The 57,671-nt window shown below is 65.3% G+C and carries 42 protein-coding genes, 2 pseudogenes and 3 riboswitches (2 of these 47 only partly in view); of the genes and pseudogenes, 32 read left to right on the top strand and 12 right to left on the bottom strand.

The window, feature by feature from the left end; translation table 11 throughout:
* From HAP41_RS19260 to HAP41_RS19280, 5 genes are all read left to right on the top strand, one after another.
* Positions 1–497, top strand: the 3' portion of a protein-coding gene (locus HAP41_RS19260) for an ABC transporter permease (protein WP_166098018.1). The gene continues 397 nt to the left of window position 1, outside the view; only the last 497 of its 894 coding nucleotides appear in the window; its start codon lies off the left edge, out of view; it ends in the stop codon at positions 495–497.
* 2 nt (positions 498–499) lie between these two features.
* On the top strand, positions 500–1,513 hold the full coding sequence (locus tag HAP41_RS19265) for an ABC transporter ATP-binding protein (RefSeq protein ID WP_166098014.1): 1,014 nt from the start codon (positions 500–502) through the stop codon (positions 1,511–1,513).
* Positions 1,510–2,520, top strand: a complete 1,011-nt coding sequence (locus HAP41_RS19270) for an ABC transporter ATP-binding protein (RefSeq protein WP_166098004.1) — start codon at positions 1,510–1,512, stop codon at positions 2,518–2,520. The genes HAP41_RS19265 and HAP41_RS19270 overlap by 4 nt, the downstream gene beginning before the upstream one ends.
* 54 nt (positions 2,521–2,574) lie before the next feature.
* Positions 2,575–4,071, top strand: a complete 1,497-nt coding sequence (locus HAP41_RS19275) for an ABC transporter substrate-binding protein (RefSeq protein WP_166097999.1) — start codon at positions 2,575–2,577, stop codon at positions 4,069–4,071.
* Positions 4,072–4,333: 262 nt separating this feature from the next.
* Positions 4,334–5,974, top strand: a complete 1,641-nt coding sequence (locus HAP41_RS19280) for an amidase family protein (RefSeq protein WP_166097995.1) — start codon at positions 4,334–4,336, stop codon at positions 5,972–5,974.
* Positions 5,975–6,047: 73 nt separating this feature from the next.
* Here the strand turns inward: HAP41_RS19280 and HAP41_RS19285 are convergent, their stop codons facing one another.
* Positions 6,048–6,950: a LysR family transcriptional regulator gene (locus tag HAP41_RS19285; RefSeq protein WP_166097988.1), complete on the bottom strand. Its 903-nt coding sequence runs from the start codon at positions 6,948–6,950 to the stop codon at positions 6,048–6,050.
* A 153-nt stretch (positions 6,951–7,103) separates the two neighbouring features.
* On the opposite strand from HAP41_RS19285, the gene HAP41_RS19290 reads away from it, so the two are divergent.
* Complete coding sequence (locus tag HAP41_RS19290) at positions 7,104–7,805, top strand: alpha/beta fold hydrolase (protein ID WP_166097983.1); 702 nt, start codon at positions 7,104–7,106, stop codon at positions 7,803–7,805.
* A 215-nt stretch (positions 7,806–8,020) separates the two neighbouring features.
* Here HAP41_RS19290 and HAP41_RS19295 read toward each other — a convergent pair whose 3' ends face one another.
* Positions 8,021–9,043, bottom strand: coding sequence for a methyltransferase (locus tag HAP41_RS19295; RefSeq protein WP_166097976.1), 1,023 nt, complete (start codon positions 9,041–9,043; stop codon positions 8,021–8,023).
* A 246-nt stretch (positions 9,044–9,289) separates the two neighbouring features.
* Entirely contained in the window at positions 9,290–9,532 is a 243-nt protein-coding gene (locus HAP41_RS50555) for a DUF1127 domain-containing protein (protein ID WP_063986536.1), read from the bottom strand.
* Between the two features lie 159 nt (positions 9,533–9,691).
* On the opposite strand from HAP41_RS50555, the gene HAP41_RS19300 reads away from it, so the two are divergent.
* Positions 9,692–11,266, top strand: a complete 1,575-nt coding sequence (locus HAP41_RS19300) for a winged helix-turn-helix domain-containing protein (RefSeq protein ID WP_166097973.1) — start codon at positions 9,692–9,694, stop codon at positions 11,264–11,266.
* Positions 11,267–11,399: 133 nt separating this feature from the next.
* Here HAP41_RS19300 and HAP41_RS19305 read toward each other — a convergent pair whose 3' ends face one another.
* Complete coding sequence (locus HAP41_RS19305; RefSeq protein WP_166105912.1) at positions 11,400–13,184, bottom strand: adenylate/guanylate cyclase domain-containing protein; 1,785 nt, start codon at positions 13,182–13,184, stop codon at positions 11,400–11,402.
* 581 nt (positions 13,185–13,765) lie between these two features.
* Here HAP41_RS19305 and HAP41_RS19310 point away from each other — a divergent pair.
* The gene (locus HAP41_RS19310; RefSeq protein ID WP_166097971.1) at positions 13,766–14,293 is read left to right on the top strand and encodes a cupin domain-containing protein; all 528 of its coding nucleotides are present in this window, start codon (positions 13,766–13,768) and stop codon (positions 14,291–14,293) included.
* A 140-nt stretch (positions 14,294–14,433) separates the two neighbouring features.
* On the opposite strand, the pseudogene HAP41_RS19315 reads toward HAP41_RS19310, so the two are convergent.
* Positions 14,434–15,269 (bottom strand): annotated as a pseudogene (locus tag HAP41_RS19315) (IS5 family transposase).
* Between the two features lie 82 nt (positions 15,270–15,351).
* Here HAP41_RS19315 and HAP41_RS19320 point away from each other — a divergent pair.
* Together HAP41_RS19320 and HAP41_RS19325 are read left to right on the top strand one after the other, a co-directional pair.
* A pseudogene (locus HAP41_RS19320) lies at positions 15,352–25,149 on the top strand (beta strand repeat-containing protein); the annotation flags it as partial.
* Between the two features lie 11 nt (positions 25,150–25,160).
* Positions 25,161–26,855 (top strand): ShlB/FhaC/HecB family hemolysin secretion/activation protein, encoded by a 1,695-nt coding sequence (locus HAP41_RS19325; RefSeq protein ID WP_166097967.1) that lies wholly within the window; start codon positions 25,161–25,163, stop codon positions 26,853–26,855.
* Positions 26,856–26,970: 115 nt separating this feature from the next.
* Here the strand turns inward: HAP41_RS19325 and bluB are convergent, their stop codons facing one another.
* The 3 genes from bluB to cobU are packed head-to-tail and all read right to left on the bottom strand — an operon-like array spanning position 26,971 to position 28,893.
* Complete coding sequence (bluB, locus tag HAP41_RS19330; protein WP_071915467.1) at positions 26,971–27,603, bottom strand: 5,6-dimethylbenzimidazole synthase; 633 nt, start codon at positions 27,601–27,603, stop codon at positions 26,971–26,973.
* A gap of 4 nt (positions 27,604–27,607) precedes the next feature.
* Positions 27,608–28,390 carry an adenosylcobinamide-GDP ribazoletransferase gene (gene cobS, locus HAP41_RS19335; RefSeq protein WP_166097959.1) on the bottom strand — a complete coding sequence of 261 codons (783 nt, stop codon included), beginning with the start codon at positions 28,388–28,390 and terminating at the stop codon, positions 27,608–27,610.
* Complete coding sequence (cobU, locus tag HAP41_RS19340) at positions 28,387–28,893, bottom strand: bifunctional adenosylcobinamide kinase/adenosylcobinamide-phosphate guanylyltransferase (RefSeq protein ID WP_166097946.1); 507 nt, start codon at positions 28,891–28,893, stop codon at positions 28,387–28,389. Before cobU ends, cobS begins: the two co-directional genes overlap by 4 nt.
* Positions 28,894–29,074: 181 nt before the next feature.
* Here cobU and cbiB point away from each other — a divergent pair, with 181 nt between their 5' ends.
* Both cbiB and cobD read left to right on the top strand, forming a co-directional pair.
* Positions 29,075–29,998, top strand: coding sequence for an adenosylcobinamide-phosphate synthase CbiB (gene cbiB, locus HAP41_RS19345; RefSeq protein ID WP_175618456.1), 924 nt, complete (start codon positions 29,075–29,077; stop codon positions 29,996–29,998).
* A gap of 11 nt (positions 29,999–30,009) precedes the next feature.
* Positions 30,010–30,975, top strand: coding sequence for a threonine-phosphate decarboxylase CobD (cobD, locus tag HAP41_RS19350; RefSeq protein ID WP_166097941.1), 966 nt, complete (start codon positions 30,010–30,012; stop codon positions 30,973–30,975).
* Here the strand turns inward: cobD and HAP41_RS19355 are convergent.
* Together HAP41_RS19355 and cobO are read right to left on the bottom strand one after the other, a co-directional pair.
* Complete coding sequence (locus HAP41_RS19355) at positions 30,964–32,412, bottom strand: cobyric acid synthase (RefSeq protein ID WP_166097936.1); 1,449 nt, start codon at positions 32,410–32,412, stop codon at positions 30,964–30,966. The two genes, cobD and HAP41_RS19355, sit on opposite strands and share 12 nt — an antisense overlap.
* 26 nt (positions 32,413–32,438) lie before the next feature.
* Positions 32,439–33,074: a cob(I)yrinic acid a,c-diamide adenosyltransferase gene (gene cobO / locus HAP41_RS19360; RefSeq protein ID WP_166097924.1), complete on the bottom strand. Its 636-nt coding sequence runs from the start codon at positions 33,072–33,074 to the stop codon at positions 32,439–32,441.
* 40 nt (positions 33,075–33,114) lie between these two features.
* Positions 33,115–33,336, top strand: a riboswitch (cobalamin riboswitch).
* A 96-nt stretch (positions 33,337–33,432) separates the two neighbouring features.
* Here cobO and HAP41_RS19365 point away from each other — a divergent pair.
* The 7 genes from HAP41_RS19365 to cobJ are packed head-to-tail and all read left to right on the top strand — an operon-like array spanning position 33,433 to position 41,355.
* Positions 33,433–33,807 (top strand): DUF1636 family protein, encoded by a 375-nt coding sequence (locus HAP41_RS19365; protein WP_028148471.1) that lies wholly within the window; start codon positions 33,433–33,435, stop codon positions 33,805–33,807.
* Positions 33,804–34,853 (top strand): cobalamin biosynthesis protein CobW, encoded by a 1,050-nt coding sequence (gene cobW / locus HAP41_RS19370; protein WP_166097921.1) that lies wholly within the window; start codon positions 33,804–33,806, stop codon positions 34,851–34,853. Before HAP41_RS19365 ends, cobW begins: the two co-directional genes overlap by 4 nt.
* Positions 34,853–38,101, top strand: coding sequence for a cobaltochelatase subunit CobN (gene cobN / locus HAP41_RS19375; RefSeq protein ID WP_166097917.1), 3,249 nt, complete (start codon positions 34,853–34,855; stop codon positions 38,099–38,101). Before cobW ends, cobN begins: the two co-directional genes overlap by 1 nt.
* On the top strand, positions 38,098–39,261 hold the full coding sequence (gene cobG, locus HAP41_RS19380; protein ID WP_166097912.1) for a precorrin-3B synthase: 1,164 nt from the start codon (positions 38,098–38,100) through the stop codon (positions 39,259–39,261). Before cobN ends, cobG begins: the two co-directional genes overlap by 4 nt.
* Complete coding sequence (locus tag HAP41_RS19385) at positions 39,261–39,890, top strand: precorrin-8X methylmutase (protein ID WP_028148467.1); 630 nt, start codon at positions 39,261–39,263, stop codon at positions 39,888–39,890. Before cobG ends, HAP41_RS19385 begins: the two co-directional genes overlap by 1 nt.
* Before the next feature lie 2 nt (positions 39,891–39,892).
* A complete protein-coding gene (locus HAP41_RS19390; RefSeq protein ID WP_166097903.1) occupies positions 39,893–40,624 on the top strand; it encodes a precorrin-2 C(20)-methyltransferase in 732 nt (243 codons plus the stop codon).
* A complete protein-coding gene (gene cobJ, locus HAP41_RS19395; protein WP_166097899.1) occupies positions 40,621–41,355 on the top strand; it encodes a precorrin-3B C(17)-methyltransferase in 735 nt (244 codons plus the stop codon). Before HAP41_RS19390 ends, cobJ begins: the two co-directional genes overlap by 4 nt.
* Here the strand turns inward: cobJ and HAP41_RS19400 are convergent.
* Entirely contained in the window at positions 41,331–42,077 is a 747-nt protein-coding gene (locus HAP41_RS19400; RefSeq protein ID WP_166097895.1) for a cobalt-precorrin-6A reductase, read from the bottom strand. The two genes, cobJ and HAP41_RS19400, sit on opposite strands and share 25 nt — an antisense overlap.
* Here HAP41_RS19400 and cbiT point away from each other — a divergent pair.
* The 8 genes from cbiT (at position 42,076) to cobT (ending at position 49,272) form a co-directional block, all read left to right on the top strand.
* Complete coding sequence (gene cbiT / locus HAP41_RS19405) at positions 42,076–43,257, top strand: precorrin-6Y C5,15-methyltransferase (decarboxylating) subunit CbiT (RefSeq protein WP_166097888.1); 1,182 nt, start codon at positions 42,076–42,078, stop codon at positions 43,255–43,257. The genes HAP41_RS19400 and cbiT overlap by 2 nt on opposite strands.
* On the top strand, positions 43,254–43,622 hold the full coding sequence (locus HAP41_RS19410) for a cobalamin biosynthesis protein (protein WP_166097885.1): 369 nt from the start codon (positions 43,254–43,256) through the stop codon (positions 43,620–43,622). The genes cbiT and HAP41_RS19410 overlap by 4 nt, the downstream gene beginning before the upstream one ends.
* Positions 43,619–44,401 (top strand): precorrin-4 C(11)-methyltransferase, encoded by a 783-nt coding sequence (cobM, locus tag HAP41_RS19415; protein ID WP_166097878.1) that lies wholly within the window; start codon positions 43,619–43,621, stop codon positions 44,399–44,401. The genes HAP41_RS19410 and cobM overlap by 4 nt, the downstream gene beginning before the upstream one ends.
* Positions 44,401–45,711, top strand: a complete 1,311-nt coding sequence (locus tag HAP41_RS19420; protein WP_166097874.1) for a cobyrinic acid a,c-diamide synthase CobB — start codon at positions 44,401–44,403, stop codon at positions 45,709–45,711. Before cobM ends, HAP41_RS19420 begins: the two co-directional genes overlap by 1 nt.
* Positions 45,708–46,439, top strand: a complete 732-nt coding sequence (cobA, locus tag HAP41_RS19425; protein ID WP_028148459.1) for a uroporphyrinogen-III C-methyltransferase — start codon at positions 45,708–45,710, stop codon at positions 46,437–46,439. Before HAP41_RS19420 ends, cobA begins: the two co-directional genes overlap by 4 nt.
* 45 nt (positions 46,440–46,484) lie before the next feature.
* A riboswitch (cobalamin riboswitch) is annotated at positions 46,485–46,702 on the top strand.
* A 37-nt stretch (positions 46,703–46,739) separates the two neighbouring features.
* On the top strand, positions 46,740–47,417 hold the full coding sequence (locus HAP41_RS19430) for an energy-coupling factor ABC transporter permease (protein ID WP_063984424.1): 678 nt from the start codon (positions 46,740–46,742) through the stop codon (positions 47,415–47,417).
* Positions 47,418–47,459: 42 nt separating this feature from the next.
* The gene (gene cobF, locus HAP41_RS19435; protein WP_166105907.1) at positions 47,460–48,209 is read left to right on the top strand and encodes a precorrin-6A synthase (deacetylating); all 750 of its coding nucleotides are present in this window, start codon (positions 47,460–47,462) and stop codon (positions 48,207–48,209) included.
* 10 nt (positions 48,210–48,219) lie between these two features.
* Positions 48,220–49,272 carry a nicotinate-nucleotide--dimethylbenzimidazole phosphoribosyltransferase gene (cobT, locus tag HAP41_RS19440; protein ID WP_166097867.1) on the top strand — a complete coding sequence of 351 codons (1,053 nt, stop codon included), beginning with the start codon at positions 48,220–48,222 and terminating at the stop codon, positions 49,270–49,272.
* A 6-nt stretch (positions 49,273–49,278) separates the two neighbouring features.
* Here the strand turns inward: cobT and HAP41_RS19445 are convergent, their stop codons facing one another.
* A complete protein-coding gene (locus HAP41_RS19445) occupies positions 49,279–49,851 on the bottom strand; it encodes a histidine phosphatase family protein (RefSeq protein ID WP_166097864.1) in 573 nt (190 codons plus the stop codon).
* Between the two features lie 71 nt (positions 49,852–49,922).
* A riboswitch (cobalamin riboswitch) is annotated at positions 49,923–50,124 on the top strand.
* 115 nt (positions 50,125–50,239) lie between these two features.
* Between HAP41_RS19445 and HAP41_RS19450 the strand changes: the two genes are divergently transcribed.
* The 5 genes from HAP41_RS19450 to HAP41_RS19470 all read left to right on the top strand — a co-directional run.
* Positions 50,240–52,612, top strand: a complete 2,373-nt coding sequence (locus HAP41_RS19450) for a TonB-dependent receptor (protein WP_166097856.1) — start codon at positions 50,240–50,242, stop codon at positions 52,610–52,612.
* A 12-nt stretch (positions 52,613–52,624) separates the two neighbouring features.
* On the top strand, positions 52,625–54,046 hold the full coding sequence (locus tag HAP41_RS19455; protein WP_166097849.1) for a PepSY-associated TM helix domain-containing protein: 1,422 nt from the start codon (positions 52,625–52,627) through the stop codon (positions 54,044–54,046).
* Positions 54,047–54,167: 121 nt separating this feature from the next.
* On the top strand, positions 54,168–54,908 hold the full coding sequence (locus tag HAP41_RS19460; RefSeq protein WP_166097846.1) for a maleate cis-trans isomerase family protein: 741 nt from the start codon (positions 54,168–54,170) through the stop codon (positions 54,906–54,908).
* An 11-nt stretch (positions 54,909–54,919) separates the two neighbouring features.
* Entirely contained in the window at positions 54,920–56,329 is a 1,410-nt protein-coding gene (hydA, locus tag HAP41_RS19465) for a dihydropyrimidinase (RefSeq protein WP_166105905.1), read from the top strand.
* A 178-nt stretch (positions 56,330–56,507) separates the two neighbouring features.
* A protein-coding gene (locus HAP41_RS19470; protein WP_038934240.1) for an NAD-dependent succinate-semialdehyde dehydrogenase crosses the window boundary here: on the top strand, positions 56,508–57,671 show its 5' portion. Its footprint extends 270 nt past the window's final position; only the first 1,164 of its 1,434 coding nucleotides appear in the window; it begins with the start codon at positions 56,508–56,510; the stop codon falls past the right edge of the window.

Below are 57,671 nucleotides of genomic sequence, written 5' to 3' on the forward strand. Positions count from 1 at the left end.
CCGATTTCACCTTCGCCTTTCCGGCGGTGCTCTCCGCGATCATGCTCGCCGCCGTCGTCGGGCCGGGCATGGTGACCTCGATCATCGCGATCGGAATCTTCCAGATCCCGACGCTGACCCGGCTGACGCGCGGCTCGGCCAACGCGATCTGGGCGCGCGAATTCGTGTTGGCCGCGCGCGCCTCGGGGAAGGGCAAATTCCGCATCACCATCGAGCATGTGCTGCCCAACATCCTGTCGATCTTGATCGTGCAGGTCACCATCCAGTTCGCGCTTGCGATCCTTGCCGAAGCCGCGCTGTCCTATCTCGGTCTCGGCACGCAGCCGCCGCAGCCGTCCTGGGGACGGATGCTGAACGACGCACAGACGCTGCTGTTCCAGTCGCCGATGCTCGCGGTCTATCCGGGTGCGGCGATCGCCATCGCGGTGCTCGGGCTCAATCTGCTCGGCGACGGATTGCGCGATCTGCTCGATCCGCGACTGGCGCGGGAGCGATGACGATGGGGGAGCGCTCAACCCTGCCGCTGATCGAGGTCGCCAATCTCGGCGTTCGCCTCAACACCAGCCGCGGACCGGCACAGGCCGTGCGCGGTGTCAGCTTCACCCTCAAGCGCGGCGAGACGCTGGGTCTCGTCGGCGAATCCGGCTGCGGAAAGTCGGTGACGGCGCTGTCGCTGATGGGCCTCTTGCCGGACAGTGCTCTCGTGACCGGCAGTATCAAGCTCGATGGCAGCGAGCTCGCCGGGCTGTCGGATGCGGATTATTGCAAGCTGCGCGGCAACCGCATCAGCATGATCTTCCAGGAGCCGATGACGGCGCTCAACCCGATGCACACGATCGGCCATCAGGTTGCCGAGCCGCTGCGGCGTCACAAGAAATACTCGGCGGCGCAGGCGCGCAAAGAAGCGGTCGCCTTGCTCGACCGCGTCGGACTGCCCGATCCCGCAAGGCGGATCGACGCCTATCCGCATCAGTTCTCCGGCGGTCAGCGCCAGCGCGTCACCATCGCCATGGCGCTGGCCTGCGAGCCCGACCTCCTGATCGCGGACGAGCCGACCACGGCGCTCGACGTCACCATCCAGGGCCAGATCCTCGACCTCATCGCCGATCTCGTCGAGGAGCGCGGCATGTCGATGATTCTGATCTCGCACGATCTCGGCGTCATCGCCGAGAACGTGCAGCGCATGATGGTGATGTATGGCGGCACGGTCGTCGAGAGCGGGCCGACCGACGAGGTATTCCGCCGGATGGGCCATCCCTATACGCAAGGCCTGTTCCGTGCCCGGCCGAAACTCGGCGCGCGCAAGGGGACGCGGCTGACGACGATTTCGGGGACGGTGCCCGAACTTGCGGATTTGCCGGCCGGCTGCACGTTCGGCGACCGCTGTCCGCTGGTCGAGGACAAGTGCCGCTTGGCGCTGCCGCCGATGGTCGAAGTCGGTCCCGGTCACGGCGTGCGCTGTGTGCGCACCGATGTCTCCATGGCCGCGAATGTCGGAGCGCTGCCCGCATGACCGCAGCGCCGCTTCTCGACGTCAAAAATCTCGAGCAGCGCTACACGCTGCCGCGCGAAAGCCTGTTCCGTCCGCCGGGCCAGGTGCGCGCGCTCAACGGCGTCAGCGTGCGGGTCGATGCCGGCATGAGTCTCGGCGTCGTCGGCGAGTCCGGTTCGGGGAAGTCGACCTTCGCGCGGGTGGTGATGGCGCTGGAGCGGCCGACGTCGGGGCAGGTCGCGCTGCTCGGGCGCGATCTTAACCGCATCTCGCCCGATGAGCTGCGCCGCGCGCGCCGCGATTTCCAGATGGTGTTCCAGGATCCTTACGGGTCGCTCGATCCGCGCCAGACCATCGCGCGCATCGTCGCCGAGCCGCTCACCGTGCTGGAAGATGCCGACCGCAGCACGTTCCGTGCCTGTGTCTCAGCCGTACTCCGGCAGGTCGGCCTGCGCGATGCCGACATGGACAAATATCCGCACGAATTTTCCGGCGGCCAGCGCCAGCGCCAGCGCATCGCGATCGCGCGCGCGCTGATCACCCAGCCCAAGCTCATCGTCGCCGACGAGCCGGTTTCCGGGCTCGACGTCTCCGTGCAGGCGCAGGTGCTCAATTTGATGCAGGACCTCCAGGAGCAGTTCGGCCTGAGCTACATCCTGATCAGCCACGACCTCGCCGTGGTCGACTATCTCTGCGACGAGGTCGCGGTGATGTATCTCGGCCGGATCGTCGAGCAGGGCAGGCCGGAGGACCTGTTCGAGCGCTGTGCCCATCCCTATACGCGGGCGCTATTGGATGCCGTGCCGCGGGCGCGCGCCGGCGGCAGCCGGCGGCGGCGCGGGGCCCAGGCGATCGCCTCGCAATCGGCGACTGCTGCCGGATGCCCCTATGTCGCGCGCTGTTCGCTCGCCGACCAGCATTGCCGCGAGGCCCTGCCTGAGCTACGCAAGGTGGGCGAAGGGCACCTCGCCGCCTGCCACAAGGCGGAGGCCGTGATGGCATTGCCGCACGCGGTCATGGAAGGTTAGTGTCCCCCATGGAATTGGCGTAGGCTGAGACAAGAGAAGGCCGGGGAGTTACGCATGCTCAAGAAATTATCGATCGTCGCATTTGCCGCCGCGCTTGTCGCAGCACCGCTGCCGGTGCTGGCGCAGAGCAAGAAGGATAGCGTCGTCATGGCGATGGCGCTGGAGCCGCCGGGGCTCGATCCCACCATCGCCGCCGCGGCCGCGATCGCCGAAGTCACGCTCTACAACATCTATGAGACGCTGACCAAGATCAACGAGGACGGCTCGGTCTCGCCCCTGCTGGCCGAGAGCTGGACCGCCTCGCCCGACCTGAAGACCTACACGTTCAAGCTGCGCAAGGGCGTCAAATTCCAGAACGGCGAGGCCTTCGATTCCGCGGCGGTGAAGTTCTCGTTCGAGCGCAACGCGATCGCGACCAGCACCAACAAGGACAAGAGCCTGTTCCAGGCCTTCGAGAAGGTCGACGCGCCCGACGCCGACACGGTCGTGATCACGGTGAAATATTCCGAGCCGAACCTGCCGTTCCTGCTCGGGCAGGCGAGCGGCTCGATCGTCGAGCCGAAGAGCGCGCCGACCAACGGCACGCAGCCGGTCGGGACCGGGCCTTATCAGCTCGGGGCCTGGGCCAAGGGCTCCTCGATCATCCTGACCAAATGGGCCGACTATCGCAACGCCGCCGCGATCAAGCTGTCGAAGGTGACGATCCGCTTCATCTCCGATCCGGCGGCACAGACCGCGGCGCTGCTCTCGGGCGACGTCGATGCGTTCCCGCGCGTTGCGGCAGCGCGCGCCATCGGACAGTTCAAGGCCGATCCGCGCTTCAACGTCATGGTCGGCGGCTCCCGTGCCAAGACCATCGTCGGCATCAACGAGCGCAAGAAGCCGCTCGACGACGTCCGCGTGCGCCGTGCCATCCTCGCCGCGATCGACCGCAAGGCGATGGTCGACGGCGCGGCTGATGGTTTCGGCACGCCGATCGGTAGCTTCTACGTGCCCGGCGCGCTCGGCTTCGTCGACACCACCGGCATCAACCCCTACGATCCCGAGAAGGCCAAGAAGCTGCTGGCGGAAGCCGGCGTCACCACGCCGCTCGAACTGTCGCTGAAGCTGCCGCCGCCGTCCTATGCGCGGCAGGGCGGCGAGATCCTGGCGGCGCAGCTCGCCAAGGTCGGCATCATCGCCAAGATCGAGAATGTCGAATGGGCGCAGTGGCTGTCGCAGGTGTTCGCCGGCAATGGTCCGCACAATTTCGACCTCACCATCGTCAGCCATGTCGAGCCGTTCGACCTCGTCAAGATCACCGAGCCGGACTACTACCTCGGCTACAACAACGAGGCCTTCAACGCGCTCTACAAGCAGATCGTGTCGACGCCTGACGAGGCCGGCCGCGCAAAGCTGCTCGGCGATGCCCAGCGCATGCTGGCCACCGACGCGGTCGCAGGCTTCCTGTACCAGCCGCAGCTCATCACCATCACCAACAAGAAGCTGAAGGGCGTCTGGAAGGACGTCCCGCAATACGAGAACGATTTCTCGACCTGGTCCTGGGAGTAGGGGCCGTTCGATCAAGTCGAACCTGCTGCAACGTTGGCCTCTCCCCATCGGGGGAGAGGTCAATCTTTTTGGGCACCCCAAAACAAAAACCTGAAAAACAACCCCATGCACAGTAGCCGGGGTTAGATATTTCAATGGCTTGCGCGGTCCGCTCGATGGCTTGCTGAGCCACGCGATGCGGTTGACCCGTCGGGCAAAACACCGGCAATATACGACCATCGCGGCGTCATGGTTCGGGACGCGCCGTCAGGCGAGGCACGCCATGAAGAAGCCATCCCGCCGCGATGCCGGCATCGCCGCGGCTGCCGTCAGCGCTGAAGCGCCGATCACCCTGAAGCTCGACAATGCGCCGATGAGCGATATCGCTCATGCGCTGGCCAGCGGGCAGGTCACTGCCACGGCGCTGACCAAAGCTTACCTCGCGCGCATCGAAGCCTATGACTGCAACGGGCCCGCGCTCAACTCCGTGCGCGCGCTCAATCCCGACGCGCTTGGGATCGCGGGCAAGCTCGACGACACAAAACCGTCGGCCAAGCGGCCGTTGGCGGGCATCCCGATCCTGGTGAAGGACAACATCGCGACCGGCGACAAGCAGCCGACGACGGCGGGCTCGCTGGCGCTGGAGGGCGCGCGCGCCAGGAGAGACGCGACAATCGTCAAGCTGCTGCGAAAGGCCGGTGCGGTGATCCTGGGCAAGGCGAACCTGACGGAGTTCGCCAACATTCTCGCGACCGACATGCCCTCGGGCTATTCGTCGCTCGGCGGCCAGGTGAAGAACCCTTACGCGCCGACGCTGATGGGCGATCACGGCATCCCGGTCGTGCAGCCAGGCGGATCGAGCGCGGGTTCGGCGGTCGCGGTGGCGGCCGGTCTGTGCGCGGCCTCGATCGGTACCGAGACCTCCGGCTCGCTGCTGTATCCCGCGAGCCAAAACGGCCTCGTCACCGTGAAGCCGACCGTTGGGCTGGTCAGCTGCGCCGGCATCCTGCCGATCTCGCACAGCCAGGACACTGCAGGGCCGATGACGCGCACGGTGCGCGACGCGGCGATGCTGTTGAACGTGCTCGCGGCCGAAGACCCACTCGACCCCGCGACCGAGCGGCAGCGGCGGCCGGTCGACTACACCGCCGACCTCGCGACCGACGCGATGAAGGGCGCGCGCATCGGTGTGCCGAGCGACCCGGCCGACCCGCTGAACGATCGCTACTACGGCAAGTTGCCGCCCAGATCGGCCAAGGTGATGGTCGACGCGATCAAGGTGCTCGAGGATCTGGGCGCCGTCATCGTGCGTGCCAACATGCCAACATCTGGCTGGATCGGCGGGCCGGGTACGAGCATGAACGTGCTCAACCGTAATCCCCTGAGTCGCAATAGGGGTAATCTGGCGACGCCGCCGATCGTCTTCCTCTACGAGCTGAAGCGCGATCTCAACCTTTACCTCAGGGATTGGGCGACGAACACAGAGATGAAGGCCATGGCCGACATCGTGGCCTTCAACGAGGCGAACGCGGAGACGGCGCTGCGGTTCGGCCAGGACCTGTTCCTCGCCGCCAACCTGACCAGAGGCGATCTCAGCGAGCGCGAGTACAAGTCGGCGCGGGCCATGGACCTGCTCTCCGCCAAGACGCGCGGCATGGACGCCTACATGAACCAGCACAAGCTCGACGCGGTGCTGTTTCCCGGCGCCGCCGGCTGCGTGATATCAGCGAAGGCGGGCTATCCCAGCGTCATGGTGCCGGGCGGTTTCATTTCGGGAGCAGACGACAAGGACACGCCTGACTATCCGCTCGGCGTAACCTTCGCAGGCCGTGCCTGGAGCGAGCACAAGCTGCTGCGTCTGGCCTACGCCTATGAGCAGGCGACCAACATGCGCAAGCCGCCGCCGGGCTTGCCCGCGCTTTAGATTTCACTGGCCGAGAGGATCAGGCGGAGAGCCCTGCTCGCGTCGGACCGCGTCTCCGGCTAGTTCCGAAAGTTCAGAGTGACAAATTGCGCGACACTCCCAAGGCGTCGACAAGAAAATCGATGAACAGGCGGGCTCGCAGGGGGAGTTGTCGTCCGAATGCGTGCAGGACGTAGACCGGTGTGGTGAACATCGGTATGCCCGGCAGCACGACATTCAATCGCCCAGCGGCGAGCTCGTCCTCGATTGCGATGCGCATGAACTGCGTGATGCCAACGCCTTTTATGACCGCCTCAATCAACGACTGCGCATCGTCGCTGTCGAAGGGGCCATTGGGGATGACCCGCGTGCCGTCCGCAAAAGTAAATGCTTGCGGCCGGCCGCCAAGCAGATGGCGAAGACAGGCATGCTGCGTGAGATCGTCGATCGACTGCGGGATTCCTCGCCGCTGAAGGTATTCCGGCGATGCGCCCAGAACATATTGCAGGACACCTAACGAGCGGCCGATCAGGTTTGTGTCTTCCAGTTCGCCAATTCTGACAGCGAGGTCGAAACCCTCGCGGATGAGATCGACACGGCGGTCCGTAACGCTGAGATCCAGCTTGATGTCCGGATAGCCCTCCAGGAACGAGCCCGCCCATGCGGAAATCAACGGGCGCCCAAATGTACTCGGCACAGTGACCCGAAGCAGGCCACGGACGTTTCCTGGAACCTGCACGATGTCGTCGGCCTCCTCTATCGCGCGCAGATGGGGAGCGACGTGCTCGTAGTAGGCGGCGCCTTCGGACGTTGGGCTGAGTGTGCGCGTTGAGCGCTGCAGCAAGCGCACACCGAGACGTTGTTCGAGGCGCGAAACGCTTTTCGATACCGCTGAGGGGCTGGCGCCGATCGATCTCGCGGCGCCGGCGAAAGAACCCGCGTCAACCGTCCGCACGAAGGCCAGCAGACCGGCCGTTCTTTCTAGAATCGTTGTCATTCAGGACTTTTGATCGTGAAAGAACCGAACGAAGGACGGCTAATCGGCCATTTATGAACGAATAGTCTGACTTTCGCAATGGGGGCCCCGGCAACCGAGTTGGTCTTCCAATGCCCTCCATCGCTGAAGTTCGTGCAAAAAAGGAAAAGCAGTATGTCTGCGCAAATCAAGCCAACGATCGTTTTCTGTCACGGCATTTGGGCCGATGGCTCCTGTTTCAGCAAAGTCATTCCAGCATTGCAGGCCGACGGGTACGAAGTGATCGCCGTTCAATATGGCCTGGACTCCTACGAGGAGGACCTGGCGACGGTGAAGCGCACACTCAATCGTGTTGGCAGCCCGGTCCTTCTCGTCGGCCATTCGTATGGCGGCGCCACCATCACAGGCGCGGGCACCGATGAACGCGTGGTTGGTCTCGTCTACATTGCAGCGGTCGCTCTGGATGCCGGCGAGACCGTGCAGGACCAGCTCGACAAGTATCCGTCGGATATTTTCTCTCGCGTCGAGGTCGCCGATGGGCGTGCCTGGATGCTTCCGAGCGGCACCGAGTTCTTCGCAGGAGACCTCTCCGCGGAAGACCAGAAGCTGGTTTGGGCCACCCATTATGCGCCCGTCTACAATCTGTTCCAGCAACAGAAGCTCAGCGCCGACAAGATCGCGTGGAGGTCGAAGCCGAGCTGGTACATTCTGGCCACGCAAGACCATACTGTGCATCCGGATCTGCAACGCTGGGTGTCGAAGCGCATGGGAGCGACCGTCACCGAGGTGGTGAGCAGCCACGTGCCGATGCTTTCCCAGCCAAATGTGGTGATCGACGTGATACGCAAAGCCGCGGCCGCCGTTCAAAAAAGCTGATCGCAACAAGCATGCATTGCCGGACACGAAGGAGAGGTCGTTCGCGAGGCGACCTCTCTTGTTCATGGGCTGGCGTGCGACGGCCGCTCTTGGCCCTTCGCAGACGTGGCGTTGCTCGATGCTGATTTCGGCTTGTGACCCCAAGCTGGCGTGTTGGGGCATTGGCGCGGTGTCGGCTTTTGACCCACAGCGGACGTCGGTCAAGCTTCTCTCGCTCAAGCCACCACCGCTTCGAGGATGCTTGCAGCTGAATTGGTGGGCACGACCCGCGCAAGGCGAAAACGGGCTTTGCCAAGAAGTGACGCATACTCGGACTCCGTTCTTTCCTGCCCGCCCAATAGCACTAGCATCGCCATATCGAGCATCTTTCCCTGATGCGCTGCATCGCCGGACGGAAGAACCATTTCGACGACAAGCAGCCGTCCGGCGGGGTTCATTGCCTTGCGGACGTGGCCAAGGATCGTGAGACACTGGTCCTCGTCCCAGTCATGAATGATGTGCGAAAGAATGTAAGCGTCCGCCCCAGCAGGGACGCTCTGGAAGAAATCACCAGGCACTATTGTCACCCGGTCGCTTACACCCCCGGCAGTTAGCAATGCCGGCGCGTCAGTCACGACATGCGGACGATCGAACAGGATGCCGCGCGGTCCCTCATGACGGGAAAGCACAGTGGCCAACATGTTGCCGGTCGCACCGCCAACGTCAACGATGGTCTTGAAATCCGCAAATCCATATGCAGCTGCGACGGCAGGAGGTTCCTGATTGTGGAGGCCGATCATTGTCTCGCTGAACAGCGATGCTTGTTCTGGATGATGTGCGAGATATTCGAAGAATGGCACACCATGCGCTTTGTCAAAGCCTGGCTTGCCCGTTTGAACAGAGTATTCCATATAATCCCAAGCACCGCGCTGCCAGGCACTCCCGAAAACAAGCAGGGACGATCTTGCCGAGCCCGGCGCACCGGTCTTCAGAGCCTCGCCTAGGCTAGTCAACGCAAATCGCTGCGCCGATTGCTCTGTCAAGATGCCCAGGCTCGCCAGAGTGCGCATCAATCGATGCAGTGATGGTGCATGCACCTGCATCGGACCAGCTAGTTCCAAAGCGCTCTTCGGCCCAGATGCGAGCTGATCGGCTAGTCCCAACTTTGCAGCGACGCAAACGGTTCTTGAGGTAATTGCCGCTCCCATTTGGATCAATTGGATGTGCGGCGGCAGCTGTTCAGGAGTATTGGCGGTCATGGCAATTCTCCAAGGCGAAAAGCAGCCAGCGTACACGGCTGTTGGGTAGCTGACTACTTCCGCTTGTGGCCCTTCGCAGACGTGGCGTTGCTCGATGCTGATTTCGGCTTGTGACCCCAAGCTGGCGTGTTGGGGCGTTGGCGCGGTGTCGGCCTTTGACCCTAAGCGCAAGCCGGTATCCCTGCCGCTAAGCGGCTCGCGTCGACCAATTTCCGATGGTCCGTCCACCGCTGCCGGAGGCCGTCATCATCCGACCGATCGGATGCCTCGCGGGTCAGTATGTCGGTTCGAGGCCACGTAGTCGATCTCGCCATACGTAATCCCGATATCCTTCAGCTCCTGATCACTCAGGTTGCAAAGATCGCGCCTCAGCCGCTCCCATTTCCGCCACTCTTGAAAAGCGTTCCAGCAATTCCTGAAAACGCTGACATTGCGTCGCTGGGAGTCCGTCGTCTGGACCAAGCCCGTTGTCTGATAAATCATGCTCATCGCAGCATCCTCGGGCACCTTGTTTCCACCCTGGCATGCCGCCAAAATCCGACCCAGCGCGCTTGATCTGCTGCTTACATTTTCCTTACGGACAGCTTATTCTTTATTTTCCAAGTGGTTGCCGGGCCTGACCGGAGACCGTCCAAGGGATTTCGCGTCTTGCGCTATCTCTTCGAAGACTACGAACTGGATTCCGGCCGCCGCGAGCTGTACCGCGACACAAACGTCGTCGCCCTGGCGCCACAGACCTTTGACTTTCTGGACTACCTCATCCGCAACCGCGAGCGCGTGGTTTGCAAGGACGAGCTCATCACAGCCATTTGGCAGGGGCGGTGCGTGTCGGATGCCGCGCTGACGACCCGCCTGAATGCCGCTCGGTCCGCAATTGGCGATTCCGGGGAGAAACAGCGGCTGATCAAGACGCTGCCAAGGAAGGGCTATCGCTTTATCGGTATGGTGCAGGAGGCTGACGGCGCCCCCACTGTGGCGGTAACAGAAATCCAGAGGGAGACGGCTAAACCCGCCCTCACACTTCCCGACAAACCGTCGCTGGCCGTTCTGCCATTCACCAACCTGAGCTCCGATCCAGAGCAGGAGTATTTTGCCGACGGCATGGTCGAGGACATCATCACCGGCCTTTCACGGTCCAAATCGCTGTTCGTCATCGCGCGACAGTCCACTTTTACCTACAAAGGCAAGGCTATCGACATCAGGCAGGTCGGGCGCGAGCTGGGCGTTCGGTATGTGCTCGAAGGCAGTGTGCGCAAATCCGGCGATCGAGTTCGCATTGCCGGGCAGTTGATCGAGGCGACGACGGGTGCTCATCTTTGGGCGGACCGGTTCGACAGCCAGCTCAAAGATATCTTCGATCTGCAGGACCAAGTGACGAGTAGCGTGATTAGCGCGCTCTTTCCTCAATTGGAGCGCGCGGAGATCGAGCGCGCAAAACGCAAGCCTACCGAAAATCTTCAGGCCTACGACTACTATCTGCGTGCACTCTCGAGCTTCTATGAATTCACCCGCGAACAAAACATTGAAGCCCTCAGACTGATCCGTCTTGCTGTCGAGATCGATCCCGGATTGGCCTCAGCATACGCGCTTGGTGCTTATTGCTATCTGCAACGAAAGATCTTCGGCTGGACGATCGACGCGGCTCAGGAACTGAACGACACCCGACGGTTGGCGAGGCGTGCGATCGAGCTCGATAAGGATGATCCAACCGTACTCGTGAGAGCCGGGCAGGCAATTGGCGCCGTATTATATGAGATCGACGATGGCGTGGCCCTCGTCTCCCGAGCGCATGAGCTTAACCCGAACCTGGCTGTCGCACGGTATACCATCGGCTGGGAACACATACGGCGCGGTGACATAGAGGGGGCGCTTAAGCAGTTCCACGCCGGGGGGCGTCTAAGCCCCATGGATCCGTTTCTTTTTCTGACGCAGACCGGCATAGCGTTTGCGCATTTCCTGACGGATCGATACGAGGACGGGGCATCATGGGCCAAGTCGGCTGTGCTGCACCGGCCCAACTATCTCAACGCACAATTCATTCTGGCGGCATGCCACGCGATGTCTGGAAGGGTCGAGGAAGCCCGGACGATCGGTGCACGCCTGGTGGAAGCGAGGCCGGCTCTCCGCGTCTCCACACTCGTTCCAAAGCTCGCTCGATTTTACGGGCCGGAATACCTCGAAAGGGTCATGCGAGCTTGCTCCATCATGGGTCTGCCCCCATGAGTGCGTGCGGTTGTCGGGAAAGACCGGTCTCATTCCAATTCCCATCAACGGCGCAGTATGCAATGGCCGCTCTTGGCCCTTCGCAGACGTGGCGTTGCTCGATGCTGATTTCGGCTTGGACCCATACCAGACATCATCCCTCCGGTACCTCGGCCAAACGCATACCTTCATAGACGCGTTCGCGTCCGGCGAGGTGGGTGGGATTATCACTCGCTGCGCCGAGGCGGAACCGGCGGATGGTAAAGCTTGGATCAAGCGCAAGTCCTGCCTTCGCAGCGGCCCGCGCCTCATCCAGCGAGCCGAGCAGCGCCAGGACGGCGGCGATTCCAAAATGCGTGATCGGATAATTTCGGTTGGCCTCGAGACTTCGACGGAACCAAGTTACTGCTTCGGCGTCGGCATTGAGCTGCACTTTGGCGAAGCCGACCATCTGCAGCCACCGGAAGGCGGAGATGTCGCGAGGAGAGAGGCGGAACGCTTCGTTGACATGGGCCTCAGTCTCTGCGCCGCGACCGAGAGAATTCATGGCGAAACCGATGGCCGCGTGCGCGTTAGCCAGATTTCGATCCAACGCCAACGCTCGCTCGCATTCGGCGATGCCTTGAATCGCACGATTCGTAAAAATCTGGACTACCCCTAATATCATGTGGGCCAAGGCGTGGTTCGGCGCGAGAGACAGCGCCTTTGTCAACGTCGTCTCGGCTGCCGCGAGATGCGCGGCCCGGTCGTCGGCCAGGAAGATCGCTCCGATGGACGCATCCACCAACCCCACACCGACCATCGCTCCGATATTTCCGGGATCGAGCGCCAAGGCTCGTTCAAAAAAGCTGCGGGCTTGTGCCATCGATTCGGACGTGATCCCCTTGTTCCACAAGGCCACGCCTCGGAAATAGAAGTCCATCGCATCGGGATGCCGCGAACGTTCCGCTCGGCGCGCCTCAACCGCGATAAGCTGGGCGTCCAGCGCATTGGCGAGCCTTGCTACGATTTCGTCCTGCGTATCGAAAAGGTCGGTGACAGGCTTGTCGAAGCGTTCGGCCCATAGATGCGACCCGGTTTCGGCGTCAATCAGCTGCACATTTACTCGAAGCCGATTGCCGCCACGTTGCACGGAGCCCTCGAGCAAGTAGCGAACATTCAACTCGCGACCGATCTGTTTGAGATCAATCACTTTGTTCTTATAGGTGAATGCGGTGTGTCGGCCGATTACGAATGCGCCACTGATGCGTGACAGGTCCGTCGTGAGGTTCTCAGTCACGCCATCGACAAAATAATCCTGCTCGGTATCGCCCCCAAGGTTCATGAAAGGCAGGACGACGATCGAAAGTCGTGGCGCTGGAAGCACGGCCGGTCTCGCGCGGTCGGCTTGTACCGGCGGGTTAGGTCCTTCCTGGAGCACAGCGTAGGCTCGCACTGGGCGGTCGATGTTTTTGAGGTTCTGCTCGCCAAGATCGGCAAACTCAACCTCGATCTTGTCTCGGATTTGATCGTAGGCGGCGGACGAGATGCAGATACCGCCGGGCTCAGCGATGCTCTCAAGCCGCGCAGCGATGTTAACGCCGTCTCCAAAGATGTCATGAGGCTCAACGATGACGTCACCGATGTTGACACCCACACGGAAAGCAATGCGCCTGTCTTCCGCGTCGTCGATTGTAAGTTCCCCGATGCGGGTCTGAAACTGCACCGCAGTTCGGACGGCTTCGACAGCGCTCGGAAACTCCGCCAAGAAGCCGTCGCCGATGTTCTTCACGATACGGCCGCCGTGTTCGGCGATTGCCGGTGCGACAGCGTCCGCTAGGAGCGCCGTCACCTTGGCGTAGGTCGCCTCTTCATTCTCGTGCATCAGCCGCGAATAGCCAGCCACGTCAGCTGCCACTATCGCCGCCAACCTGCGCTCAACCCGGACTGGCGCCAACATCGCTTTGACTGAATGCCCGCTCAAGCTGGTGACCGTTCCTGGGTTCTTCTGAGACATGCCGACCGTCAGTTGAAATCTCTGCGTTCGAGGGCTAGCCGGAAAACACTTGCTCGCACCGATGTCTTCTCAATTTGAACCAGCTCGGACATGCGCGGCCGAGGCTACGCTTGGGCTGCACCCAAATCGAAGGCGGAACATTCGGGAGAAATGCGCGTAGGGCATCTCGCTTTCCCTTTCGCAACCAAGGAATGAGGCGACCTCTTTACCGCAAGTGCGCACAAGTCTGAATGCCGCAACAGCGGCACACAAAAATGTGTTCCCAGCCGTTGCTGGGAAATGACGCGCTCCTGTTCGTTGAAGGAGTGCGCGTCACCGCATCGGAAAGGGAGCGCCAGCCACTCCACGTTCATTCCTCATTGTTCTAGATGTCAACCGCTCGAGAGAGTGATTGGACCAGCACAGCAATCCTTGTGCCGATCTGACGGCGCTCTGGTGGCGATGGTGTCAAACTGCTGCGGTCAACAAGCCGAGCGTCATCTGCAAGTGTCTTGCCTGCAGCATCATGTAAGAGGTCTCTGGCGATGCCTGACAATCTCAATCCGAATGATCGTCGCTCGACGGGCGCAATCAATGCTCAAGAAGTGTTTTCCCCGCAGCAACACTTGCGTCCGATGAACGAGTATCTCACTGAGGTTTCCGATAATGCAGGAGACTACTGTCTCATCCGATGTACCCTGCCCGCGGGCGCGGTGGTGCCGATGCATAGTCACGCCGATCGAGAGACGTTTTACGTGGTGTCCGGGAGCATAAATGCTCTTCAGGGAGACCGCTGGGAGGAGCTTGGACCGGGCGATGTCTTCGATGTGCGAGACGGTGCCAAGCACGCTTGGAGAAACTCGTCGCAACTGGCTGCTTCGATCATATGCGTGACAACAACAAAGATGGCGCGGTTTCTGCAGGAGATATCGAGTTCAGCTGCCGGCTCTTTGCCGGAAGAGCAAGCGCGACGCTTCCTCAAGCTCGTCCAGGCAAACGGGTATTGGCTCGCGAGCCCGGAGGAAAACTCAGCGGTCGGATTGACTGTCAATTGGAGCGGGGGCGGCGACTGACTGCGGTTCCTGCCTCGTGCTGGACGCCCTGAATTATTGCACTGAAGAAGGGGCGGGCAACCGAAACGAGTGGCTAAGCACTATCGCAAGCGCACGTCGGCCCACTTCCGGTCCTGGCCCTTAGAGTCTGTCCGGAAAGATTACCTTGGATTGCATAGCTTTCGCAGCATGAGTCGGATGGAGGCCAGCTTGAGAAAGGCGAGCGCCCTGTGATTGAAGCATTCCCAATCTTTGGACAGTCTTCGGCATCGCCCGAGCCAGGCAAAGGTACGCTCGACGATCCAGCGTTTGGGCAAGACGACGAAACGGTGAGCCTGATCGGAGCGTTTGACGATTTCGAGGTTCACGCGCTTCAGAGCGCTACGCAGCCCCTTCTGGAAATGTGGCCCTTGATATCCGCCGTCGGCGTAGAGCTTCAGAAGAAAGGGATAGAGGCCGAACAACGTTGCCATCAGGAGCACGCCGCCGTCGCGATCCTGGATGTCCGCCGCATGCACGATGGCGTGCATCAAGAGGCCTTGCGTGTCGACGAGAATGTGCCGCTTCTTGCCCTTGATCTTCTTGCCCGCGTCGTAGCCATGGAGATCATGAGGCCCCCTTTTTCAGCGCTTTTCACGCTCTGGCTATCGATGATGGCGGCGGTGGGAGAAGCCTCGCGCTCGGCCCTTTCGCGACATTCGACATAGAGGGCGTGATGAATTTTATCGAGCGTGCCGTTCCAGCTCCACAGATCGAAGTAGCCATACAGCGTCGAGCGCGGCGGCAGGTCCTTGGGGATCGCGCGCCACTGGCAACCTGTGCTCAGGATGTACATCAGCCCGTTGGCAATCTCGCGCAGGTCCACCGTACGCTTGTTGCCGCCGCGCTTGGCCGGCGGGATGCGAGGCGCGATCAGCGCCCACTCCTCGTCGGTCAAGTCGCTCGGATAGCGCAGGCGGCTGCGGTCGTAGCGTGCACGGTTCTCGGTAGTCCACATTGGCGGCGCGTCCCCATCGAATCAGGCCGCTCACCTTGAATCACAACCGATTCATTCGACTCAACATGTTTTGGAACAGACACTGAGTGACTACGGACGCAACGGCTCCGGCGTGCTGGTGGCCGCAGATACGCCTTTGGCCGTCTCGGCACCGATTGTCACCGTTGCGGCGGTGGTCAAGGACGCGACCACCGGACCTTATGCCGGCAAGACCATCGACACCGAGGCGATCGCCGGCGGTGCGGCGCTTTACTTCGGCGCCGATGCGGCTGTCGCGGTCGGCAATGTCAGCAACTCCGTGGTGGCGATGCTTGGCGGCCAGATCACCGGCACGGGCGGCACCGGCACTGGCGCCGCGGTCATGGCGCAGGATTCGACGACCCAGGTGGTCTTCACCGGCGGCGTCACCGGCGGCGCCGTGGCCGTCGGCGCTTCGGTCGCGTCGGCAAGCCGAACGAGCTCGGTCGCTGCGAGGGTTCTGAACGGCTCCACCGTCAACGTCACGACTCTGGCAGTTGGAGCAAGCGGCGCCGGCACCTTGACCACGACGTCCACAGCACTTGGCGGCGGCATCGTCGCGGGCGTCGGTGCGGATGCGGAGGCCCACGAGAACTCGTCCGTGTTGGCGGAGATCGGTAGCAGTGCCTCGATCACGACGTCGGCGGCCGGCGTCCGCACGCTGGTGTCGGCGTCGATCGCGCCCAACCTGTCGAGCGAGGCAATCGGCGTCTCGGTCGGTGGCGGTGCCGTCGGCGTCGCCATCGCCAAGTCCACGGTCGGCGCCACGGTGACGGCCGATGTCGGCGACAACGTCAGCTTCTCGGGCGGTGCGCTCGCGGTAACCGCCATGGCGCTGGTTCCGACCGTCGGCACCACGACGTGGGCCAAGGCGCTCGCCGGCGGCGGCGGCTCGCTGATCGGCGCACAGGGCAGCCTTGCCGTGGCGTCCGAGAACGCGACGGTGAGCGCCTATGGCGGGACGGGGATCCGGCTTCCCAACGCCGACGTCACCATCGCGGCCGAGAACGACAGCGCCCAATACGCCGAGGGGACGGGCCTTTCGAGCGGCTTCCTGGCGCTCGGTGCGACGGTCGCGCAAACGTCGTCGAACGCGCACACCTATGCCTATCTGGGTGCGCCCGCCGATATGGATAATCTCAATCACGGCAATTACACGGGCATCCTCCGGATCACGGCCACCGGTACGGATACCAACGTCTCCAACGCGACGGTTGGCGCGGGCGGCACCTATGCCGGCGCGGCGGCGGTCGCGACGACCAGCTCGACCGCCGTGACCAACGCACGGTTCGACGGCGGCACGACGGACGACACGCTCTATTTCGGTGGCCTCCGGATCAATGCCAAGCACACCACGAATTACGCCGCCAGCGGCGACGCCTACCAGGCCTCGACGGCCGGTGTCTCCGCCGGCAAGGCGCAGAACGACGTCGACTCGACCACCACTGCCGAGATCGGAACGCACCTGATCATCAATTCGGCGGGCGGCAACATGGTCGTCATCGCCAACGACATCGTCAACCAGGGCGGCGGCGGCGCGCGGTCGGGCTCCGGCGGCTCGTTCTCGGGTGCCGCTGCACTCAGCACCTCGACCGTCACCCAGCACGTCAACACCAATATCGGGGCTGGCACGGTCCTGAGCCTCAACGGCGATCCGCGGACGTCGGCGGCGTTCATCAATATCGAGGCCTACAACACGCTGAACACCAACGATACGGCGAGCCTCGCCACGGCCAGCTTCTTCGCCGGCGGCGGCGCCGAATCCAACATGACGGCGAACGCCACGCTCGCGGTCAACATCAATGCCCGCGAGCTGTTCAGCGTGGGCAAGATCTATATCGGCACGGCCGCGAAGATGGCGGCGGCGAACAACGCCAATGCCAGCCTCTACGGCGCGATCGCGGGCGTCGGCGCCAGCACCAACAGCTGGGTCCACGCCAACCAGTCCGTCAATGTCGGCGACAACGCAAAGATCGCGGCCTGGCGCGACATCACCATCTACGCGGGCCTCGCCGGCGACGGCACCGTCTTCAGCAGCGTGCAGGCGACGGCGACGACGGTGGTCTACAACAACACCGCCGTTCCGATCTCCACGCTTTATCGCGGCACGGCCAATGCCGACGACACCACGAGCCTGACGCTGGCCCCCACGTCGAGCATCCTCGGCGCGCGCGACATCTATCTGGGCGCAACGCAAGGGCAGGTCACGGCGGCCGGCAACGGCAGCAACTACAATCCGTATCTGGACATCTTCAGCGCCAAGAACAGCGACAATCACAGCCACACCAGCGGAACCGGCGATGTCGCGCTCAATGGCACGGTGGTGGCCGGCGTCAACAACGATGTGACGATCACGATCGAGCTCGGTGCGGCCGCGCCGACACTGAGCACGACCAGTCCGTATACCCTGCTGACAAACGGCTCTTCGTCGGTCCTCGAGCTCGTCCCCGACGTCAATCATTTCAGCCCGGTGATGAGCTGGAACCACCAGACGGTCCAGTATGCCGTCGTCGGCAACTTCAATCCCTACCAGCTGGTGGTCAACCAGCTGGCGACGCTGACCGGCCTGACCGCGGCGCAGGTCCGCTCGCAGCTCGCGGCGGCGACGCCCACGTCGCCCGCGAGCATGTCGCCGTCCGGCACCGATCCGACCGGCGACATCCAGCGCCAGATCGACACGCTGATCAAGCAGGCGCCGTTCACCTCCGACGCGCCCGGCAACGCCTTCGCGTTCGGCGACATCCTGGTGTCCGCCGGCAACGTCTCGATCCTGGCGCAGAAGCTCACCGGCAACAGCGGCACGAATCCTGCCGCGCCCGCGGTCATCGCGCGCAGCTCGCCCTTGATCAAGATCGAGAACAAGGGTCTCGACTTCATGAGCCTGGGCAATCTCACGGTCGCCGATGTGACCGGAGGAAACATCACTTACCGCCAGATCGACCATGTCGACCCGGATTCGCACTCCAACGTGACTTTCACCGCGATGCCGAGCGCCTCGCCGGTCATCGACGTCTCCGCCACCTACAACCGCCTGGATCCGGACTCCGGCCAGGGTATCGACCAGAACGGCAACGTGCTGACCCGCACGCCCGACATCTATTTCAACGGCGCCGTCAACAACGCGAACGGCCTGCTCAAGATCATCAACAATCTCGGCAGCGTCGTCGCATCGCAGTCGCTCAGTGCCGCGACCGTCCAGATCGTGGTGCCCAAAGGCACCTTCACCTTCCTCGGCGGTATCGGGAGCTTCTACGACAGCGGCAGCGCGGTCACCTCGCAATGGGCCACCACTGAAAACAGGCCGGAAGACACGCTGACCGCGGTGATGACGGCGGCGACCTATCTCGGCGCCTACGGCGACTACTATACCGCTCCGCATATCGCTTCGGGAACCGATCACCCCTATTTCTATTACTGCTGCACCGACGGCAGCCACGGCGTGTATCAACCCGTCGGCAACGCCGACGCCAGCACGATCTTCACCGCGCGCATGCTGATGACGTATTACGACGGCACCTCGCTCTATTCATCGATCTTCCTGCCGGTGGGCAGGGGTACGCCTGGGAACACCAGCACTCCCGATGCCGGCAGCGTGCCTGACATCGCGACCCTCAAGATCATCGAGGGGCAGTCGCAGGACTCGTCCAATGTCGTGCTCGCGCAGTGGAAGAAAACGACTTATGACGGCCGCAACGTCTACACCGATAGCGGTCCGTACAAGACGCCGTTCAACTGTGCGTCAGCCTGCGACAGCTCGGGCTTCTTCCAGGTGATCAACATCCAGCCGGATGCGATCACGCCGAAGACCGCGGACGCGCCGGCCACCGCGACTGCCACCCGGACCATCAGCGGCCAGGCGGTCATCATCTCGGCGTCGGTGATCAACATCAACGGCACCATCCAGGCCGGCTCGAGCAGCAATTACTCGGTCGACATCGGCGCCGCGGCGTACGATGCCATCTACGGCAGCAACGGCCTCAAGAACCGCAACGGCGGCGCGGATTTTGCCGCGGCCCAGGCCAATGCGCGGAACGGCGTCTATTACGACATCTCGGGCTCCGTGACGGCGTCGGCCAGCGGCGACGCCAAGATCGGGGTCAGGTACAACGCTCTCACCGACCAGCTCATCCTGAATGGCGTGGCGCAGGGCGCCGGCGGCTACGTCTACCTCAACGGCAAGATCATCTCGACCTCGACCGACAGCACCCAGACCCAGGGTAACATCGAGATCAAAGGCGGCGCCGGCACGGTCACCGTCAACAACACCAGCGGGCTCCAGCTGGTCACCAACACCATCAATACCAGCGTCACTGCCCAGAGCGTGGTCGAGATCGTCGACCAGCTCAAGGGGAAGACGACGTGGTGGGTTTACGATCCCAAGGCTGCAAGCAGTCAGCAGGTGTCGCGGTACGAGACCAACAGTGTCACTGCGGCCGCGATCGACCCGTCGATGCTTACGGCCAGGACCGGTACGGCGGGCGTCCAGTACCGGACGCAGGAGAACATGCTCTATCAATGGGTCGACACCGCGACGCTGGATCGTCTACCCACCAGCACGCAGTTCGACTACGGCTGGAGCTTCACGCCCAATCAGGTCACCGGCGAGAACTGGACCCGCTCGACCAACCTGGTTTCAGGCACGCAGAGCAGCAACTATCAGAAAGTCACCACCGCCACAGGCAGCTATCACTGGGCGGGAGGCGTGAACCCGGATGGGAGCCCCGTTGGACTCAACACCCATTCCAACGCGTGCTGCGGCGCGGACGCCCAGTACAACTGGTACCAGGCGATCTATGATCACCTGACGCTCACGCTGACCAACACGGTCAAGGCGTCGAACCCGATCAACATCAAGTTCATCGGCGGCAGTAGCAGCGACGTCGTGGTCAATTCGACCTCGGGCATCGTCATCAACGGGTCGATCAACAACCAGCAGGGCACGACGACGCTTGCCGCCACCGGCGCCAACTCGTCCATCACGGTCGCCGCCAATGCCAACAACCCGGTGATCTCGGGGACGAGCGTGACGCTTCGGGGGGACGGCGGTATCGGCACGCTCGGCACCACCAAGGCGCCCGTCCAGGTGCAGCTCTATGGCGGCAGCCTGACCGCGAGCTCGATCGACCGCGACATCGCGATCTCGGCCATCGGCGCGCTGTCGATCAACCAGGTGAAGGTGAACTCGGCAGGCGCGACGCCGCAGGGCAGCGTCTTCCTCTCGGCGACCGGCGACATCAACTCGGCGTCCGCCTACAACGTCGCCAATCCCGTCGTGATCGGCAAGAACATCGAGATCAACTCCACCTCCGGTGCGATCGGTGCGACGAGCGCCGTCGTCAACGGCGCGTCCACCCTGACCAACATCAATCCGCTGGTGATCCAGGCGACGGGGACGGTTCAGGCCAACGGCAGCGTCGACGGCGGTGTTCTCGACAGCGCCTCGGCCACCGGCACCTACATCATCCAGTCCAAGGGCGATTTGCGCCTCGGCACGGTCCAGTCGGCCGGTGGCCCGGTCTTCCTTGAGGCGGCGGGCTCCGACAACAACCCGGCCAACATCCTGAACGGCCGGGCGGCGGTTGGTCTGACCCAGGCGCAGAGCCAGCATCTTCAGGACGTTCAGGCGAGCCTCGACCTGCTCAGCGGCAATGCCGCCACCAACGCCGTCAACAGCTACCAGTCGATGGTGACGTCGGCCTACAACGACTACTTCCAGCTCAAGAACATCGCCTTCCCGAACGGCAGCACCTACAACCCGACCTCGGTGGGGCAGACGGTGCTGCGGGCGCAGGTGGCTGCCAAGCTCGGCATCGATCCCGCGAACGTCACGACGACGCAGATGAAGACCGAGGCCACGACGCGGTTCCTGAGGGACCAGTTCCTGCTCGGCAAGATCACCACCGACGAGCTCAAGACCTCGCTGACGACGTTGCTGGGCAGCGCGCCCACAGATCCGCTGGGGACCGTGTTCGGCAGCTCGCTGTCGTCGACCCTGTTCACCAAGTTGTTCGACGGCGTGGCGACAGCCAATCAGCGCATGCCGAGCAATACGGCGCTGCAGACGGCGCTTGGCGCCTATAATGTGAATTACAGCTACACGCTCGCATCGACCGAGCGGGTCTACAGCATCATCACCGCGGGCTCGCAGTGGACGCAGAGCCCGCTCGCCTACACGGTGTCGTCGTCGGCCGTCGGCGCGGCGCCGCCGCCGATCGACGAGAACGTCGTCGCCAATGTCAGCGCCAACCAGATCATGCTCTACGCGCCGCGCGGCTCGGTCGGCAATTCGGCAGCGCCCCAGACGTTCACCTTCACCAGCGTCGATTCCTCGTCGCTGACGCCGGAGCAGAGGGGATTGCTCGCCACCGCCGGTCCCGGCCAGCTCACCGTCGGCGCGGTCACGGACCCGACGACCCATGTCACGACCTATACGGTCAGCCTGTCGCAGCAGAACCTCGTCGTCGTCGACAACCCGATCGCGATCTCGGCCAAGGCACTGACGAATATCTATCTCGGCAGCAAGAACAGCCTCGCGCTCGGCGGCGTCACCGCCAATTACGGCCCGATCGGAGGGGCGCAGGCTAACGGCATCGAGGTGACCGGCCGCGGCGACGTCAAGCTCGACGCCGTGAACAGCATCTCCGCCAACGCAAGCGGGGCCGTGATATCAGGTGATATCGGCAACCTGACCCTGATCGCCGAGCACGGCAATGTCGGTGCCCCCTCGGGGAGCGCTGGAAGCAACCCCGCGAACAATACGAACGCGCTTCAGATCGCATTCGCGGATCCGTCCAACGATCAGCTCGACCAGGTCTCGTCGGCGCAGGGCATCTACCTGAAGCAGACCACCGGCGATCTCATTCTCGGCAACATCGCCGCCGGCAATGCGATCCAGCTCGCCGCGACCGGCAGCATCTATGCCGAAGCCGGCTTCACGGACCGTACGGCGATCCACATCCTGGGCGCCGACCTCGATCTGCGCGCCGGCGGCAATATCGGCTTCAACGGCTCGACCTTCCAGCCGCTGCAGGTGAATATCTCCGGCGCGGTGACCGGCTCAGCGGTCGGCGACCTCAGCATCCTCGCCGTCACCGGCGATCTCATGGTCGGCACGAACGGCACCTATGGGACGCTGACGGCCGGCGGCGCGCTGACCCTCAACGCAGCGCGCGGCGGGCTCACCGTCAATGCCGACATCACCAGCGGCGGCCTGATGCAGCTGCTCGCCAACCGCGGCATGACCTTCGCGGCCGGCACCAGCGCTGCGCCGGTGGTTGCGACCAGCAGCTCGGACGGCGTCACCCTGGTTGCCGCGACGCTGACGATGGGCGCCTATTCGGCCATCAACGCGGCCGGCCTGATCTCGGTGACCACCACGGGCGATGCGACGATCGGCCAGCTGAATTCGTCGCTGTCCTATGCGGCGGCCTCGAACGCACCCTCGATCATCGTCACCGCCGGCGGCGTCGCCTCGCTGGGCGCGATCATCGACAATGGCGACGGCCAGACCAAGTTCGTCGCATCCGGCGCGGGCGCCGAGCTGTCGCTGAGTGCATCGAACGGTATCGGAAGTGCCACGAGCCGGCTCGCCCTCAACGCCGTACAATTGTCGGCGAGCGCGAGCGCCGGGGGCATCTACCTGAAGGCGCTGACCGACACCGAGGCGAGCCTGCTCTCCGCGGTGAGGGGCAACGTGGACATCATCGGCACCGGCGCGCTGACGCTCGACCAGGTGCTGGCGGGCACGGCGACCGGCGCGAGCGGCAGCTTCAGTGCCGTCGCGAACAACGGCAGCATCGTCATCGGGACCGCCGACAGCAGCGGCTCGCAGACGGTCCACGCGACCCAGAACGTGACGTTCAAGTCGCTGACGACGATCGGAAATGCCGGCGACGCCGGCAACATTGACGTCACCGCCGACAACGGCTTCATCCTGGCGCAGACGGTGACGTCGGGCGGCGTGACCACGCTGGGCTCGGTCTCGGCCCACGGCTCGGCGACGCTGCTTGCGGCCACGACCATCACCGGCAACACGCTCGCCACCACGACCGGCTTGGCCGTGCTGACCGCGACCGGCCCGATCGACTGGAACACGCTCAACGTCGGGACGACGCTGGGCGCTACGGCAAGCCAGGGCAGCATCACCTTCCAGACCGCGCAGAGCGGCGGCACGCAGACCATCCGCGCCCATGACAATGTGAAGTTCAATGCGCTGACGACGACCGGCATCACCGGCGATGCCGGCAGCATCAACGTCACCGCCGACAACGGCTTCATCCTGGCGCAGACGGTGACGTCCGGCGGCGTGACGAGCCAGGGCTCGGTCTCGGCCAACGGCTCGGCGACGCTGCTTGCCGCCACGACCATCACCGGCAACACGCTCGCCGCCACGACCGGCTGGGGCCTGCTGACCGCGAGCGGTCCGGTCAACTGGAATGTCCTCAATGTCGGCACGACGCTGGGCGTGACTTCAAGCCAGGGCAGCATCACGTTCCAGACGGCGCAGAGCGGCGGCACGCAGACCATTCACGCCCACGACAACGTCACCTTCAACGCGCTGACGGCGACGGGCATCAACGGCGACGCCGGCAGCATCAACGTCAATGCGGATAACGGTTTCATCCTGGCGCAAACAGTGATGTCGGGCGGCGTGCCAACGCTGGGCTCGGTCTCCGCCAATGACTCGGCGAGGCTGATCGCGGCGGGGACCAACACCGGTCATAACCTCACGGCCACGACCGGCAACGCAGTCCTGAGCGGCACCGTCGTTCGTTGGGATAATCTTAGCGCGGGCGGCACGCTCGACGTCACCGCGACGGCCGGAGGGATCACCGTTGGCACCGCCATCAGCGGCGGCACGCAGACCCTGCATGCCGTCAACGATATCGTCTTCAGCCAGCTCACCACGACCGGTATCCCGGGCGATGCCGGCGACCTCTACGTCAAGTCCGACACGGGCTCGCTCCGCGGCGGATCGATCACCGCCAACGGCGAGACGCGTTTCGATGTGGCCGGATCGGTCTCGTTCGACCGGATCAGTGGCGACATCGTCAAGATGACGTCGTCGGGTGACCTGACGATCAACTGGGTCAGCGTCGTCCGGGAGCTCGACCTTGCGGCAGACACGATCAACGTCAGGGGCGAGCAGATCCGTTCGAATCCGGCGGTCCCGCTGATCATGAACATCACCGGCTATAACGGCGGCGTTGCGAAGTCCGCCAACATCTCGATCGATCCGGACAGCATCATCGTCAACCAGTTCAGGGTGGTAGACGCGAACTTCTGGACCGATGCGCACGCGGTCACGATCCTGAACGGCTATGTGCCGGGCCAGCTCATGCTCACCACGGCGACCCAGCAGGTGCTCCTGAACAACCGCACGCTGGCGCCGATCAACGGGCCGACGCTCCAGCTCTACCAGCCGGGCGGCGTGTTCACGATGAGCCAGATCGGCAACGCCAATGTCAGCAACGCCTATGTGGTGTTCTACACCGGCGACGTCTCGGCGAGCGTCACCAATTACGGGCCGACGCACACCTGCTGCTACGACTTCACCGGCGCCAGCATGGTGCGCAACATCCCGGTCGACGGCGAGGGTAAGGAGAGCATCGAGACCTGGCTCGCGAAGAAGGATGGCGGGACGTTCTATCTGCTCGGGCTCTCCGGCCAGGCGCGGCTCGATGCGCTGCTGACGCCGCGTCCGGTCGAGACCATCGGCTCCGGTCCTGCCGTCAACATCGAGGGACTGAGCGACCTGCGCAAGCTGCGCCGTCAGGGGCAGCGCGTGGGTCGCCCGGGCTGGAAGGATGCGGCGGTCGAGACGGCGAAGCCGTCCGTTGGCCGTCTCGCACAGGCATGGTAACGAGATTCGGGATGCGGATTTGGGGGGCAGCGTTGGGGGTGGGGCTTGCAGCTTGCTGCATCGCCCCTTCGCGCGCGCAAGTGCCCTCGATCAATCCCGGCGTGATCCAGAACGACGTCGACCGGCAGCGCCGCCAGCTCGAACAGCAGAGCGCGCCGCCCAAGCTCACCGGTCCCGCGGTGATCGGCGGCGAGCGGGAGAAGTCTGGGCTGCTGAAGCCGGGTGGGCCGAAATTCCGCCTGCGCAAGGTCGAGTTCGACGCGTCCAAGTTCATCACGCCGGCAGAGCTGGACGAGATCGCGAAGAAATATGTCGGCAAGAACGTCGACATCGCCGCGCTATTGCAGCTCGTTGCCGACATCAACGCTATCTACACCGAGCGCGGCATCGTCACGGGCATCGCGACGCTGCCGGACCAGGACGCCAAGGGCGGCATCGTCCGCGTCAAGCTGACCGAAGGCCGGCTGCAGAAGACGACCATCGAGGGCAACAAGCAGACCCGCACGGATTACATCCTTCAGCGTGTGAAGGAGCCCGAAGGCGAGGTCCTCGACGTTCCAAAGCTCAATCGCGACGTGATCTGGTTCAACCGGACCAACGACGTGCAGATCAAGGCGCTGCTCCAGCCTGGCACGAGTTTTGGCCTGACCGATCTCCAGTTCGCCGTGATCGAGCCGCCGGTCGACACCTTGCAACTCTTCACCGACAACCAGGGCGCGGAGAACACCGGGCGCTGGGAGGGCGGAGCCTTCTACAAGCGCCACGGCCTGTTCGGCGTCGACGACCGCCTGACCTTCTACGGCGTCCGCGCCGACGGCAATCTCAACGGCAACGCCGCCTACAGCATTCCGGTCAATCCCTGGGGTGGCCGCGTCGGCGTCAGCTATACCGAAGGCAAGATCAAGATCATCCAGGGACCGTTCGTCGCGCTCGACGTCACCGGACGCTCGAGCCAGGCCGCGGTCAATTTCAGCCAGCCGGTCTGGGTGACGCAGAACTGGCTGATATTGCTCAACGCCGCCGAGACCGAGGGCAAGACGGTCAGCCGCTTCGCCACGGTCTCCGTGACCGACGACCATTACGACAAGGCCACCGCCGGGCTCTCGGTGACCAATTCCGGCAACACCTATTCGATCACGGTCTCGCCGGCGGTGAACTACATCACCTGGCATGATTATGTGCTCGGCAACAACCGCGCGTTCAACACCTATACCGGCTCGCTGATCGCGACCAGCGCGGCGGGGCCTCAGAATTTCAGCGCCAACGTGCTGGCCAGCTGGCAGTACACGCAGGAGAAGCTGCTGCCGGGCGACCAGATCTTCTCGATCGGCGGTCCCACCACCGTGCGCGGCTATCCCTCCAACTCCGCATCCGGCGACAGCGGCTATTATTTCAACGCCGAGCTGCACTACAATTGGTCGTCGTGGCTCAAGGGGTTCGACACCTACATCTTCACCGACTGGGGTGCGGTCTATTCGACATTCCCGGGGGTTACCGAGCTCGCTTCGGTCGGCGTCGGCTTCTCATGGACCTATGCGTCGTTCATGACGTTCGAGGCGAATTACGCGACGCCGCTGAAGATGGCCGTCTCGACCCAGAACCATTACGAGGCCTATGGCCGCGTCATCTTCCGGCCGTTGTTGATGTTCCAGAAGCAGGAGAGCCCCGCGCCGGTGGCGGCTGCCGCCGGCAAGAGCAGGTCGTAGCGCGATTGCTTCTCTCTCCGTCATGGCCGGGCTTGTCCCGGCCATCCACGTTTTTCGACAGAGAAACCAGGACGTGGATGCCCGGGACAAGCCCGGGCATGACGAACTCGCGGCCTCAACGCCGCAGCGTGAATTCCTCCGCGCCGCGCCGGTGTTCCCATTTCGCCTGCTCGAGCTCCGGCTGGTCGCATTCGACTTCCGGATAGCCGATGCAGAGATAGGCGATGAATTTCCAGGTCTCAGGCACGTCGAGAGTGGTGTGAACGCGCTCCGGATTGAGGATCGACACCCAGCCGATGCCGATGCCATCGGCGCGCGCGGCGAGCCACATCGCGGTGATCGCGGCGACCACGGAATATTCCGTCGTCTCCGGCATGGTCGCGCGGCCGAGGCCGTGGCCGATGTCGCTCGCCTTGTCCGCGAACACGGCGAGGTGACCGGGCGCCTGTTCGAGACCGGACAGTTTTAGTGTGGCATAGCGCGCGGCGCGTTCGCCGGAGTAACAGTTCAGCGCATCGGCGTTGCATGCCCTGAAGTCGTCGATCACGTCGCGGCGTCGTGCGGCATCTTCAACGACAACGAAGCGCCAGGGCTGGCTCAGGCCGACCGAGGGTGAGAGACAGGCGGTCTCGATCAGGCGATCGATGGCGCCGGCCGGCAGCGGATCGGCGCGGAAGCGGCGCACATCGCGGCGCCACACGAACAGCTCGCGCAAATGTTGACGGAAGGTGTCGTCGAACTCGACCATGGGATCAGCCTCCCATCCGGAAGGATGCCGCCACCAGCAGAATGAGAATCTCGCCGGTCTGCTCGAATGCGCCGAGGATGTCGCCGGTCTGCCCGCCGATCTGGCGGATGGCAAGCCGCGCCAGCACCAAGCCGGCGAGGGACAGCAGGATCAGGCTGACCAGCGCCTTGCCAGGCCCGAGCGCGATGGCGAGGGCGAGCGTTCCGACAGCGAAAGCGATGGCGACGCTGCGGCCCGGCGGCGATCCCGCGCTTGCCGACAGTCCATCAGATCGTGCCGGCGGGACCAGCGACATGAAAGCCGGCACGCCCGCGCGGGCAGCAGTGTGCGCGGCGCACAGCGCGAGCGCGACGGCCCAGGGATTGGCGATCGCCGCGAGCGCGCTCCAGCGCAGACCGAACGACAGGATCAGCGCGCAGACGCCATAGGTTCCGATCCGGCTGTCGCGCATGATCTCGAGCTTGCGCTCGCGCGTCCGGCCGCCGCCGAGCCCGTCGGCGGTATCGGCAAGGCCATCCTCATGCAGCGCACCGGTGATGAGCGCGGTCGCGGCCAGCGTGAGCAGGGCGGCGAGGTTCGGTGTCAGTCCGAACCGGCTGGAGACCTTGTAGACCAAGGCGCCCGCGAGGCCGACCATCAGTCCCGCGACGGGGAGTGCCCAGGTCGATCGCGCGATGGCGCCGTCAGCCGCGGACTTCGACGATGCGACGGGGAGGATCGTCACGAACGATGCCGCCATCCTGAGATCGGCGATAATCTCTTTGAAAAGCTCGGCGCGCGGCATCATTTCAGTTTCATCGGCAGGCCGGCGACGACGAACTCGACTTCGTCGGAAACCGCCGCGATGACCTGGTTCATGATTCCGGCGGCGTCGCGATAGCTGCGCGCCAGCGCGTTGTCGGGCACGATACCGAGGCCGACCTCGTTGGTGACGAAAATGACGGGGCTCTTCTGGCCGCCCATGAAAGCGGCGAGCTTCATGAGTTCGTGTTCCCAGTCACGCCCCGCATGCATGATGTTGGAGAGCCACAAGGTCAGGCAATCCACCAGCCTTGGTCCGGCGCCATCGGTCTCGATCAGAGCCTGCAGGAGATCGAGTGGTACCTCTCGCTCGATCCAGTCGACGGCCGCGCGCTTGGCTCGATGCTTGGCGATGCGCACCTCCATTTCGGCATCGAGCGCCTCGGCCGTCGCGATGTAGATGGGCTGGCCCGGAAAACTGCGCGCGCGCTTTTCCGCGTGGGTGCTCTTGCCCGATCGTGCTCCGCCCGTGATCAAGATGACGGCCATAAAGGTCTCCTGTGGGCCTGACTAATCACCAATCGCGGCCAAAGACAAAGCCGAAATCAGGCGGCCGGGGGCTTGCGCTCGGGCCGTGCTTTGCGCAACAGGGGCGGGACAGGAGGTGGGCGTGGGTTTTGCGGGGGCGATGGCGATGGCGATGGCGATGGCGGTGGCGATGGCGGTGGCGATGGCGGTGGCGATGGCGGTGGATGCCCTGCTGGGCTGGCCGTCGTGGCTGTTCGCGCGGATCGGCCATCCCGTGACCTGGCTGGGCCGGCTGATCTCTGCCATCGACGCCGCCTGGAATCGCGATTCCGATCCGCCGGCATTTCGCCGTGCTGCGGGCGTTGCCGGAGCGCTTCTGGTGATTGCGATCTCGGTCGCAATCGGCTGGGTACTTCAGTCCTTGCTCCCCTGGGGATGGATGGAGATCATACTCGTGGGTGTGCTGGCCTGGCCGCTGGTCGCCTTGCGCTCGCTCCATGATCATGTCGCTGCCGTCGCGAAGCCGTTGCAGGCCGGCGACATCACCGCTGCGCGCGAAGCGGTTTCGCGCATCGTCGGACGCGATCCCGCGACCCTCGACGAAGCCGGCATCGCGCGCGCGGCGATCGAGAGCCTCGCCGAGAACGCCTCCGACGGCATCGTGGCGCCGGTGTTCTGGGGTGCGCTGTTCGGACTGCCCGGCATTTTGGGCTACAAGGCGATCAACACGCTGGACTCCATGATCGGTCATCGCAGCGAACGCCACGAAGCTTTTGGCTGGGCCGCCGCGCGCATCGACGACGTCGCAAACTTCATTCCGGCGCGCCTGACGGGCTTTCTGTTCGTGCTGCTGGCGACGCGGCGATCGGAGGCGCTGTCGTGCATGACGCGCGATGCTCGCCGTCACCGCTCGCCCAACGCCGGCTGGCCGGAGGCGGCCATGGCCGGGGCGCTTGGCGTGCGGCTCAGCGGCCCCCGCATCTATCACGGCAGCGCGACCGATGAGCCCTGGCTCAACGAAGGCGCGCGCGATCCGCTTGCCGCGGACATCAGCCAGGGATTGACGATCTACCGCCGCGCCATGCTGCTGCTCGCCGGCATCCTTGCGATCCTGGCCTTCGCGTGAAAGAACGGGGCATGCGCGAGCACGGTGGAAATCTCGATCTGGCCCAGCAACGTTTTGGCGGGCGCGCGGAGGACTGGATCGATCTGTCGACCGGGATCAACCGCCTGCCTTATCCCGTGGGCGAGGTGAGCGCGCGTGCATGGAACGCGCTGCCGTCGCGCGCGGAGATCGCGAGCCTGCATCAGGCCGCGCAGCACGCTTACGGCACAAGCGCGCCGATCGTCGCAATGGGCGGTGCGCAGGCCGCCATTCAATTGCTTCCGCAACTCGCGCCAGCCGGCCGCGCGCGCATCCTCGCGCCGACCTACAATGAATATGCCGGGGTCTTGTCGCTTGCGGGTTGGGATGTCCAGGAGGTCGGCGAGCTCGACGCGCTGGCAGGTGCGGATCTCGCCGTCGTCGTCAATCCCAACAATCCCGATGGCCGGCGCTTTGCGTCACAGGATTTGCTGGCGCTGCTGCCGCGCGTCGGCCGTCTCGTCATCGACGAGAGCTTTGCCGATGCTGCCTCGCAGCTGTCGCTCGCAACCCAGGCGGATCGGCCTGGGCTGCTGATCCTGCGCTCCTTCGGCAAGTTCTATGGTCTTGCCGGCCTGCGGCTTGGGTTTGCGCTCGGCCATGCGGCCGACATCGCCAAGCTCGCGGCGATGTCGGGGCCATGGCCGGTCTCGGGAGCGGCGATCGCGATCGGCTGCCGCGCCTTGCGCGACGACGCCTGGGCCGAGGCCACGTCCGCGCGGCTCGCACGCGACTGTGCCCGCCTCGACGACATCGTGCAGTCGCAAGGCTGGCGGCTCGTTGGTGGTGCACCGCTGTTTCGTCTCTACGAGACGCCTGATGCGCTTGCTGCGCAGGAGAAACTGGCGCGTAGCCAAATCTGGTCGCGCGTATTCGCGAAACAGCCGGCATGGCTGCGCCTCGGGCTTCCCGGCAGCGAAGCCGAATGGACGCGCCTTGCCGAGGCGCTAGCGCGCTAGCGCCAGCAGGCCGCCGACGTCGAGATGTTGTTCGATGTGATCGGCGAGGGCGTCGAGCGCGCTCTCGACCCTGCTGTGATAAGGCTCGTCGCCTGCCGGAATGTCGAGCTTTGTGAGATACGCCTTGCGGAAATCGTCCGACGTGAACAGGCCGTGCAAATAGCTGCCTTGCACGCGGCCATCGCGCGAGATCGCGCCTTCGGGCTCGCCGTTCAGTTTCGCAAACGGGCGGGCGCGATCCGGTCCGTCGGTGCGGCCGATGTGGATTTCGTAGGCCTCGATAGGCTGGTCCGTGGCGGCATGCACGGCCGCGACGCGCGTCAGCGTCTTCTGCGGGCTCATCATTGTCGCGACGTCCAGAAGTCCGAGGCCCGGCGTGTCGCCGGCAGGGCCTTCGATGCCATCGGGGTCTGCGACGCTGCGCCCGAGCATCTGATAGCCGCCGCAGAGGCCAAGCACATGGCCGCCGCGGCGATGATGCGCCAGGAGATCGATGTCCCAGCCCTGCGCGCGCAGGAAGGCGAGATCGCCGCGGGTGGACTTCGAGCCGGGGATGATGACGAGGCGGACGTCGCCGGGGATAGCTTCGCCCGGCCGCACCATCACGAGATCGACGCCAGGCTCGAGCTTCAACGGATCGAGATCATCGAAATTGGCGATCCGCGACAGTGCGAGGCAGGCGATCTTGCATTGGCCGGGCTTTCGCGCGTCGCTCAGCCCCAGCGCATCCTCGGCCGGCAGCTCGCGGGCGCGCGCGAACCAGGGCAGCACGCCAAGGCCGCGCCACGCGGTCTTGGCTTCGATCAGCTTGTAGCCGTCGTCGAACAGCGAGGGGTCGCCGCGGAACTTGTTGATGACGAAACCCTGGATCATCGCGGCATCGTCGGGGTCGATCACCGTCTTGATGCCGACGAGCTGGGCGATGACGCCGCCGCGGTCGATGTCGCCGACCAGCACGACGGGCACGTCGGCCTTGCGCGCAAAGCCCATATTGGCGATGTCGGCCCTGCGCAGGTTGACCTCGGCCGGGCTGCCGGCGCCTTCGACCAGCACCAGATCGGCGCGCGCTTTCAGCCGCTCGAAACTTTCCAGCACCGCGCCCATCAGCGACGGTTTCATCGCCGCATATTCGCGCGCCCGCGCGGTCGCGATGCGCTTTCCCTGGACGATGATTTGTGCGCCGACATCGCTCTCGGGCTTCAGCAGCACCGGGTTCATGTCGGTGTGCGGCTCGACGCCGGCGGCCAGCGCCTGCAGCGCCTGCGCGCGACCGATCTCGCCGCCGTCGACAGTGACGGCCGCGTTGTTCGACATGTTCTGCGGCTTGAAGGGCAGCACGCGCAGGCCGCGCCGCGTGAAGGCGCGGGCGAGGCCGGCGACGATGAGCGACTTGCCCACGTCCGAGCCGGCACCCTGGATCATCAATGCGCGCGCCATGGTGTTTTCAGAACCTGGGGCCGTGCTCAGAACTCGACGCCGGCTTGCGCCTTGATGCCGGAGCGGAAGGGATGCTTCACCAGCGTCATCTCGGTAACGAGATCGGCGATCTCGATCAGCTCGTCCTTGGCATTGCGCCCGGTGAGCACGACATGCGTCATCGGCGGCTTGTGCGTCTTCAGGAATTCGACGACCTCGGCGATGTCGAGATAGTCGTAGCGTAGCGCGATGTTGATCTCGTCGAGCACGACCATGCGCAGATTGGAATCTGTTATCAGTTCCTTGGCCTTCGCCCAGCCGGCCTGTGCTGCGGCGATGTCGCGGGCACGGTCCTGCGTCTCCCAGGTGAAACCTTCGCCCATCGCATGGAACTGGCAGAGCTCGCCGAAATGGCCGGTGAGCAGGCGCCGCTCGCCGGTGTCCCAGGCGCCCTTGATGAACTGCACGACCGCGCAGGGGAAGCCATGGGCGACACAGCGGACGATCATGCCGAAGGCGGAGGAGGACTTGCCCTTGCCGGCGCCGGTGTGGACGATGATGAGGCCCTTCTCGCCGCTCTTGGTCGCCATGATCTTGTCGCGGGCGACCTTGATTTTCGCCATTTTCGCGGCGTGGCGGGCGTCGGTTTCCTCGGCCGTTTGGGTATCCGGTTCAGGCGTCATCTGACAGGGTCCTTCGGCTTGACAAGAGGCGGCCGGGGGCAAATGGTGGCCCGGCGTTGGTTCCTGTCCTATGACAGGCGAAGAGGGAATGCGATAGGGTCCGAATCGACAAGATTCGGCTCCAAACTGCAGCCGCCCCCGCGACCGTGACCGGAGAGATGCCCGAAGCCACTAATCCCCCAGGGGGTCGGGAAGGCGGGGATCGAAGGGCCAAAAACCCTGCTCCGCAAGCCGGGAGACCTGCCAGCGCGGACGAGTTTTGGACCGGCGGACGGGGTGTTCCGCGACGGGGAAACGGACCTTCGGGGGAATGGTCCGTGTGCCTCTTCGCCTCCCGCTGTTTATCCTGGAAGAGGCGATGACCGTCACACTTCACGTCTGTATTACCTGCCGTGCCGGCCAGACGCTCGACGAGGGTGAGACGACGCCCGGCAAGCGCCTGCATGGTGCGATCCTCGACGCCGGCGTGCCCGAGGGCGTCAATGTGGTTCCCGTTGAATGCCTGTCGGCATGCAGCCAGGGTTGCTCGGTTGCGCTCAGCGCGCCCGGCCGCTGGTCCTATGTCTATGGTCGTCTGTCAGAGGCCCATGCGAGCGACGTGGTCGCGGGTGCTGCGGCCTATGCCGCCGCGCCCGACGGCCTCGTGCCCTGGCGCAGCCGTCCCGAAATCTTCCGCAAGCAATCGCTTGCCCGCATTCCCCCCATTGCCGTGTTGCCGGAGGCCGCCGAATGAACTCGCTCGCAAAAGTTCCTGTGACGGTGGTCACGGGTTTTCTTGGCTCCGGCAAGACCACGCTGATCCAGCATCTGCTCGCAAACCCTGGCGGCAAGAAGCTCGCCGTGCTCGTCAACGAGTTCGGCAGCGAGGGTGTCGACGGCGAGATCCTGAAATCCTGCGCCGACGCGAACTGCCCCGAGGAGAACATCGTCGAGCTCGCCAATGGCTGCATCTGCTGCACCGTTGCGGACGATTTCATTCCAACCATGGAAAAGCTGCTGGCGCGGCCGGTGCGGCCCGATCACATCCTGATCGAGACCTCGGGCCTGGCGCTGCCGAAGCCGCTGCTGAAGGCGTTCGACTGGCCGGAGATCCGCTCGCGGATCACGGTCGACGGCGTGATTGCACTGGCCGATGCCGAGGCTGTCGCCGCCGGCCGTTTTGCGCCGGACCCGGCTGCGGTGGAAGCGCAGCGCGCGGCGGATGGAAATCTCGATCACGAGACGCCGCTGTCGGAAGTGTTCGAGGACCAGATCGCCTGCGCCGACATCGTGCTGCTGACCAAGGCCGATCTTGCGGGCGCTGCAGGGATCGAAGCCGCGAAGGCCGCCATCACCGCGGAGATGCCGCGCCGCGTGCCGATGCTATCCGTCACCGATGGCGCGATCGATGCGCGCGTGATCCTCGGGCTCGGCGCCGCCGCAGAGAACGATCTCGCCGCGCGCCCCTCGCATCACGACGGCGAGGAGGATCACGAGCACGACGATTTCGCCTCCGTCGTGATCGATCTTCCTGAAATCAGCGACATCGACGCACTGGTCGCGTCGGTGCAGCGTCTTTCGCGCGAGCAGAACGTGCTGCGCGTCAAGGGCTATATCGCGGTCGCGGGCAAGCCGATGCGCCTGTTGCTGCAAGCGGTCGGCGAGCGCGTGCGCCACCAGTTCGACAAGCCCTGGGGCGGAGCTCTCAGGCAGTCGAAGCTTGTCGTGATCGGCGAGCACGGCGATATCGACGAGGCCGCGATCAAGGTCGGACTTGGGCTTTCAGGATCTGGTATCTGATGCACGTCGTCTTCCGCGAGAGCCGCGGTCTCGAGGAGACCGCGACGCCAAGGGACATCGGCCAGGACCCGGCCGATCTCGTGGTGCTCTCGTACTCGGATTCCGACCTTGCCGCGTTCGCGGCCGGCTGGCGGCGCGGCCGTAACAGCCTGCCGTCGCTGCGGCTCGCCAATCTCGCGGAGCTGCGGCATCCGTTGTCGGTCGACACCTATATCGAGCGCACGCTGTCGCAGGCGCGCGGCATCCTGGTGCGCCTGATCGGCGGTGAATCCTATTGGCCGTACGGGCTCGCGGCCCTGCAGCAGCTGGCGAAGGACCTCAATATCGTGCTGGCCGTGCTGCCGGCCGACGGCCGCGACGACACGCGGCTCGATGCCTACTCGACCCTGCCGGTTTCGACGCTGCGCCGGCTCAAGGTGCTCTGTGACACCGGCGGTCCTGTTGCAGCCCAGGCCGCGATCGCGCAGCTCGCGCTGGCCTCGGGCCTTTACGCAGGCCCGGTCGTCGGCGAGATGAACCTGCCTGAGATGGGCTTTTACGATCCCGCGCGTGGCGTCATTGCTGCGCCGATGGCAGGCGAGGGAAAGCCGCTCGCGCTCGTGACCTTCTATCGTTCCTATCTCACCGCCGCGGATACCGGGCCGGTCGACGCCCTGATCGCGGCGCTGCGCGAGCGCGGCTTTGACGCGTACGGCGTGTTCGTCACCTCGCTGAAGGCTCCGGGCGTTGCGGATTGGCTGCGGACGTATTTCGCGACGAATCCTCCGGCCGCGATCGTCAACGCGACGGCTTTCTCGGCGATGGGCGACGACGGCACGACACCGTTTGATGCTGCATCGTGTCCCGTCTTCCAGGTCGCGCTCTCATCGGCACGGCGCGAGGACTGGGCGGAGTCGCTGCGCGGCCTGTCGCCCGGCGATCTCGCGATGCATGTGGTGCTGCCGGAGGTCGACGGCCGCCTGTTCGCGGGCGTGGTGAGCTTCAAATCGGCCGCGGAGCGTGATCCCGATCTGCAATTTTCGCATCTGGCGCACCGGCCCGACGAGGAGCGCGTCAAGGCCGTCGCCGCGCGCGTTGCGGCCTGGCGGCGCCTCGCGGCGACGCCAGCCGCCGAGAAGCGGGTGGCGCTCGTGCTCTCGAACTACCCGGGCCGTCCGCATCAGATCGCGCATGCCGTCGGGCTCGATGTGCTGGCGTCGGTGGAGGCATTGCTGTCTGACCTGACAGAGGCCGGCTTCGATGTTGTGCCGGTCTCCGCACTTGGCGAAACGTTGCTGAAGCAGCAACTGACCTGGAGCGTCGCCGACTACCGCGCGGCGCTCTCGCGCCTGCCGCAAGCCTTGCAGGATGATCTCGCGCAGGCCTGGGGCGCGCCGGAGGATGACCCGAGCTGTCGCGACGGTGCATTTCAATTCGCAGCCGTCGCAAGTGGCCGATCGATCATCGCGGTTCAGCCCGAGCGCGGCGATGCGACCACGCGCGATGCCGACTATCACGATCTTGCCCGCACACCGCGCCTTGCCTATGTCGCGTTCTATCTCTGGCTCCGCGGGCAGGCCATCGATGCCGTTGTGCACATGGGCGCCCATGGCACGCTGGAATGGCTGCCCGGAAAATCCGTGGCGCTGTCCTCACATTGCTGGCCGGAAGCCCTGATCGGCGATCTGCCGGTCATCTATCCCTTCATCGTCAACGATCCCGGCGAGGCCGCGCAGGCCAAGCGGCGCTTGGGTGCCGTCACCATCGGCCATCTGCCGCCGCCGCTGGAACAATCCGCGGTGCCGGACGGCCTGCGCCGGCTCGAACGTCTGCTGGACGAATATTCGACCGCCGATGGCCTCGACCCCGCCAGACGTCAGCGTCTGATCGCCGCGATTCGCGACGAAGCGAGTGCGGCGGGCCTCGAGGACGATCTCGGTCTCGATGCATCGGCTGCACCGGCGGAAGCGATCCCGCGGATCGATCGCTTCGTCTGCGATCTCAAGGAGAGCCAGTTCGGCGACGGGTTGCACGTGTTCGGCCGCGGCACTTGCGCCGACGCGGAGCGCGATGCGTTGCGTTCCGCCCTCGCGGGGCAGCGCGTTGCGCCGGGGCCGTCGGGCTCGCCGTATCGCGGACGCCAGGACGTTCTGCCCACGGGGCGCAATCTCTTTGCCGTCGATCCGCGAGCGGTGCCGACGCCGTCGGCGCATGCGCAAGGCATCAGGCTCGCGGAAGAGCTGCTGCGTCGCCATTTGCAGGATCACGGCGACTGGCCGAAAGGCCTCGTGGTCGATCTCTGGGGCTCGGCGACGATGCGGACCGCCGGCGAGGAGTTCGCTATGGCGCTGCATCTCGCCGGCCTTGCGCCGCGCTGGGATCACGCCTCCGGCCGCGTCACCGGCTACGACATCATCGCGCCGGCCGAGCTCGGGCGCCCCCGTATCGACGTCACGCTCCGCGTGTCGGGCCTGTTCCGCGATGTCTTCTCCGGCCTTGCGCAATTGTTCGAGGCCGCCGCCGAGACGCTCGCGTCGCGCGAGGATGAGGGCGACGAGAATCCCTATCGCCACCGCGCCTCGCGCGTGTTCGCGCCGCGTCCCGGACAATATGGCGTCGGCCTGTCCGCGATCCCCGATGCCTTCACGGCCGAGACGCGTGATGCCGCCGGCGAAGCCTGGCTTTCGGCATCGTCCTGGGCGTTCTCGGCGGACGGTGCGATGCAGCCGGATCGTGCCGGCATCGAGACGCGGCTCGCAGCCGCCGATGCTTTCGTGCACGTCCAGGACTTGCCGGAGACCGATCTTCTGCTCGCCGCGGATTACGCCGCGCATGAAGCAGGCATCGCGGCGGCCGCAGCGCATCTCGGTGCGGCAGGACCATCGCTCTATCACCTCGATACGACGCGGCCCGAGCAGCCGCACGCGCGGACGCTGACCGAGGAAATCTCCCGTGTCGTTCGCGCACGCGCGGCCAATCCGGCCTGGATCGCCGGCATGATGCGGCATGGTTTTCGCGGCGCCGCCGAGATTACCGCGACGCTGGAGCACATGGCCGCCTTCGCGCATCTGGCCGGCGCCGTACCGCCGCATCTGTTCGATCTCTACTACGATGCGACGCTCGGCGACGCCGATGTCCGCAGCTTCATGGCCCGCGAGAATCCGGCGGCGCTCGCCGCGATGGAGACCTGCTTCACACGCCTGCACGAAGCCTCGCTCTGGCGAACGCGCCGCAATTCGATCGCGGCTGCGCTGAAGGAGGCTTCATGAGTGCGGCCGCGATCAAGGGCTGGTGTCCCGGCGCGTTGCGCCCGATGCAATCGGGCGATGGGCTCGTGGTTCGCGTGCGCCCGTTCGGCGGAAGGCTTGAAGCCGCGCAAGTCGCCGGCCTTGCCGAGCTCGCCGAACGCTACGGCAACGGCCTCATCGATGTGACGAGCCGGGCCAACCTCCAGATCAGGGGCGTCAGCGAGCAGGGCCATCGCCGGCTGCTCGATGGACTCGCGTTGCTGCGGCTGCTCGACCCCGATTCCGACATCGAAGCCCGACGCAACATTTTGGTGACGCCGTTCTGGAACAGCGGTGATGAGACACAGGCGCTCGCCGCGGAGCTTGAGGAAGCGCTCGCCGACAGCGCGCTCGATCTTCCCACAAAGTTCGGCTTCGCCATCGATGATGGAAAGTCGCGCGTACTCGCCGGCGATTCCGCCGACGTGCGCATCGAACGCGATCGCGACGGCCGGCTCGTGGTGCGGGCCGATGGCGCAAGGCTCGGCCGCTCGGTCGCACGCGGTGAGGCCGTGAGCACGGCGCTCGCGCTCGCGAACTGGTTCATCTCGTCCGGCGGTGCGAAGGGCGGGCGAGGGCGCATGGCAGCCCATATCGCGGCCAGCGCGGAATTGCCTCAGTCGTTGAGCGGCGAAACCGAGCCTGCTCCGGTCATGGCCGCGTCACGACCCGGGCATTATCCGCATGGCGCCCTGGTCGGCGTCGCGTTCGGGCAGATGCTGCACACGACGCTCCATCAATTTTCCGGCTGCGGACATGCGCTGCGCATGACGCCATGGCGGATGGTGCTGAGCGAGGGCAAGCGCGAGATGCCGAGCGGGGCAGGCCTCATCACCGAGCCTTACGATCCGGCGTTGCGCGTGATTGCTTGTAGCGGCGCGCCGCGTTGCCGCGAGGCGCATGCCGATACCCGCGCACTCGCTTCCGCCCTTGCGCCGCGTATTGCCCTCGATACGCGCCTTCACGTCTCCGGCTGCGCCAAGGGCTGCGCGCGTTCCGGCGCGTCCGCGGTGACGCTGGTTGCGACCAGCGCCGGATTCGATCTCGTCCGCGACGGCTCGACCCGCGATGAGCCGGTTTTACGCGGCCTCAACGGTGCCGACATCGTCAGTGATCCCTCCATCCTGGTCGGAGGCCACTGATGCCGCACACCTACGAGACCGACGGCGCGGCGATCTACCGGCAATCCTTCGCGACCATCCGGGCAGAGGCCGATCTTGCCCGCTTTACGCCGGACGAGGAGCAGGTGGTGGTGCGGATGATCCACGCCGCCGGCATGGTGGGCCTCGAGGCGCATATCCGCTTCACATCAGGCATGGCGACTGCTGCGCGCGCAGCCTTGCAGAGAGGCGCGCCGATCCTGTGCGACGCGCGCATGGTCTCGGAAGGAATTACGCGCGCGAGACTGCCGGCGGCCAACGCCGTGATCTGCACGCTCGGCGACGAGGCCGTTCCCGCGCTCGCGCAGTCCATGCGCAATACGCGGTCCGCAGCGGCGCTGGAGTTGTGGCGACCGCATCTCGACGGCGCAATCGTTGCGATCGGCAACGCGCCGACCGCGCTGTTTCATCTCCTCAACATGCTCGAGGACCCGGGCTGCCCGCGGCCCGCAGCGATCATCGGCTGCCCGGTCGGCTTCGTCGGCGCGGCCGAATCCAAGGCTGCGTTGATGGCCGATCCGCCGGTGCCGGCGCTGACAGTCGAGGGCCGCCTCGGCGGCTCCGCGATCACGGTCGCCGCCGTGAATGCACTGGCGAGCCGGAGCGAATAGCCATGGGACGCATCATCTGCTGCGGTCTCGGCCCAGGTGATCCTGATATGATGAGCGTGCGCGCCGACCGGACGGTGCGCGGTGCGAAGCATGTCGCCTATTTTCGCAAGAAGGGCCGGCCCGGCCAGGCGCGGCGGATCGTCGAAGGCATGTTGGCCTCCGACGTTACCGAGTACGCAATGGAATATCCTGTTACGACGGAGCTCGCCTTCGATAGCCCGGAATATGTGCAGCTGCTCGCCGGCTTCTACGACGAATGGGCGGAACGGCTGGCGCGGCTTTCGCGTGCGGTGGACGTCGTCGTGCTCTGCGAGGGCGATCCTTACTTTTACGGCTCCTTCATGCATCTGCACACGCGCCTGCAAGGCCGTGTCGAGATCGAGGTGATCGCGGGCATTCCCGGCATGGTCGGCTGCTGGAACGGCGTCGGCCGGCCGATCGCGCTTGGTGACGACGTGACGACGGTGCTGATGGGCACGCTCGCGGAAGACGAGCTCGAACGGCGCATGCGCGATTCCGATGCGCTGGTCATCATGAAGACCGGCCGCAATCTTTCAAAGGTGCGTCGCGCGCTGGCGTCCGCCGGCCGGCTGGACGATGCCTGGCTGGTCGAGCGCGGCACCATGCCGGGCGAGCGCGTGGTGCGGCTCGCCGACATCGATGCCGCTGAGTGTCCTTACTTCGCGATCGTGCTCGTGCACGGCAAGGGCCGGCATCTGGACGCCGCCGAATGACGGGCAGGCTGACCATCGCGGGCCTCGGGCCGGGCAGCGATGCGCTGGTGACGCCCGAGGTCTCCGCCGCCCTTGTCGCCGCCACCGACATTCTGGGCTATGCGCCTTATGTTGCGCGCGTGCCGCCGCGGGCAGGGCTCACCTTGCACCCCTCCGACAATCGCGAAGAGCTGCAGCGCGCGGGTGAGGCCCTGCGGCTTGCGGCCGAAGGCGGGCAGGTCGTCGTCGTCTCCTCCGGCGATCCCGGCGTCTTCGCGATGGCGTCGGCCGTGTTCGAGGCGCTCGAACAGGCGCCGCAGTTGCGCGAGCTTCCCATTCGCGTTTTGCCCGGCATCACAGCGATGCTGGCGGCAGCCGCGCGCGCTGGTGCGCCGCTCGGCCATGATTTCTGCGCGATCAATCTCTCCGACAATCTCAAGCCGCGGGCGGTGATCGAGAAGCGCCTGCGGCTGGCCGCGGAAGCCGATTTTGCCATTGCGATGTACAATCCCCGTTCTGCGAGCCGGCCGGAGGGTTTTGGCCGCGCGCTTGCGGTGTTGAAGGACGCCGGCTGCGGCGAGCGCCTCGTGATCTTCGCGCGCGCGATCAGCGCCGCTGATGAAAGGATCGAGACCGTCACGCTGAACGAAGCGACGCCCGAGATGGCCGACATGCGCACGCTTGTGATCGTCGGCAACTCGCAGACGCGTCGCGTCGGCCGCTGGGTCTATGCCCCGAGGCAGGCGCGATGACCGAGCCACTGCATGATCTCTGCCACGCTCTCAACCCGCAGCCGTTCGGGCAGTTTTGGCCGCGCGATCATGATCACGGGCAGGCCGAGCATGCGGGTCGCGTCGATCTTGGCACGTGCACCGTCGCCGCCGGAATTGCGGGCGACGATCCATGCGATGCCGCGCGCGCGCATCATTTCGAGCTCGCCGTCGAACGTGAACGGCCCGCGCGACACGATCACGTCCGCAGCGAAGGGCAGCGGTGCTTCGGGCGGATCGACGAACCGCAGCGTGTAGACGTGCTGCGGCTTCGTCGCGAACGGTGCGATGTGCTGGCGGCCGATGGCGAGAAACACGTTTGCGGGCGACTCGGGCAACGCGGCGGCTGCGGCGGTGACGTCGGCGACTTCGATCCAGTTGTCGCCGGGGGCCTTCGTCCAAGGCGCGCGTTCGAGCGCGATCAGCGGCGTTCCCGTTTGCGCGCACGCCTGGACCGCGTGGCGGCTCATCTCGGCAGCGAAGGGATGCGTGGCGTCGATCACATGCGTGATGCGCTCACGGCGAATATAGTCGGCGAGCCCGCTCACGCCGCCGAAGCCGCCGATGCGGGTCGGCAGCGGCTGATCGGCGGGCGCGCGGGTTCGGCCGCCATAGGAATACACGGCGTCGATGTGCGCGCGTGCGACTTCCGCGGCGAGCAAGCTCGCATCGGCGGTTCCGCCCAGAATGAGGGCGCGCGTCATGGCTGATCCCTGGCTGACCATCATCGGTATCGGCGAAGATGGCCTTGCCGGGCTGTCCGAAGCAAGCCGAAAGGCGCTCGACGATGCCGAAACCGTCTTCGGTGGTGAACGGCATCTCGCGCTCGCGGGAGTGACCAGGCGCGGTCGGCCTTGGCCGGTGCCGTTCGACGCAGACATCGTGCTGAGCTGTCGCGGCCGGCCGACGGCGGTGCTGGCCTCCGGCGATCCGTTCTGGCACGGCGCGGGTGCAGGTCTTGCCGAGAAGCTCGATGCCAACGAGTGGATCGCGCATTCGGCGCCATCGACCTTCTCACTCGCCGCCGCGCGGCTCGGCTGGCGCCTCGAAGCCATCGCCTGTCTCGGGCTTCATGCCGCGCCGTTCGAGCGTCTCGTGCCGCATCTGGCGCCCGGTGCGCGCATCATTTGCCTCGTGCGCGACGGCAAGGCGGCCGGTGATCTCGCCAAATGGCTGAGCGAGCGCGGGTGGGGCGCCTCGGCGTTCTGGGCTCTCGCCGCGCTCGGCGGGCCGCGCGAAAGCATCGCTGAGCATCGTGCCGACAGCTTTGCGGGCGATCTGGGCGAAAACCTGGTCGCAGTAGCGGTCGAGGCGAGGGGAGGGCAAGGCATTCCCAGCAGCTCCGGCCTGTCAGACGATCTCTTTGCTCACGACGGCCAGATCACCAAGCGGCCGGTGCGCGCGCTGGCGCTCTCGGCGCTGGCGCCGCGTCCCGGCGAGCGGCTGTGGGATATCGGCGCGGGTTCTGGCTCGATCTCAGTGGAATGGGCGCTGTGCGGCGGGACGGCGACCGCCATCGAGGCGCGCGACGATCGCGCCGCGAATATCCGCAGCAATGCAACAGCGTTCGGATTGGCGCATCGGATCACCGTCATCACGGGGAGCGCGCCGAAAGCTTTTGCTGCGTTGGAAGCGCCGGATGCCGTCTTCATCGGTGGCGGTCTCGATATCGCGATGTTCGATGCCATCTGGTCGCGGCTTGCGCCGGGTGCGCGGCTCGTCGCGCATGCGGTAACGCTGGAAACGGAAGCGCTGCTCGGCGAGCTGCACCAGCGTCACGGCGGCGAGCTGATGCGGGTCGAGATCGCACATGCCGGCCCGCTCGGCCGCTACAGGTCCTGGGAAGCGTCGCGACCCGTGGTGCAGTGGAGTGCGGTTCGATGAAAGTCGCCGGACTCGGATTCAAGAAGGATGTGACGTTGGCTTCGTTGCGCGAGGCGCTGCTGGCTGCCGGTGGTTTCGAAGGCCTTGCGGCGGTCGCGACTGTCAGCGACAAGGCCGACGCGGAAGCGCTAAAGCAGCTCGCGCGCGAATGCGGTGTGCCGATCAAGGCGGTCTCGGCTGAAGCGTTGGCCAACATCCATACGCCGACGCAGTCAAAACTCGTCGCGGAAAAGTTCGGCACGGGCTCGGTCGCTGAAGCCGCTGCGCTCGTTGCGGCTGGCCCTCGCGCGCGATTGATTGCGACGCGGGCGGTCTCGCGGGATCGCACCGCGACCGCCGCGATCGCAGAGGGAGACGGCGCATGACGGTGCACTTCATCGGTGCCGGGCCGGGCGCTCCGGATTTGCTGACGTTGCGCGGACGCGACTTGATCGCGGCCTGTCCGGTCTGCCTCTATGCGGGCTCGCTGGTGCCCGAGGGCGTGCTGGCGCATTGCCCGCCCGGCGCGCGCATCGTCAACACCGCGCCGCTGTCGCTCGACGAGATCATTGCGGAGATCGCCGCCGCGCATGCCGCCGGCAAGGATGTTGCCCGCTTGCATTCCGGCGATCTCGCGATCTGGTCGGCGATGGGCGAGCAGCTCCGCCGCCTGCGCGCGCTCGGTATTCCCTACACGGTCACGCCGGGCGTGCCGTCCTTCTCGGCCGCCGCCGCCGCGCTGGAGACCGAGCTGACGCTGCCCGGTCTTGCCCAGTCAGTCGTGCTGACGCGCACGCCGGGCCGCGCCAGCGCAATGCCTGAGGGCGAAAAGCTCGCAGCGTTTGCCGCCACCGGTGCGGTGCTCGCGATCCATCTGTCGATCCATCTGCTCGACAAGGTCGTCGCCGAGCTGACGCCGCATTACGGCGCGGATTGCCCCGTCGCGATCGTCTGGCGCGCGAGCTGGCCGGACCAGCGCATCGTTCGCGCCACGCTGGCGACGCTCGATGCCGCCGTCGGCACCGAGATGGAGCGCACGGCACTCATTTTGGTTGGCAAGACGCTTGGCGCTGCGGACTTTGACGAGAGCCGCCTCTATGCCGTCGACTACGACCGCCGCTATCGGCCGGTCGGCGCCGATCCGCGCTTTCCGGAGGCATCGTGATGCCGGCAGGCCTCGTCATCTCCGCGCCGGCCTCCGGCGTCGGCAAGACCACGCTGACGCTGGCGCTGGCGCGCGCCTGGCGCAATCGCGGATTGAACGTGCAGTGCTTCAAGAGCGGGCCCGATTATATCGATCCCGCCTTCCATGCCGCTGCGACGGGGCGCGCTTCCGTCAACGTCGATAGTTGGGCGATGGATCGCGGGACGATTGCTCATCTCGTCGGTCGCGGCACTGATGCCGATGTCGTGCTCGCGGAGGGCTCGATGGGCCTGTTCGACGGCGTCGCCGCGCGCGGCGTCTCCGGCACCGGCGCCACCGCCGACATTGCGGAGATGCTGGGCTGGCCGGTGCTGCTGGTGATCGATCCCTCCCGACAGGCGCAGACCGCGGCGGCGATCGCCGCAGGCCTTCGTGACTATCGCGCGGGTGTGCGCCTTGCCGGCGTCGTGCTCAATCGCGTCGCCAGCCCGCGGCATGAAGATGTCGTCCGGCGTGCGCTGAACGACGCCGGCATCGCCGTGTTCGGCGCGCTGCCGCGCCATGCCGAAATCAGCCTGCCGAAACGGCATCTCGGCCTGGTGCAGGCCGAAGAGCAGGCCGAGATCGGCAAGCTGATCGACGAAGCCGCGCGGTTCGTCGCCGAGCATGTCGATCTCGATGCGGTGCTGCGATCGGCAGCAAGCTGGTCGCCCCAGCCGGCGGCAAGCGGCATGAATGTGACGCCGCCCGGGCAGCACATTGCGTTGGCCCGCGATGCCGCGTTCTCCTTCATCTATCCGCACATGCTGGAAGCGTGGCGCGCGGCTGGCGCCGAGATCTCGACATTCTCGCCGCTTGCCGATGAAGCGCCTGACGCGAGCGCCGATGTCTGCTGGCTGCCCGGCGGCTATCCCGAACTGCATGCCGGCACGATCGCGGCCAGTGCCCGCTTTCGCAGCGGCTTGCGCGCGTTCGCTGATACACGGCCGGTGCACGGCGAATGCGGAGGCTATATGGTGCTGGGAACCGCTCTGACCGACGCCGACGGCATCCGTCATGAGATGACGGGCCTGCTCGGACTGGAGACAAGCTTTGCCAAGCGCCGCATGCATCTGGGCTATCGTCTCGCTGCGCTCGCCGCGCCGATGCCGGGCCATCAGGTCGGCGCGCGCCTGCGCGGTCATGAGTTCCACTATTCGACGATTATCGCGCAGCCGGATACGCCGCTGGCGGTCGTGCACGATGCAACAGGCGCGGTCATCGCCGAGACCGGCTCGCGCCGCGGCCTTGCCACCGGCACGTTCTTCCACCTGATCGCGGAGGATCGGTGAGCGGTTTTGTCACTTTCATCTCGGCCGGCCCCGGCGACCCCGAGCTCCTCACGCTCAAAGGCGCCGCGCGGCTGCGCGATGCCGACGTCGTGCTCTATGACGACCTCGCCTCCGGCGCGATCCTCGATCTGGCCCGGCCCGGCGCCAATCTCGTCGCGGTCGGGAAGCGGGCAGGGCGGCCCTCGACCAAGCAGCACCACGTCAACCGCCTGCTGATCGACTACGCCGCGGCCGGCGTCCGTGTGGTGCGGTTGAAATCGGGCGATGCCGGTATCTTTGGCCGGCTCGAGGAGGAACTGGAGGCGCTGCGCGAAGCCGGCATCGGCTACGAGATCATTCCCGGAATCACCTCGGCCTGTGTCGCCGCCGCGCAAGCCGGCATTCCCCTGACCCGGCGCCACACCTCGCGCCGGGTGCAGTTCGTGACCGGGGCCGATGTCACCGGCGAGCTGCCGCAGAATTTGAACTGGGCGGCGCTGGCGGATCCCGAAGCGACCACCGTGGTCTATATGGGCCGGCGCACCTTTCCGGCGCTTGTCGCAAAATTGATCGAGCACGGCCTCGCGCCGGATACCCCGGCGCTGTTCGCCGAATCCCTCGGTCGTCCCGACGAGCGGCTGGTCCGCACCACCATTGCCGAGCTGGCCGAACAGCTTGCGCGGGGCGGCGCGGCCTCGACGGCGGCGGTGATCCTGTTTGGCGCGCTGGCGGGCGATTATCCGTCATGACCGTCCCGGCCGCCCTTCGCCCCTTGACGCCCGGCTGGCGAAAGGGGCACACAGGAGACGCATGGTGCTCGAGGCGGCGGAAACCGCCGGAGCATAATCGGGAATGGGGGTGGGCGGACAGTTGCGCCGCCCAAAACCCCAGCCGCCCTTGCGACTGTAAGCGGTGAGGGACTCCGATCAGCCACTGGGCCGCAAGGCCCGGGAAGGCCGGAGAACCCCAGTGAACCGCGAGCCAGGAGACCGGCCGTGCATGTTTTGTGGCCAAGGCCGTCGGGTGTGACGGCAGGAAGGAACTGAACCATGCATATCGAACCCGGAGTCGTATCGGGCGCCAAGCTCGTGTTGAGTTACGCAACCGGCATCGCCGTCGGCGGCGTTGCGCTGAAGCTCGCGGTCGAGACCGTGCGCGAGCAGGGCATCACGTCGTTCGCGGCGCGGACGCTCGCCACCACGGGCCTCGTGTTCGTCTTCTTCGAGATCCTGCCGCACTTCCCGGTCGGCGTCTCCGAGGTGCACTTCATCCTCGGCTCGACCCTGTTCCTGCTGTTTGGGGCAGCGCCCGCGGCCTTCGGCCTTGCGTTCGGACTGTTGTTCCAGGGCATCTTCTTCGAGCCGCCCGATCTGCCGCAATTCGGCATGAACGTCACCACGCTGCTGGTGCCGCTGTTCGGGATCCAGGCGATCGCCGCGCGGATCATTGCCCGCAACACCGCCTATGTCGATCTCAGGTATCGCCAGGCGCTGGCGCTGTCGACCACGTATCAGGCCGGCGTCATCGCCTGGGTCGCGTTCTGGGCGCTCTATGGCTCCGGCTTCGGTGCGACCAACCTCGTCAACATCGCGACCTTCGCGGCCTCCTACGCGCTCGTTATCGTGATCGAGCCGCTGGCCGACCTCGGCGTGCTGGCGCTGGCAAAATCGCTGCGCGGCGTCACCGCGCCCGGTCTCGTCACGCCGCGCCTGCACAACGCGGCTTAAGAGACAAAGGGGGCGGCCGTCATGGCCGCCCCTGCACGCGCGATGCTCACGCTCTTCCTGATAGGCATCGGTTGCGGTGATCCCGGGCAGCTCACGCGCGCTGCCGTTCAAGCCATCAACGCGGCCGATCTGATCCTGATCCCGCGCAAGGGGATGGCGAAGTCCGATCTCGCAGATCTCAGGCGGACGATTTGCGCGGATGTACTCACCAATCAAGCGACGCGCATTGCCGAGTTCGATCTTCCCGTGCGCGAAGCCGGTGAAGCGGACTATCACAAGGGCGTGGACGATTGGCACGATGCCGTGGCCGCGGCGTGGTCGCGGACGATCGCGAGCCAGCTCGGTGATGATGGCAAGGTCGCGCTGCTGATCTGGGGCGATCCCTCGCTCTACGATTCCTCGCTGCGCATTGCGCGGCGGCTCGATCCCTTGCCTGATATCGACGTCGTGCCCGGCATCACTTCGATCCAGGCGCTATGCGCGGCGCATGCGCTGCCGCTCAACGACATCGGCGAGCCTTTCCTGGTCACGACGGGACGCCGCTTGCGCGAAGGCGGCTGGCCGCAGGGCGTCGATACCGTGGTGGTGATGCTCGACGGCAGCACGGCGTTCCAGTCGCTCGATCCAGCCGGGTTGCACATCTGGTGGGGCGCCTATCTCGGCATGCCCGATCAAATCGTCATGTCGGGCGTTCTGGCCGAGATCGGCCCGAGCATCGTCGCCGCGCGACAGGATGCGCGCGAGCGGCACGGCTGGATCATGGACAGCTACATTCTCAAGCGCAGGCCGTAAGCGAGGCAGCATGCTCCCCGATTGGGTCACCCGGAAATGCCCAGATGTCTCCGCTGTCCATCGCGAGGCGGCGCTCGCGCGGCAGGCGCAACTCACAAAACCGGCCGGCGCGCTCGGCCGGCTGGAGCAGCTTGCGGTCGAGCTTGCGGGCCTGCAAGCGACCGAGCAGCCGCGCGCCGCGCGGGTGCCGATCATCGTCTTCGCCGGCGATCACGGCATCGTCGCGCAGGGCGTGTCGGCCTATCCGCAAGGAGTGACCATCGCGATGATGGCGAATTTTGCCTCGGGCGGTGCCGCAATCTCGGTGCTGGCGCGTGAGCTTGGCTCAAACCTTGAGGTCGTCGATGCCGGCACGCTGGCGCAGGAGGAGATCGCGGGCGTCGTTACCGACAAGCCGCGCAGCGGCACGCGCGACTTCAGCGTGGAAGCCGCGCTCACCCCCACGGAGCTGGCATTCGCCTTCGAGGCCGGTCAGCGCGCAGTCGCGCGCGCAGACGCCGGCAGGCCCGATCTCCTGATCTTCGGCGAGATGGGCATCGGCAATACCACGACGTCGGCGGCGATTGCGGCGAGCCTGCTCGGCATCAGTGCCGAGGAGATCGCGGGCAGCGGTACCGGCGTCGACGCGGCCGGCCGCGTGCACAAGGCGCGCGTGATCGACGCTGCGATCGCGCATCATAGCGTTGCAGGTGCTTCGCCGGAAAAGATTCTGTGCGCCGTCGGCGGCCTCGAAATCGCGGCGATCTGCGGCGCCATCATTGCGGCTGCGCAAGCCCGCATTCCCGTGTTGATCGATGGCTTCATCGTATCCGTGGCAGCGCTGGCGGCGGTGCGGCTGAACCCGTCGTGCCAGCCATTCCTGCTGCCGTCGCATCAATCGGCGGAGCAGGGGCATCGGCTGGTGCTGCGCGCGCTGAACGTGCTGCCGTTGATCAGCCTCGATCTCAGGCTCGGCGAAGGATCGGGTGCCGCCATCGCGCTGCCGCTGGTGCGGCTCGCGTGCAGCCTTCACAACGGCATGGCGACCTTCGCGCAGGCCAATGTGCCGGATCGCCCGGCCTGATCCGGCTCAAGCCGCGCGCTGATTGACCGCGACGACGCGCCAGCCGGTGGCGAGGCGGTCGATCCGGGTCAGTGACAACGGATCGATCACGAAGCGCAAGGCCGCTTGTGGTGTCAGATCCAGCGCAATGCAGAGTGCGGCGCGGATGGTGCCGGAATGCACGACGAGCGTTGCTGAGCCGGCGCCGATTTGCGCGAGACCCAGCCGGACGCGCGCGACCTGATCCTCAAAACTTTCGCCGCCCGGCGGCCGCCCGTGCGCCGGATTGCTCCAGAACTGCGCATAGGCCTCCCCGCCGCTCGCGGCGAGTTCGTCATGCCGCCGGCCGGTCCAGTCGCCAAAATCCTGCTCACTGAATTCGGGCACCAACGCGGGTTCGAGTCCCAGCGCGCGCGCCGTCTCAACCGTGCGTCGCGCCGGGCTCGCAAAGCTCGCAGCATCTGGCGGGAGCCTCTGCCGCAAGGCCTCCAGTTGCACGCGGTCGCCGAGATCGGCGGGCGCGTCGGCCGCGTGGATCGTCCCTTTGACGCCGTCGACGGGCGCATGCCGTATCAGCCAGAGGAAGGTCTCGCCTTCCATGCCTATCTCCAAGGAAGTTGGTCGCTGTGGTAATAACGTCGTATCGGCACATTGACTCTGTCTTGTTGGTAATCCTAGATGGCTTTGACGGTTTCCCCGAGTGGGGATGAAAAGGGAATGCGGTGCGGGGATTTTGTCCCCAATGCCGCGGCTGCCCCCGCAACTGTAAGCGGCGAATCTTGCGTCACGAGCCACTGGGTATCTCGGTCCCGGGAAGGCGATGCAAGGTACTGACCCGCGAGCCAGGAGACCTGCCGTCAGCCGTGGTCACACGCGAAGATGTCGGTCGGGGAGTACAGACATTCGGCTTCATCGGAAGGCTCAAAGGCCGGAGGTGGGACCTGGTTCGCTGTGACGTGCCACTGACGTCATACCGAGGTCCCGAACTGTGTCTTCCATTCGTCTTGTCCGACCGCGTTGCTTCCTGCTCGCTTCCGCCGCGCTTACTTCATTTGCAGTCGCCGATCTGCCCGCAGCGCTGGCGCAGCAGGCCCGCGAGCCGCTGCCGCCGGTCGAGGTGTCGCCCGCCCAATCCCGCAAACCGGCAAAGCCGGCGGCCCGGGACGCGCAGAGCCCACGCCGCGCAGCATCGCGCAGGCCAGCGGCCGCATCGGCCGCGGCCAAGCCCGTCGTGCCGACCGCGGCGGCGCAGACGCCGCTCAACACCAATGTGGTTGCCGAGAGCGCCTCGCGCCTCGGCCTGACCGTGCAGGAGACACCCGCGACCGTCGAAGTCATCTCGGCCGAGACCATGCGGGAGCAGGGCTATCGCACCGTGTCGGAGGTGGCGCAGGGCGCGGTCGGTGTCACCTCCGGCGACAATCCGGCCGAGCCCGCAGCTTTCTCCATGCGTGGCTTCACCAACAGCCAGATCAACATGCTCTACAACGGCATCAAGATCGGTCCGCAGAACATGACCTCGCGGATCACGGATACGGCCAATCTCGCAGCCGTGGAATTTTTGAAAGGTCCGGCCTCGCTGATGTCGGGCGAAGGTGCCGCCGGTGGCGCAATCAACTTGATCACGAAGCAGCCACACACCGGGCCGATCCGGAATGAAGCTGACTTTTCCTGGGATTCGCTCAACTCGTTCGGCGTCCATTACGGCTCGGGCGGCAGCACCAACGTCCAGGGGCTCGACTACCGCTTCGACATCAGCCGCGCCTCGCTCAATGGCTTTGCCGACGACACCAATACCAAGACGTTGGATGTGTCTGGCCAGCTCAATTACCGCATCTCCGACAGCCTCAAGATCTGGGGCGCGATCGAGTACCGGGAAGATCGCTCGAAGGCCTATTGGGGCGCACCGCTGGTACCGATCGCCTTCAGCGGCTCGCATGCGACGAGCGGCATTGTTTCGGGCAATTACGTCTCGAACTTCAACAAAACGAATCTCGGTGCGATCACGATCGACGATCGTACCTTCAACACCAATTACAACGTTCTCGACAACCGCAACGTGGCACAAGAGGTGTGGCTGCGCGGCGGCTTCGAACTGAAGCTGGCGCCTGACCTGACGCTGAAGAGCCAAGCCTATGCCTATGGCGCGGAGCGTACCTGGTTCAACAACGAGATCGAGGCTTTCAATGCCAGTACGGGCCTGCCCAACTCGAACATGGTCGATCGCGAGCGCTTCTATGTTGCACATAGCCAACGCCTTGTCGGCAACATTACCGACCTGATTTGGGACGCTAATATCGCAGGCTTCGACAACCGCCTGGTCACGACACTTTCGTCCAGCTATCTCGATTTCGTCAGGCCAGGCGCGGCCAACTTCCCGGACGATTACGTCTCGCTCGTCAATCCCGACCGTGGCCTTTACGGCCTGCTCACGACGCAGCAGCAGACCGCGCGTATCGACAACGAGGCGCTGTCGTTCGAGGACCGGCTGAAACTGACGCGCAGCTTTGCGCTGATCGGCGGCCTCCGCGTCGAGCATATCGGGCTTGACCGCAACTGGACCGACAAGAACGGGCTGGAAAAGGCGGGCTTTCCGTACACGAAAGACTGGGCGCCGGTGACGGGTCGTATCGGCTACACGTGGGAGGCCGTGCCCGGCCTGACCTTCTTCAGCCAGTACGCGACCGGCGCGGACGTCTCGGCCAATAACATTTTCCTGCTTCTGCCGACGCAGCCGCTCGACCTGACGACGGCGCGCACCTATGAGACGGGCATCAAGCGTCTGTTCTGGGACAACCGGGCGGAGTGGTCGTTCTCGGCCTACGACATCCTGCGCAAGAACGTCTATGCAGCGGCCGGCGGCATGCAGCTCAACATCGCAGGCCGGCAGGAGTCGAAGGGCGTCGAACTCGCCGCGGCAGTACGCCCGATCGATCCCCTGCGGCTCTGGGGCAACATCGCCTATGTCGATGCACGCTATGCCGACTACAATTTTGCCGGTGGTTCGTTCTCCGGCAACACGCCGCCGAACGTGCCGCGTGTCGTGGCCAATGCCGGTGCGTCGTACCGGTTCTTCACGCCCTGGCCGGTGGAACTCGGCATCATCGGCCGCTATGTCGGCGACCGCTACAACACCGATGCCAACGTCGTGACGATGAAGGCCTACACCGTCGCCGACGTCTACGCCTTCGTCGACATCCCGAAGGCGGTGTTCAACGCGGTCGACCAGGCCCGTCTGGGCTTCCGCGTGCGCAACATCACCGACAAGCGCTACGCGATCTGGGGCGATCCGTTCTATCCCGACCAGATCCTGCTCGGTGCGCCCAGGACCTATGAGCTCTCGGCCGCGTTCAAATGGTAGGGCGCTGACCACATGATGAACGCGATCGTGCTGCTGCATCGCTGGCTCGGGATCGCGTTCTGCCTGCTGTTCGCGATGTGGTTCGCGAGCGGAATCGTGATGCACTTCGTCCCGTTTCCGTTGTTGACGGAGGCGGAACGTTTTTCCGGGCTCGCGCCGGTGGCTGGCGGAGAGGTGAGGATTGCGGTCGCGGATGCCGTCGCCGCGAGCGGGGTCACGGACGCCACGCGCGTTCGCCTGGTCCAGCGGAGCGACGGGCCGGTCTATGTCGTGTCGGACCCGTCGCGTGTGCGCGCGGTCCATGCCTCCGACGGACGGGATGCATCGGTGACGTCCGCCGACGTCGCGGTCGGTATCGCGCGGGATCATGCCCGGCAACGCGGGCTCGATGCCGCGCGGGCGGCGATGATTTCGGGCGCGGATTATGATCAATGGAGCGTACCCAACGGCTTTGATCGATACCGGCCTCTGTTGCGCGTCGCTCTTGGCGATGCAGCCGGAACCGAGGTCTATGTCTCCTCGCGCACCGGCGAAGTCGTGCTGGATACGACCCGCAGCGAGCGCGGGTGGAATTGGGCCGGCAGCGTCCTGCACTGGATCTATCCGACGGTCCTGAGGAGCAACTGGTCCCTTTGGGATCAGGTGGTCTCGACATTGTCGCTGGTGGCTTTTATCGCCGCGACGCTCGGCGCGGTGCTCGGAATTATCAGGATCAGGATTCGAGGGCGTCGGGTCTCGTCGCCTTATCGCGGCTGGCACGCACTGCATCACATCATTGGTCTCGTCGCGACCGTTTTCGTGCTGACCTGGAGTTTCAGTGGCTGGCTCTCGATGGATCACGGCCGGCTGTTCTCGCGCGGGGAGCTGACCCCGACCGAAGCGGGCGTGGCGTATGCCGCGCCTGACTGGACGACGGCCCCACCGGTCGGTCAGCCGTCGGCTCGCGACATCGAATGGTTCGCCGTCAACGGTGTTGTCTACCGGCGCGACCGGACCGGCCTCGCCAGTCAGACCTTAACCAAAACGGAGGAGGCGAGCCGCAGCCGGCAGGTGGCATTCCTCGGCGAGAAGGATGTCCATGACCTGACGACGCGCCTTGCGCCGGGTTGCGGCGCCCCGTCCGTTCTAGCCGACAATGACGACTATCCCGCGCACTCGGCTGTCCCCGGAGCGCCCGTCTATCGCTCCCGATGCGGCGACCTCTGGTTCGACATCGACGGTGCCGACGGCCGTGTGCTGCAAAGACTGGATGCCTCGCGGCGCGCCTATCGCTGGTTCTATAGCGCGCTTCACACGCTCGATTTTCCCGTTCTCATGGCGCATCCGCGTCTGCGCGATATCCTGGTCGTCGGGTCCTGCTTGCTGGGGCTGGTATTTTCCGTCACCGGCATCGTCATCGGCTGGCGGCGCTTGCGGTCGACCTTCGCGGCTTGAGCTGCGTATCGAACAAATCATATGCGCCATGCAGATTGCGGGTTGCGCGGGCGATGGCAGGCGCGGATGATCGTCCGAGGGGGCGCAGCGGTGCGCTCTCTCAATGGGGCGATCGTGATCGATGTCAATTCAGCGCAAGCGCCTCGGCATGATGACCCCGTCGTCCAACTCGGTGCTGGAGCCCATCACCAGTTCCATGCTGCATGGCGTGGCCGGCGTCACCGCTCATTTCTCGCGCTTCCGCGTTACCGAGATCGCGCTCGATGCCGCGGCGCTGAACCAGTTCGATGCCTCGGTGATGCTGCCGGCGGCGGATCTGCTGGCGGACGCCAAGGTCGATGCCATTGCCTGGAACGGCACGTCGGCAAGCTGGCTTGGTATCGGCCGCGACAGGAGCCTGTGCGAAGCGATCGCGGCGCGGACCGATATCCCGGCGACGACCTCCACGCTCGCCTGCATCGACGCCGTCCGCGCGCTCGGCGCCGGACGCGTCGGCCTGGTTTCACCCTATACGGACGACGTGCAACGGCGGATCGGCGATGTCTGGGTCGAGGAGGGGATCGCCCCTCACGCCGAGCGGCATCTCGGCCTGCGCGATAACTTTTCCTTCGGTGAGGTCACGCCCGCGACGATCGCCGACATGATCCGCGCGGTCGCGGCGGACGGCGCCGATGCCGTCGTCATTCTCTGCACCAATCTCGACGGCGCCGCGCTGGCGGCCTCGCTCGAACAGGAGTTGGGCATCGCCGTGCTGGACTCGGTCGCGGTCACGTTGTGGCGGACGCTCGAACTCGCCGGTGGCGACATCGCGGCCCTTGCGGCGTGGGGCCGGATCTTCCAGACATCAGCGATCATCAAGTGACGGAGACGCCTGTGACGCAGCTCGATCTCGCCATTCGCGGCGGCACCATCGTGACGGCCAGCGACGAGTTTCGCGCCGATATCGGCATTCGCGACGGACGCATCGTCAACATCGCCGACCGCATTGAAGGCGCGGCGCGCGAGATCGACGCAACGGGTCTGCTGGCGCTGCCGGGCGGGATCGACAGCCACGTCCACATCTCCCAGGCCTCCGGACCCGACGTCGTGATGGCCGACGATTTTGCTTCGGCAACGCGCGCGGCGGCGGCCGGCGGCAACACCATGGTGCTGCCCTTCGCGCTCCAGGAGAAGGGGACGTCGCTGCGCACCTGCGTCGAGAACTACCGTAAGCTCGCCGAGGGCGAGTGCTACATCGACACCGCTTTCCACCTCATCATCTCCGACCCCACCGCGGTCGTGCTCGGGCAGGAGCTGCCGGCTCTCGTCAAGGACGGCTACACCTCGTTCAAGGTGTTCATGACCTATGACGACCTCGTGCTCAGCGACATGCAGCTGCTGGAAGTGTTCGACGTCGCGCGCCGCGAGGAGGCGCTGGTCATGGTCCATTGCGAGGGCTACGACGCGATCCGTTTCCTCACCGCCAAGCTCGAACGCGAGGGCCACATCGCGCCCTATTATCACGGCGTGTCGCGGCCGCAGGCCGTCGAGCGCGAGGCGACGCATCGCGCCATCAGCCATGCCGAGGTGATCGGCGTTCCCATCATGATCGTCCACGTCTCCGGGCGCGAGGCGATGGAGCAGGTGCGCTGGGCCCAGCAGCGCGGACTGCCGGTGCATGCCGAGACCTGTCCGCAATACATCACGCTGACGGCCGACGACATGAAAGGCCTGAACATGGACATGTCAGGCGCAAAGTATGTCTGCTCGCCGCCGCCGCGCGATGCCGAAAGCCAGCAGGCGATCTGGGAAGGGATCACCACGGGTGTGTTCCAGACCTTCTCGTCCGATCACTGCCCGTTCCGCTACGACGATCCCAAGGGCAAGCTGACGCCGAATTCCCGCACCTCGTTCCGCTGGGTGCCGAACGGCATCCCCGGCGTCGAGACCCGGTTGCCGATCCTGTTCTCCGAGGGCGTGTCGAAGGGGCGGATCAGCTTGCAGAAATTCGTCGAGCTGACTGCGACAAATCATGCGCGGATCTACGGGCTCTATCCGCGCAAGGGCTCGATCGGCGTCGGCTTCGACGCCGACATCGTCCTATGGGATCCCGAATTGAAGAAGCCGATCCGGCAGGCCGACCTGCACCACGGCGCGGACTATACGCCGTGGGAAGGCTTCGACGTCACCGGCTGGCCCGTCACCACCATCGCGCGGGGCCGCGTGGTGTACGAGAAGGGCAGGATCGTCGGCGACAAGGGCGTGGGCGAGGTGCTCAGCCGCGGCAAGTCAAGCCTGGTGTGACGGAAAAATCATCGCATCGGGACGACGCCATGTCGTCCGTTGCGCATACCATCCTCGCGCTGCTGCGGCATCATTGATCCCTTTTCGCCGGCCGCCTTTCGGTGTAGCTCTGCGCCCACTTGTTAGGCGGTGGGCGCCAATGCTGATCGCCGCCGAAATCATGCAGGAGACACCAGGGATGTACCCGAAAGTTCAGATGTTCATCGCCGGCGAGTGGACCGACGGCACCTCCGGCAAGTCGGAGGACATCCTCAACCCCGCCACCGGCCAGCCGATCGGCAAGACCCCGCACGCCTCGCGCCAGGACCTCGACCGCGCGCTGGAGGCCGCCAAGGCCGGCTTCGAGATCTGGCGGAAGACCTCGCCGTTCGACCGCTACAAGTTGATGCGCAAGGCCGCCGACATCATCCGCTCGCGCGCCGCCGAGATCGCGCCTGTCATGACCATGGAGCAGGGCAAGCCGGTCGTGGAAGCCCAGGGCGAGACCATGCTCGCCGGCGACCTGATCGACTGGTTCTCCGAGGAAGCCCGCCGCGCCTATGGCCGCATCGTGCCGCCGCGGATGGGCAACGTCTCCCAGCTCGTGACCAAGGAGCCGGTCGGCCCGGTCGCCGCATTCACGCCCTGGAATTTCCCGATCAACCAGGCGGTCCGCAAGATCTCGGCCGCGCTCGCCGCCGGCTGCTCGATCATCGTCAAGGGCCCGGAAGAGACGCCTGCAAGCTGCATGGAGCTGGTGCGCGCCTATGCCGACGCGGGCATTCCGGCCGGCGTCGTCCAGCTGGTGTTCGGCGTGCCGTCGGAAGTGTCGGAATATCTCATTCCGCACCCGATCATCCGCAAGATCAGTTTTACGGGCTCGACCGCGGTCGGCAAGCATCTGGCCGCACTCGCGGGCCTGCATATGAAGCGCGTCACCATGGAGCTCGGCGGCCACGCGCCGGCAATCGTGTTCGCGGACGCTGATCTCGACAACGCCGCCAAGATTCTCTCGGCCAACAAGTTCCGCAATGCCGGCCAGGTCTGCGTCTCGCCGACGCGCTTCCTGGTGCATGAGAGCGTGTATCAGCCCTTCGTCGACAAGTTCGTCGCCGCGGCCAAGAGCCTGAAGGTCGGCAACGGCCTCGACAAGGACACCCGCATGGGTCCGCTGGCGAACCCGCGACGCGTCGACGCGATGGAGGGTCTGGTCTCCGACGCTGTGCAGCGCGGGGCCAAGGTGCAGGCTGGCGGCAAGCGCATCGGCAACGAAGGCTTCTTCTTCGAGCCGACTGTGATCACCGACGTGCCGCGCGATGCCCGCATCATGAACGAGGAGCCGTTCGGACCGCTTGCGCCGATC

It is taken from the genome of Bradyrhizobium barranii subsp. apii (assembly GCF_011516635.5).
Classification (GTDB): domain Bacteria; phylum Pseudomonadota; class Alphaproteobacteria; order Rhizobiales; family Xanthobacteraceae; genus Bradyrhizobium; species Bradyrhizobium barranii.

What these genes read in the sequence shown, in the direction of transcription:
- cobG (WP_166097912.1), top strand. Translation starts at nt 38,098, where the DNA reads ATGAGTGCGGCCGCGATCAAGGGCTGGTGTCCCGGCGCGTTGCGCCCG.
- cbiT (WP_166097888.1), top strand. Translation starts at nt 42,076, where the DNA reads ATGGCTGATCCCTGGCTGACCATCATCGGTATCGGCGAAGATGGCCTT.
- HAP41_RS19455 (WP_166097849.1), top strand. Translation starts at nt 52,625, where the DNA reads ATGATGAACGCGATCGTGCTGCTGCATCGCTGGCTCGGGATCGCGTTC.
- HAP41_RS19430 (WP_063984424.1), top strand. Translation starts at nt 46,740, where the DNA reads ATGCATATCGAACCCGGAGTCGTATCGGGCGCCAAGCTCGTGTTGAGT.
- HAP41_RS19295 (WP_166097976.1), bottom strand. Translation starts at nt 9,043, where the DNA reads ATGACCGCCAATACTCCTGAACAGCTGCCGCCGCACATCCAATTGATC.
- HAP41_RS19355 (WP_166097936.1), bottom strand. Translation starts at nt 32,412, where the DNA reads ATGGCGCGCGCATTGATGATCCAGGGTGCCGGCTCGGACGTGGGCAAG.
- HAP41_RS19410 (WP_166097885.1), top strand. Translation starts at nt 43,254, where the DNA reads ATGAAAGTCGCCGGACTCGGATTCAAGAAGGATGTGACGTTGGCTTCG.
- cobT (WP_166097867.1), top strand. Translation starts at nt 48,220, where the DNA reads ATGCTCCCCGATTGGGTCACCCGGAAATGCCCAGATGTCTCCGCTGTC.
- HAP41_RS19460 (WP_166097846.1), top strand. Translation starts at nt 54,168, where the DNA reads ATGTCAATTCAGCGCAAGCGCCTCGGCATGATGACCCCGTCGTCCAAC.
- HAP41_RS19310 (WP_166097971.1), top strand. Translation starts at nt 13,766, where the DNA reads ATGCCTGACAATCTCAATCCGAATGATCGTCGCTCGACGGGCGCAATC.
- HAP41_RS19420 (WP_166097874.1), top strand. Translation starts at nt 44,401, where the DNA reads ATGCCGGCAGGCCTCGTCATCTCCGCGCCGGCCTCCGGCGTCGGCAAG.
- cbiB (WP_175618456.1), top strand. Translation starts at nt 29,075, where the DNA reads ATGGCGGTGGCGATGGCGGTGGATGCCCTGCTGGGCTGGCCGTCGTGG.
- HAP41_RS19365 (WP_028148471.1), top strand. Translation starts at nt 33,433, where the DNA reads ATGACCGTCACACTTCACGTCTGTATTACCTGCCGTGCCGGCCAGACG.
- HAP41_RS19270 (WP_166098004.1), top strand. Translation starts at nt 1,510, where the DNA reads ATGACCGCAGCGCCGCTTCTCGACGTCAAAAATCTCGAGCAGCGCTAC.
- HAP41_RS19275 (WP_166097999.1), top strand. Translation starts at nt 2,575, where the DNA reads ATGCTCAAGAAATTATCGATCGTCGCATTTGCCGCCGCGCTTGTCGCA.
- HAP41_RS19385 (WP_028148467.1), top strand. Translation starts at nt 39,261, where the DNA reads ATGCCGCACACCTACGAGACCGACGGCGCGGCGATCTACCGGCAATCC.
- cobF (WP_166105907.1), top strand. Translation starts at nt 47,460, where the DNA reads ATGCTCACGCTCTTCCTGATAGGCATCGGTTGCGGTGATCCCGGGCAG.
- HAP41_RS50555 (WP_063986536.1), bottom strand. Translation starts at nt 9,532, where the DNA reads ATGAGCATGATTTATCAGACAACGGGCTTGGTCCAGACGACGGACTCC.
- cobU (WP_166097946.1), bottom strand. Translation starts at nt 28,893, where the DNA reads ATGGCCGTCATCTTGATCACGGGCGGAGCACGATCGGGCAAGAGCACC.
- bluB (WP_071915467.1), bottom strand. Translation starts at nt 27,603, where the DNA reads ATGGTCGAGTTCGACGACACCTTCCGTCAACATTTGCGCGAGCTGTTC.
- cobJ (WP_166097899.1), top strand. Translation starts at nt 40,621, where the DNA reads ATGACGGGCAGGCTGACCATCGCGGGCCTCGGGCCGGGCAGCGATGCG.
- cobN (WP_166097917.1), top strand. Translation starts at nt 34,853, where the DNA reads ATGCACGTCGTCTTCCGCGAGAGCCGCGGTCTCGAGGAGACCGCGACG.
- HAP41_RS19305 (WP_166105912.1), bottom strand. Translation starts at nt 13,184, where the DNA reads ATGTTGGCGCCAGTCCGGGTTGAGCGCAGGTTGGCGGCGATAGTGGCA.
- cobW (WP_166097921.1), top strand. Translation starts at nt 33,804, where the DNA reads ATGAACTCGCTCGCAAAAGTTCCTGTGACGGTGGTCACGGGTTTTCTT.
- cobM (WP_166097878.1), top strand. Translation starts at nt 43,619, where the DNA reads ATGACGGTGCACTTCATCGGTGCCGGGCCGGGCGCTCCGGATTTGCTG.
- cobS (WP_166097959.1), bottom strand. Translation starts at nt 28,390, where the DNA reads ATGATGCCGCGCGCCGAGCTTTTCAAAGAGATTATCGCCGATCTCAGG.
- HAP41_RS19280 (WP_166097995.1), top strand. Translation starts at nt 4,334, where the DNA reads ATGAAGAAGCCATCCCGCCGCGATGCCGGCATCGCCGCGGCTGCCGTC.
- HAP41_RS19265 (WP_166098014.1), top strand. Translation starts at nt 500, where the DNA reads ATGGGGGAGCGCTCAACCCTGCCGCTGATCGAGGTCGCCAATCTCGGC.
- HAP41_RS19390 (WP_166097903.1), top strand. Translation starts at nt 39,893, where the DNA reads ATGGGACGCATCATCTGCTGCGGTCTCGGCCCAGGTGATCCTGATATG.
- cobD (WP_166097941.1), top strand. Translation starts at nt 30,010, where the DNA reads ATGCGCGAGCACGGTGGAAATCTCGATCTGGCCCAGCAACGTTTTGGC.
- HAP41_RS19445 (WP_166097864.1), bottom strand. Translation starts at nt 49,851, where the DNA reads ATGGAAGGCGAGACCTTCCTCTGGCTGATACGGCATGCGCCCGTCGAC.
- HAP41_RS19325 (WP_166097967.1), top strand. Translation starts at nt 25,161, where the DNA reads ATGCGGATTTGGGGGGCAGCGTTGGGGGTGGGGCTTGCAGCTTGCTGC.
- HAP41_RS19285 (WP_166097988.1), bottom strand. Translation starts at nt 6,950, where the DNA reads ATGACAACGATTCTAGAAAGAACGGCCGGTCTGCTGGCCTTCGTGCGG.
- cobO (WP_166097924.1), bottom strand. Translation starts at nt 33,074, where the DNA reads ATGACGCCTGAACCGGATACCCAAACGGCCGAGGAAACCGACGCCCGC.
- HAP41_RS19400 (WP_166097895.1), bottom strand. Translation starts at nt 42,077, where the DNA reads ATGACGCGCGCCCTCATTCTGGGCGGAACCGCCGATGCGAGCTTGCTC.
- HAP41_RS19290 (WP_166097983.1), top strand. Translation starts at nt 7,104, where the DNA reads ATGTCTGCGCAAATCAAGCCAACGATCGTTTTCTGTCACGGCATTTGG.